Origin of the sequence: Paramesorhizobium salinisoli, from assembly GCF_003335045.1 — a bacterium.
In the GTDB taxonomy this organism is placed as follows: domain Bacteria; phylum Pseudomonadota; class Alphaproteobacteria; order Rhizobiales; family Rhizobiaceae; genus Paramesorhizobium; species Paramesorhizobium salinisoli.
Map to the genome: position 1 here is coordinate 227,971 of NZ_QOZG01000007.1, position 41,774 is coordinate 269,744.

41 protein-coding genes and 3 pseudogenes (1 of these 44 running past the window's edge) are annotated in these 41,774 nt (G+C 60.9%); 23 read left to right on the forward strand and 21 right to left on the reverse strand.

What is annotated here, in order from left to right:
- The 5 genes in view from DUT91_RS17680 to DUT91_RS17700 are tightly spaced (at most 50 nt apart) and all read right to left on the reverse strand, a layout consistent with a single transcriptional unit that may run on beyond the window.
- Positions 1 to 795, reverse strand: the 5' portion of a protein-coding gene (locus DUT91_RS17680; protein WP_114441816.1) for an ABC transporter permease. Its footprint begins 198 nt before the window's first position; the window shows 795 of its 993 coding nt (coding positions 1–795); its start codon is at positions 793 to 795; its stop codon lies off the left edge, out of view.
- Entirely contained in the window at positions 792 to 1,784 is a 993-nt protein-coding gene (locus tag DUT91_RS17685) for an ABC transporter permease (RefSeq protein ID WP_114441817.1), read from the reverse strand. The genes DUT91_RS17680 and DUT91_RS17685 overlap by 4 nt, the downstream gene beginning before the upstream one ends.
- On the reverse strand, positions 1,781 to 3,292 hold the full coding sequence (locus DUT91_RS17690) for a sugar ABC transporter ATP-binding protein (RefSeq protein ID WP_200835004.1): 1,512 nt from the start codon (positions 3,290 to 3,292) through the stop codon (positions 1,781 to 1,783). Before DUT91_RS17690 ends, DUT91_RS17685 begins: the two co-directional genes overlap by 4 nt.
- The gene (locus DUT91_RS17695) at positions 3,289 to 4,140 is read right to left on the reverse strand and encodes a sugar phosphate isomerase/epimerase family protein (protein ID WP_114441818.1); all 852 of its coding nucleotides are present in this window, start codon (positions 4,138 to 4,140) and stop codon (positions 3,289 to 3,291) included. The genes DUT91_RS17690 and DUT91_RS17695 overlap by 4 nt, the downstream gene beginning before the upstream one ends.
- A gap of 50 nt (positions 4,141 to 4,190) precedes the next feature.
- The gene (locus DUT91_RS17700) at positions 4,191 to 4,412 is read right to left on the reverse strand and encodes a hypothetical protein (protein WP_114441819.1); all 222 of its coding nucleotides are present in this window, start codon (positions 4,410 to 4,412) and stop codon (positions 4,191 to 4,193) included.
- 15 nt (positions 4,413 to 4,427) lie between these two features.
- Between DUT91_RS17700 and DUT91_RS17705 the strand changes: the two genes are divergently transcribed.
- Complete coding sequence (locus DUT91_RS17705; protein WP_114441820.1) at positions 4,428 to 5,474, forward strand: helix-turn-helix transcriptional regulator; 1,047 nt, start codon at positions 4,428 to 4,430, stop codon at positions 5,472 to 5,474.
- Between the two features lie 214 nt (positions 5,475 to 5,688).
- Here the strand turns inward: DUT91_RS17705 and DUT91_RS17710 are convergent, their stop codons facing one another.
- Positions 5,689 to 6,507: an IclR family transcriptional regulator gene (locus DUT91_RS17710; RefSeq protein ID WP_114441874.1), complete on the reverse strand. Its 819-nt coding sequence runs from the start codon at positions 6,505 to 6,507 to the stop codon at positions 5,689 to 5,691.
- A gap of 164 nt (positions 6,508 to 6,671) precedes the next feature.
- Between DUT91_RS17710 and DUT91_RS17715 the strand changes: the two genes are divergently transcribed.
- The 8 genes and pseudogenes from DUT91_RS17715 to DUT91_RS17755 all read left to right on the forward strand — a co-directional run.
- Positions 6,672 to 7,739 carry an ABC transporter ATP-binding protein gene (locus DUT91_RS17715; RefSeq protein ID WP_114441821.1) on the forward strand — a complete coding sequence of 356 codons (1,068 nt, stop codon included), beginning with the start codon at positions 6,672 to 6,674 and terminating at the stop codon, positions 7,737 to 7,739.
- The gene (locus DUT91_RS17720) at positions 7,736 to 8,587 is read left to right on the forward strand and encodes an ABC transporter permease (protein ID WP_114441822.1); all 852 of its coding nucleotides are present in this window, start codon (positions 7,736 to 7,738) and stop codon (positions 8,585 to 8,587) included. The genes DUT91_RS17715 and DUT91_RS17720 overlap by 4 nt, the downstream gene beginning before the upstream one ends.
- Before the next feature lie 5 nt (positions 8,588 to 8,592).
- The gene (locus tag DUT91_RS17725) at positions 8,593 to 9,387 is read left to right on the forward strand and encodes an ABC transporter permease (protein ID WP_114441823.1); all 795 of its coding nucleotides are present in this window, start codon (positions 8,593 to 8,595) and stop codon (positions 9,385 to 9,387) included.
- An 8-nt stretch (positions 9,388 to 9,395) separates the two neighbouring features.
- On the forward strand, positions 9,396 to 9,686 hold the full coding sequence (locus DUT91_RS17730) for a (2Fe-2S)-binding protein (RefSeq protein ID WP_114441824.1): 291 nt from the start codon (positions 9,396 to 9,398) through the stop codon (positions 9,684 to 9,686).
- Positions 9,683 to 11,068, forward strand: a complete 1,386-nt coding sequence (locus tag DUT91_RS17735; protein ID WP_114441825.1) for an FAD/NAD(P)-dependent oxidoreductase — start codon at positions 9,683 to 9,685, stop codon at positions 11,066 to 11,068. The genes DUT91_RS17730 and DUT91_RS17735 overlap by 4 nt, the downstream gene beginning before the upstream one ends.
- Complete coding sequence (locus DUT91_RS17740) at positions 11,065 to 12,258, forward strand: NAD(P)/FAD-dependent oxidoreductase (RefSeq protein WP_114441826.1); 1,194 nt, start codon at positions 11,065 to 11,067, stop codon at positions 12,256 to 12,258. The genes DUT91_RS17735 and DUT91_RS17740 overlap by 4 nt, the downstream gene beginning before the upstream one ends.
- A gap of 3 nt (positions 12,259 to 12,261) precedes the next feature.
- Entirely contained in the window at positions 12,262 to 13,311 is a 1,050-nt protein-coding gene (locus tag DUT91_RS17745) for an ABC transporter substrate-binding protein (RefSeq protein WP_114441827.1), read from the forward strand.
- A gap of 405 nt (positions 13,312 to 13,716) precedes the next feature.
- A pseudogene (locus DUT91_RS17755) lies at positions 13,717 to 13,917 on the forward strand (arginase family protein); the annotation flags it as partial.
- 73 nt (positions 13,918 to 13,990) lie between these two features.
- On the opposite strand, the pseudogene DUT91_RS17760 reads toward DUT91_RS17755, so the two are convergent.
- Positions 13,991 to 14,572 (reverse strand): annotated as a pseudogene (locus DUT91_RS17760) (alpha/beta fold hydrolase); the annotation flags it as partial.
- 357 nt (positions 14,573 to 14,929) lie between these two features.
- Between DUT91_RS17760 and DUT91_RS17770 the strand changes: the two are divergent.
- The gene (locus DUT91_RS17770) at positions 14,930 to 18,052 is read left to right on the forward strand and encodes a LysM peptidoglycan-binding domain-containing protein (RefSeq protein WP_114441829.1); all 3,123 of its coding nucleotides are present in this window, start codon (positions 14,930 to 14,932) and stop codon (positions 18,050 to 18,052) included.
- Between the two features lie 21 nt (positions 18,053 to 18,073).
- On the opposite strand, the gene sctT is transcribed toward DUT91_RS17770, so the two are convergent.
- Genes sctT through DUT91_RS17830 form a run of 12 tightly spaced genes read right to left on the reverse strand, consistent with a single transcriptional unit; the run spans position 18,074 to position 26,190 of the window.
- Positions 18,074 to 18,916, reverse strand: coding sequence for a type III secretion system export apparatus subunit SctT (sctT, locus tag DUT91_RS17775; protein ID WP_114441830.1), 843 nt, complete (start codon positions 18,914 to 18,916; stop codon positions 18,074 to 18,076).
- A gap of 8 nt (positions 18,917 to 18,924) precedes the next feature.
- Entirely contained in the window at positions 18,925 to 19,194 is a 270-nt protein-coding gene (locus DUT91_RS17780; protein WP_114441831.1) for an EscS/YscS/HrcS family type III secretion system export apparatus protein, read from the reverse strand.
- A gap of 5 nt (positions 19,195 to 19,199) precedes the next feature.
- Positions 19,200 to 19,853 carry a type III secretion system export apparatus subunit SctR gene (sctR, locus tag DUT91_RS17785; protein WP_114441832.1) on the reverse strand — a complete coding sequence of 218 codons (654 nt, stop codon included), beginning with the start codon at positions 19,851 to 19,853 and terminating at the stop codon, positions 19,200 to 19,202.
- On the reverse strand, positions 19,846 to 20,886 hold the full coding sequence (gene sctQ / locus DUT91_RS17790) for a type III secretion system cytoplasmic ring protein SctQ (RefSeq protein ID WP_160113673.1): 1,041 nt from the start codon (positions 20,884 to 20,886) through the stop codon (positions 19,846 to 19,848). The genes sctR and sctQ overlap by 8 nt, the downstream gene beginning before the upstream one ends.
- 17 nt (positions 20,887 to 20,903) lie before the next feature.
- Complete coding sequence (locus tag DUT91_RS17795; RefSeq protein WP_147272206.1) at positions 20,904 to 21,362, reverse strand: hypothetical protein; 459 nt, start codon at positions 21,360 to 21,362, stop codon at positions 20,904 to 20,906.
- 41 nt (positions 21,363 to 21,403) lie between these two features.
- Positions 21,404 to 22,708, reverse strand: coding sequence for a FliI/YscN family ATPase (locus DUT91_RS17800; RefSeq protein WP_245419784.1), 1,305 nt, complete (start codon positions 22,706 to 22,708; stop codon positions 21,404 to 21,406).
- 28 nt (positions 22,709 to 22,736) lie between these two features.
- Positions 22,737 to 23,342, reverse strand: a complete 606-nt coding sequence (gene sctL / locus DUT91_RS17805; protein WP_114441835.1) for a type III secretion system stator protein SctL — start codon at positions 23,340 to 23,342, stop codon at positions 22,737 to 22,739.
- Positions 23,339 to 24,013: a hypothetical protein gene (locus tag DUT91_RS17810; protein ID WP_114441836.1), complete on the reverse strand. Its 675-nt coding sequence runs from the start codon at positions 24,011 to 24,013 to the stop codon at positions 23,339 to 23,341. The genes sctL and DUT91_RS17810 overlap by 4 nt, the downstream gene beginning before the upstream one ends.
- Complete coding sequence (gene sctJ / locus DUT91_RS17815; protein ID WP_245419781.1) at positions 24,010 to 24,792, reverse strand: type III secretion system inner membrane ring lipoprotein SctJ; 783 nt, start codon at positions 24,790 to 24,792, stop codon at positions 24,010 to 24,012. Before sctJ ends, DUT91_RS17810 begins: the two co-directional genes overlap by 4 nt.
- A gap of 23 nt (positions 24,793 to 24,815) precedes the next feature.
- Positions 24,816 to 25,271 carry a hypothetical protein gene (locus DUT91_RS17820; RefSeq protein ID WP_200835005.1) on the reverse strand — a complete coding sequence of 152 codons (456 nt, stop codon included), beginning with the start codon at positions 25,269 to 25,271 and terminating at the stop codon, positions 24,816 to 24,818.
- Between the two features lie 46 nt (positions 25,272 to 25,317).
- Positions 25,318 to 25,497 (reverse strand): hypothetical protein, encoded by a 180-nt coding sequence (locus DUT91_RS17825; protein ID WP_114441838.1) that lies wholly within the window; start codon positions 25,495 to 25,497, stop codon positions 25,318 to 25,320.
- Between the two features lie 9 nt (positions 25,498 to 25,506).
- On the reverse strand, positions 25,507 to 26,190 hold the full coding sequence (locus DUT91_RS17830) for a type III secretion protein (RefSeq protein ID WP_147272207.1): 684 nt from the start codon (positions 26,188 to 26,190) through the stop codon (positions 25,507 to 25,509).
- 448 nt (positions 26,191 to 26,638) lie between these two features.
- On the opposite strand from DUT91_RS17830, the gene DUT91_RS26220 reads away from it, so the two are divergent.
- From DUT91_RS26220 to DUT91_RS17860, 7 genes are all read left to right on the forward strand, one after another.
- Positions 26,639 to 26,800, forward strand: a complete 162-nt coding sequence (locus DUT91_RS26220) for a hypothetical protein (RefSeq protein WP_200835006.1) — start codon at positions 26,639 to 26,641, stop codon at positions 26,798 to 26,800.
- A gap of 143 nt (positions 26,801 to 26,943) precedes the next feature.
- Positions 26,944 to 27,858: a SctD/MshK family protein gene (locus tag DUT91_RS17835; RefSeq protein ID WP_114441840.1), complete on the forward strand. Its 915-nt coding sequence runs from the start codon at positions 26,944 to 26,946 to the stop codon at positions 27,856 to 27,858.
- A 28-nt stretch (positions 27,859 to 27,886) separates the two neighbouring features.
- Complete coding sequence (locus DUT91_RS17840) at positions 27,887 to 28,297, forward strand: hypothetical protein (RefSeq protein WP_114441841.1); 411 nt, start codon at positions 27,887 to 27,889, stop codon at positions 28,295 to 28,297.
- The gene (locus DUT91_RS17845; RefSeq protein WP_114441842.1) at positions 28,294 to 28,623 is read left to right on the forward strand and encodes a tetratricopeptide repeat protein; all 330 of its coding nucleotides are present in this window, start codon (positions 28,294 to 28,296) and stop codon (positions 28,621 to 28,623) included. The genes DUT91_RS17840 and DUT91_RS17845 overlap by 4 nt, the downstream gene beginning before the upstream one ends.
- Complete coding sequence (gene sctV, locus DUT91_RS17850) at positions 28,620 to 30,758, forward strand: type III secretion system export apparatus subunit SctV (RefSeq protein ID WP_114441843.1); 2,139 nt, start codon at positions 28,620 to 28,622, stop codon at positions 30,756 to 30,758. Before DUT91_RS17845 ends, sctV begins: the two co-directional genes overlap by 4 nt.
- A gap of 80 nt (positions 30,759 to 30,838) precedes the next feature.
- Positions 30,839 to 32,143, forward strand: coding sequence for a type II and III secretion system protein family protein (locus tag DUT91_RS17855; RefSeq protein WP_114441877.1), 1,305 nt, complete (start codon positions 30,839 to 30,841; stop codon positions 32,141 to 32,143).
- On the forward strand, positions 32,133 to 32,582 hold the full coding sequence (locus tag DUT91_RS17860; protein ID WP_245419782.1) for a CpaD family pilus assembly protein: 450 nt from the start codon (positions 32,133 to 32,135) through the stop codon (positions 32,580 to 32,582). Before DUT91_RS17855 ends, DUT91_RS17860 begins: the two co-directional genes overlap by 11 nt.
- A 23-nt stretch (positions 32,583 to 32,605) precedes the next feature.
- Here the strand turns inward: DUT91_RS17860 and DUT91_RS17865 are convergent, their stop codons facing one another.
- On the reverse strand, positions 32,606 to 33,409 hold the full coding sequence (locus tag DUT91_RS17865; protein WP_114441845.1) for a tetratricopeptide repeat protein: 804 nt from the start codon (positions 33,407 to 33,409) through the stop codon (positions 32,606 to 32,608).
- Between the two features lie 104 nt (positions 33,410 to 33,513).
- On the opposite strand from DUT91_RS17865, the gene DUT91_RS17870 reads away from it, so the two are divergent.
- The 3 genes from DUT91_RS17870 (at position 33,514) to DUT91_RS17880 (ending at position 35,609) form a co-directional block, all read left to right on the forward strand.
- A complete protein-coding gene (locus DUT91_RS17870) occupies positions 33,514 to 34,554 on the forward strand; it encodes an EscU/YscU/HrcU family type III secretion system export apparatus switch protein (RefSeq protein ID WP_114441846.1) in 1,041 nt (346 codons plus the stop codon).
- A 29-nt stretch (positions 34,555 to 34,583) separates the two neighbouring features.
- Positions 34,584 to 35,243, forward strand: a complete 660-nt coding sequence (locus DUT91_RS17875) for a L,D-transpeptidase (RefSeq protein WP_200835007.1) — start codon at positions 34,584 to 34,586, stop codon at positions 35,241 to 35,243.
- A 99-nt stretch (positions 35,244 to 35,342) separates the two neighbouring features.
- The gene (locus DUT91_RS17880) at positions 35,343 to 35,609 is read left to right on the forward strand and encodes a hypothetical protein (protein ID WP_200835008.1); all 267 of its coding nucleotides are present in this window, start codon (positions 35,343 to 35,345) and stop codon (positions 35,607 to 35,609) included.
- 41 nt (positions 35,610 to 35,650) lie between these two features.
- Here the strand turns inward: DUT91_RS17880 and DUT91_RS17885 are convergent, their stop codons facing one another.
- A complete protein-coding gene (locus tag DUT91_RS17885) occupies positions 35,651 to 36,211 on the reverse strand; it encodes a Tn3 family transposase (protein WP_114441848.1) in 561 nt (186 codons plus the stop codon).
- A gap of 79 nt (positions 36,212 to 36,290) precedes the next feature.
- On the opposite strand from DUT91_RS17885, the pseudogene DUT91_RS17890 reads away from it, so the two are divergent.
- The 3 genes and pseudogenes from DUT91_RS17890 to DUT91_RS26700 all read left to right on the forward strand — a co-directional run.
- Positions 36,291 to 36,497, forward strand: a pseudogene (locus DUT91_RS17890) (recombinase family protein); the annotation flags it as partial.
- 223 nt (positions 36,498 to 36,720) lie between these two features.
- Entirely contained in the window at positions 36,721 to 40,236 is a 3,516-nt protein-coding gene (locus tag DUT91_RS17895; RefSeq protein WP_147272208.1) for a hypothetical protein, read from the forward strand.
- A 379-nt stretch (positions 40,237 to 40,615) separates the two neighbouring features.
- Positions 40,616 to 41,716: a patatin-like phospholipase family protein gene (locus DUT91_RS26700; RefSeq protein ID WP_114441850.1), complete on the forward strand. Its 1,101-nt coding sequence runs from the start codon at positions 40,616 to 40,618 to the stop codon at positions 41,714 to 41,716.
- Positions 41,717 to 41,774 lie beyond the last annotated feature (58 nt).

The following is a 41,774-nucleotide window of genomic DNA, read 5'->3' on the forward strand; positions in this document are numbered from 1 at the left end:
GGCCGCTGTGATCGCCTGCAGCTCGTAGCCCGTGCCGACATCGGTCGAGACACCGGCGAAACCGCCGAGCAGAATGCCTGTGACGACCGCGCTGAGCGAGGAAACGACGAAGGCGATGATGCGCACCCGGTTGACGGGCACACCCGCAAGCTGCGCCGCACGGGGGTTGTCGCCGATGGCGTGGATCATTCGACCCAGATTGGTACGGTGCATCAGCCAGTTGAGCACGAAGCCCACCGTGATGAGCACGATCAAAGCCACAGGGAGCATTCGGATCAGCGGCACGTCCATGATGTTGACGCGGCCGAAATAACGAAAGCTGTCGGGCAGGTATCCGCGCGGAGCTCCTCCCGACCACATGAAGGCAAAGCCGTTGAGCGTGATCATCATGCCGAGCGTGGCAATCAGCGACGGCACCTTGAGGTAGCAGACCACCAGCCCGTTGATCAGACCGACGGCCAAGCCGATGCCGAACATGACCGGGATCACCCACCATGTCGCGTTCGGATCATTGTTCAACAGCATCGACGACCCGACCACCACGAGCGTGATGAGGGAGCCTACGGACAGGTCGAAGCCGCCCGAAACGATTACATAGAGCTGGCCCGCGGCAAGAATGGCGAGAGGCGCGGCCCGCTTCAGGAAGTTCATGTAGCCGGCAGGCTCCGCGAAGGCCGGGTTGTTCAAGATGATCGCCACGATCAGGGCCGCCAGGATGAAATAGACAGGATTGACCTGCGGCAGGCGGCGCGTGTGTGCGGCTTTCGGCGTGGTGGAGAGGATCTGGTCGCTCATCCGACGATCCTCCTTGAGCGGGCTGCATATAAAGCGACGGCGGCAACAATGATGGCGCCGCGAAGCACCTGCTTTACGAAGGCATCCACGCCGAGCACGTTGAAGATCGAGTCGATCAGCGAGAAGATCATCACGCCCGCCACAGTGCCCCAGATGCCGCCTCGTCCACCTGCCAGGACGGTGCCGCCGATCACCACGACGGCAATCGATTCCAGATCGTAAACGCCGTTTGCGCCGATCCACGGAGCGCCGGAGCGCAGCCGGCTGGCGAGATAGAGCCCTGCCAGTGTCGCGCAGAGCGAGCAGATGACATGGGTGATGACGATCACCTTCCGCGTCGAGATGCCGGCAAAATGCGCGGCATCCTGATTGCCCCCGACGGCATAGATGTTTGACCCGAAGCGGGTGAACCGCAGGACGAGGAAGGCGGCAATTGCCAGCGCGAAAAAGAACAGGATGGCGAAGGGAATGCCTGCCAAATTGCCATAGGCGAAGAACTGGAACTCGGGCGGCACCGACCCGGCGAAATTGGAAACGAAGGCCGATAGACAGCCCTGGATCACAAGGCTCACGCCAAGCGTGGCGATCAGCGGGTTCACATCGAGACGGGTGATGATCAGCCCGTTGACAAGCCCGACCGTCACACCGAGCGCGAGCGCGGCAGCAACCGCGGGCACGATCATGGTCGGGGCGCCATTCATGATAACGGAGGCCAGAACGGCGGTCGCCGAAATCAGGCTCGCCACCGAGAGGTCGATCGAGGCGACGAGGATCACGAAGGTCTGACCGATCGCCGTGATCCCAAGTGCAATGGAACGACCGACGACCGCGAGCAGATTGCTCCAGTTGAGATATTGCGTCTGGCCGGTCATCACGCAAGCGGCGACATAGATCGCCACGGCAGCCATTAGCAGAAGCGCGGGCGCCCACCGGTCGAAGTGAAATCTGGGCCGGGTGGCCGGCACCTGTCCCACCGTGGCATCACTCATGCCGCGGCCTCCTTCTCGCCGGTGGCATCGAGCATGATGGCGGTTTCGCTGGCGCCCCGGCCGTGTTCCGCAACGATCGCACCCTCCCGCATGACGAGAATGCGATCAGCCGCGCCGATCACCTCCGGCAGGTCCGACGAGATCATGATGATGCCCGCGCCCGCCCGCGCCAGATCGCGCATCAGATGGTAGATCCGGGCCTTGGCATTTACGTCAATGCCGCGTGTGGGCTCGACGAAGATGAGCACTCTGGGTTCGAGTGAGAGCCATCGGGCAAGAATGGCCTTCTGCTGATTGCCGCCGGAAAGCAGACGGATCTCCTGCTCGTAAGAGGCGGCCTTGACCTCCATGCGGTCCAATAGTGCGTCCATCCGGCCAAGATCGGCGAACCTGTTGCGCTTGTGGCTCGCGGCCAGGGATCCAAGGGCGCGCGACGTGAGCATGCCATTGTCGCGCACAGACTGCATCAAGGCCAGCCCCTCACCCTTGCGGTCGCCCGGCAAGAGCCCGATGCCGGCCCGGATGGCCTGGCGCGGATGCATGAAACGCACGCTTTCGCCGGCCAGCGTCATGGCGCCGGTCTCAAAGGGCAGTGCGCCGAAGATCGCCATTCCAAGCGCCACCCGCCCGGCACCCTGGATCCCGGCGAAGCCCAGGATCTCGCCGGCCCTGAGTTCGAAATTGATGTCGCGCAGCGCAGCGTTGCCGCCGCCGCGGACGGCCAGAATCGTCGCGCCTAGCTCGTCCGGCTGGGCGAAGGGTGCATAGAAATCGGCGATGTCGCGACCCACCATCGCGCGCACGATCGCAGCCGGTTGCGGCACGGTCTCGAAACGCGCGGCTATTTCGCCATCCTTGAGCACGGTCACCCGGTTCGCCAGGCGCGTAACTTCCCGCATGCGGTGGGTTATGTAGATGACGGCGGTTCCATGGGCGCGCAGGGCATCGACGGTCTCGAACAATTTGCGGCATTCGGCTTCGTTGAGCGCGGCTGTCGGCTCATCCATCACCAGCACTTTGGCATTCAATGCGATGGCCTTCGCGATCTCGACCATCTGCTGCGAAGCCACGTCGAGATCGACAACCAGCGCATCCGGATCGATGCGTTTGCCCGCGCCGAACATGTCGAGGACGCGGCGTGTTTCCGCGCGCATGGCCGCCTGGCGGAGCATGCCGTTGCGGGCCAGTTCACGGCCGAGGAAGATGTTCTGCGCGACCGTGCGCTCCGGCAGGAGCGAGAATTCCTGATAGATGACCGAAATGCCGGCATGAAGCGCATCGACGGGGTGGCGAAAGCGGGCAGCGCTTCCATCCACTACAATCTCGCCGTCGTCAGGCTGGTAGACGCCGGACAGAACTTTGATCAATGTGGACTTGCCCGCACCGTTTTCGCCGACAAGCGCGTGAACCTCTCCCGCATGGCAAACAAGGCTTACGTCATTGAGCGCCGCAACGCCGGGAAAGCGTTTGCCGATACCGCGCATTTCAATGGCCGGGGTACTGATCATGCGGCAGCGTCCCACCGGGTGCGTATGAAGTCTATCGATTCCGCAAAAAGGGTGTCGTAATCGGGGAAGAGCGGGCGCCAGACGCGCGTTGCCGCCGCCAGTTCCGGGAGGCCGCCGCCGAAGGCCTCCACGGTCACCCAGCCGTCGAAGCCGGTCTTGCGGATGGCGCGAAAGATCTCGGGGAAATCGATATGCCCACGGCCCGGGATGCCGCGATCATTCTCGGAAACATGAAGCACGCCGATGTGGCCGGCGATCGTCGCGATCGCGGCGGGCTGCTTCTGCTCCTCGATATTCGCGTGAAACGTATCGTACATGATGCTGAAGGCGTCGTGGTCCACCGCCGCGACGTAGGCCTTGGCCTGCGCCATCGTGTTCAGGAAATGCGTCTCAAAGCGGTTGAGATGCTCCAGGCTGAGATAGATGCCGTTTGCCTTCGCCGTTTCGGCCATGCGGTTGTGTGCCTCGGCGCCATAGCGGATCTCGTCAACACTGGGGCCTGTTCCGGTGAAGCACCCGATCGGGGCATGGAACGGTCCGCCTACGCACTCCGATCCAAGCGCGAGGGAACACTCCATGATCCAGTCGAGATACTGACGCCCGCGCCGGCGCACGTCCGGGTCGCCGCTGAGCGGGTTTGCATCGGGAGAAGGAACGATTGAGGTCGATGTACGGCGCAGGCCGAGCGCGTCGAGCTCTTTCGCCAGCCGGGCATAATGCGCGGGATCCCCTTTGAGGACGGGCACTTCAACGCCGTCATACCCAAGCTCCTTGAGGCGCCTGATCTGCGGCAGATGCGCCTCGGTGATGAACCCCGCCAGGCACAACAGATTGATACCGACCTGCATTCTCCTCCCCCCGGGCTTTGTGCCCCTTGTTCAAAACCGGTGTTCGAATTTCACTTTGAACGTCCGGCCATGTTTTTCTCGTGCTCCTCAGCTGCGACCCCCGTGAGCTTCATCGCTTGCAAAATCATCCTGTCCTTCCCGGATGAGCAGATCGAATACATTGACTTTTCGCATCCATCCACATCAACTTCAAACCCGATGCCGATAAGGACAGCATTGCCCAACTGTGCGTGGCGCGCGTTCAAAATCGGCAAGTGGTAAAAATCGAACATCGGGAGGAGGTGTCGATGACGAATCTGGAAAAGGCGAGCGCGGTTGCGCGGCCGGCGGTGTTCCGTGAGCCGGGGGCGCTGCTTTATGCCGGCAATTGCAAGGATTTGCACAACGCCTCGCTGGAGGGAAAGGTGACCCTGAGCGCTTGGACGCGCCGCGGCTATCCGGGCCGCGATCTGGGCGACGCACTGCCGCAGGTCTGTTCGGTCGGCGGGTGGGACGCCACGCGTCCGCAGGACTGGGGGCTGAAGGAGCACTGCAACGAAGGCGTCAAGATCGCCTATCTCGCGCGTGGCACCCTCACGCTCACGCTTGACGGCCAGCGCCACGAACTGCAGGAAGGCCAGATGTTCGTCGTGCGGCCGTGGCAATTGCATGCATTCGGCAACCCGTTTGTGGCTCCGAGCCAGATCGTCTGGGTATTGTTCGACATGGGTGTGCGCCGGCCGCACGAGCGATGGTTGTGGCCCGATTGGATCGCCTGGCCCGAGCGTGACCAGACCCGTCTGACCGAACTTCTCTCCATGAACGAACAGCCCTGGTACACAGCCTCCCGCGAGGTTGCGCGCAGCTTCATGAACATCGCCGACATCGTGGCGAGCAACGATATCGACGGCGGCGAGACGCGGCTGCGGCTGCTGATTTCGATGATGCTGCTGCAGTTCAAGGACCAGCTGGAGGCGCAGCAGCCGGAACTCGACCACTCGCTGGCGGCCTCGCGTCGCACGGTCGAGATCTTCCTGCGCCGGCTGTGGCACGCGCTGGACGACGATTGGACGCTGGAGAACATGGCCACGGAGTGCAACCTCTCACGTACCCAGTTCTCCAAACATTGCCTCTCGCTCACCAACATGACGCCGTCGCGCTACCTGCAGATGATCAGGCTCGCGGCCGCGCGTCAGATGCTGGCATCCAATGGCGGGAGGTCGGTCACGGAAGTGGCGTTCGACTGCGGATTCTCGTCGAGTCAGTATTTCGCGACCTGTTTCCGCAAGCAGTTCGGAATTTCCCCAAGTGAATTGCGACTCGATAATCGCGCTCCCGAGATCGCCGCATTCTGAACTGGACCAGCAGGCCAGCCAGCCCGATCCGGCTGTCTGCTGCCTCGCCCGTTGGCGATGGGCCGCTTCAGTCTCGGCCAGCGCGATACCGAGGAAATGCTGCTTCAGCGCGGCATGCTCGTTTCCTGCCGGACCACCCGCCGACGGTGCCGAAAACACGGTCCCGATTATGTGTGCAACTGACGCCGCAAGGCAGCGGAACAATGTCTGTGCCTCACGGGCGGATGTTGCTCAGGCTGCGCAGCGGATAGCGCAAGGAGACGTCGAAGGGATTGAGGCCGGCGGCGAGATTCATCGCCTCGGTCTTGAGGATGCGCACCACGCTGGGCAGGCGTTCCGGACCGAGCCGTTCGGCCAGCGTGCCGACGCTGAGCGCGGCGACCGGGCGTCCCTGCGCGTCGATGACCGGCACGCCCACCCCAGCCATACCCGGGATGAGGCCGGTATTGAGATTGACCCAGCCCTGTTCACGCGCCGTGGCGATGGCCGCGCGCAAGCCCGCTTCGTCGAGGAAACCGCGATCGATGAGGCGCGGAATATTGAAACGGATGACTTCTTCCTGTTCCGCCTCGGGCAGATGGGCGAGGATCGCCAGACTGCCCTGGCCCAGGCCAAGCGGCACCTTGCCGCCGATATCGCCGGTAAAGGACCGGATTGGGAAAGGCCCCTCGACACGGTCGAGACATACCGCGTCATAGCCGTTGCGCACCAGAAAGAAGATCGTGTCGCTTAAGGTGGTGGCAAGGCGCAGAAGCACTGGCCGGGCGAGATCACGTATGCCGCCGGCTTGTCCGGCCCGCGCGGCGAGCACGAAGAAATCAAGCGAAGGACGATAGCGTTTCCCGCCCTCGACCTGCTCGACGAAGCCCTCCGCCATCAGATCCTGCAGCGCTCGATGCGCCGTCGACTGGCTGCAGCCGGCAGTACCGGCAATGTCCTTCAGCCGTATGCCGGCGGGATCACCGCCTGCGACGATGCGCAGGAGCGTGAGAGCCCGGCGCAGGCTGGACAGTCCTCGATCTTGATCGGTCATCGATTCATATAGGCCTGGAATGAAATCTGTGTGGTCATTGATCATCCAAAATTTCATATAACGGAATTAAGTCAAGAAAAATTCTGTTAAATGGAATTTTAATTTGACTATCCCGGGTCGCTGCGACCTCCTTTGAAGAGTTTCAAAGTGCGGTTGGTGGGTGCATGGCTTTCCTGACGCTTGAGCAGGTGAACAAGTTCTACGGCGAGTTGGCCGCTGTTCGCGACGTTGATCTCAGCGTCGCCAAGGGCGAATTCGTCTCGCTGCTCGGACCTTCCGGTTGTGGCAAGACGACGACACTGCAGATGATCGCCGGACTGGTCGAGCCGACCAGCGGCCGCATCACGCTCGACGGGCGGGACATCACGCACGAGAAGCCGAACCGGCGCGGACTCGGCATCGTCTTTCAGAGTTACGCCCTGTTTCCGCATATGACGGTCGCGCAGAATGTCGCCTTCGGGCTGGAAATGCGCAAGGTGCAGCGCGCCGAGCGGGACACCCGCGTCGCCGACATGCTCGCGCTCGTCCATCTCGCCGGGATGGCGGATCGCTATCCGCGGCAGCTCTCGGGCGGACAGCGCCAGCGTGTCGCCATTGCCCGCGCGCTCGTCATAGAGCCGCCGGTACTGCTTCTCGACGAGCCGCTTTCCAATCTGGATGCCAAGCTGCGCGAGGAAATGCAGTTCGAACTGCGCCGGATCCAGCGTAGCGTCGGCACGACGACCATCATGGTCACGCACGACCAAGCCGAGGCGCTTTCGATCAGCGATCGCGTGGTTGTGATGGAGGCTGGATGCATGACGCAGGTCGATGCGCCCTACCGCCTTTACGAGAAGCCGGCAACGCCCTTCATCTCGTCCTTCGTCGGCAGGATGAACCGGCTTGAGGGTATCTGGTGGCCCAACGGTCCCATCGGCACGGTGGAAGTGGCAGGGGCAATGCTGCCAAGCGAGGCGGCGGATCTTCCTGCCGGCGCCGCGGTGACGGCGTCGATCCGCCCGGAAAAGCTTCTTCTTCACAAGGCCGGCGAAGGGCGTCTCAACGGTAATGTGGCCAGCCGGTTCTTTCTTGGCGGGCACTGGCTCTTCAATGTAGAGACCCCGGCGGGCGTCATTGTCGTCTCCATGCCGAACCATGGCGAGGAGCCGGCGCGGGAAGGCGAACGCGTCGGGATCGACTGGGCGCCGGCAAGCCTGCGCATCGAAGCTTCAGCCGGCGGGACCGTGTCATGAGCCGGTCGCCCGCCGCACCCTGGCTGCTCGTCTCGCCCGGCGCAGTGCTGTTTCTCGGGCTTGTCCTCGTGCCGCTCGTCCTGACGGTGATCCTGTCCTTCCTCACCTATAATTATGATACCGGCATCGGCGACAGCTACACGCTCGCCCATTACGGACGTGTCCTTTCAGACAGCTATTATCTCGAGATCTTCTGGCGCACGCTGCGCCTTGCCTTCCTGACGACGCTTCTGTGCGCTCTGATCGGCGCGCCCGAGGCTTATATCCTGTCGCGGATGCGAAGCCCCTGGCGATCCATCTTTCTCCTGGTGATCATCGGGCCGCTCCTCGTGTCCGTGGTGGTTCGCGCCTTTGGCTGGAGCATGCTGCTCGGTTCCACCGGCCTCGTCAACGCAGCACTCGGTGTGCTGGCCCTCGGCCCGGTCAGGCTGCTCTATACGGAGACGGCCATCGTCATCGCGCTCGTCCACGTCATGCTGCCCTTCATGGTCATTCCGGTCTGGACCGCGCTGCAGAAGCTTGATCCCATGGTGGAGACGGCCGCCTGGAGTCTCGGGGCCTCGCGTTTTGCCGCCTTGCGGCGCGTGGTGATGCCGCAGGTCAGCATAGGCCTTCTCTCGGGCAGCCTTATCGTCTTCGGGCTTTCAGCCAGCGCCTTTGCCATCCCCGGTCTGCTTGGCGGACGGCGGCTCAAGATGGCGGCGACGCTCGTCTATGACGAATATATGCAGGAGTTGAACTGGCCGATGGGCGCCGCGATCGCCATTATCGTCCTCCTCGCCAATCTCGTCATCATGCTTGCTTATAACCGCGCCGTCGAGGCCCGGGCACGCAGAGCCCTGGGTTGAGTGCCATGCAGAAGAACGGTCCCCTTGCGCTCCTTTTCCACACGGCCGTGATTGCCTTCGTACTTGCACCGCTCGTCGTTATCTGTCTCGTCGCCTTCACCCCCGAAAACACGCTGACGATACCCACGACTCGCTTCTCGCTGCGCTGGTTTCGCGCCATTCTGGATTATCCCGATTTCATCACTGCCTTTGGCAATTCGCTGTGGCTTGCAACCATTGCGGCAACGCTGTCGGTTGCGATTGCGGTTCCATCGGCGCTTGCCATCGACCGTTATCGCTTTTTCGGCCGCGACGCGCTCAACGCGCTTTTCCTCTCGCCGCTGATTATTCCCCACCTCGTGCTCGGCGTGGCTTTCCTGAGGCTCTTTGCGCTTATCGGCGTTACCGGAAGCTTCACCTGGCTGGTCTTGACCCATGTCATCGTCATCACGCCCTATGTGCTGCGCCTGGTCATCGCGGCGCTTTCCGGACTGGACCGCAGCGCGGAGCAGGCGGCCATGACGCTCGGCGCTTCGCGATGGACCGTCTTTCGCCGTATCACTTTGCCGATGATCCTGCCCGGCGTCACCGGCGGTTGGCTTCTGGCCTTCATCAACAGCTTCGACGAACTGACCATGTCGATCTTCGTGACGTCTCCCGCGACGGTGACCCTGCCGGTGCGCATGTATATGTACGCGACCGAATCCATCGATCCGATGATGGCCGCCGTTTCGGCCCTGATGATCGCGCTCACCGCAATCGCCATGCTGGTGCTCGACCGCGTGTTCGGGCTCGACAAAATCCTTGTCGGCGAAAAGTGAGGCGCGCGATGCAGCTCTTCCACCGCATTGCCCGAAGCGAGCACAGGCCGATTTCCTTTACGCTTGACGGCACTCCCTGCGTCGGGCGGGAAGGCGACACCTTGCTCACCGCTGTCCTCACCGCGGGCACAGCCGTGCGTTCAAGCGAATTTTCCGACGCGCCGAGGGCAGGCTTCTGCCAGATGGGAGCTTGCCAGGATTGCTGGGTGACGCTCGCAAATGGCGAACGTGCCCGCGCCTGCACGACGCCCCTTGCCGCCGGCATGGAGATTTTCACCGGCACGGGAGCCGCCGCATGACGGGCCGTCCGCAACCTCTCGTCGTCGGCGCGGGACCGGCCGGCGTACGCGCCGCCGAGGCTCTTGCCAACGCTGGCCTGCGTCCGCTCGTCGTCGATGAAGCGCCGGCCTGCGGCGGCCAGATCTATCGCCAGCGGCTCGTCGACGATGGCCGCAGCACCCGCGATCTCTACGGCTCCGAAGCGCCGAAGGCGGAGCGGCTGCACCGCGATTTCGCCGCGCTCGCCAGGCGCATCGACTATTGGCCGCAGGCCCTCGTCTGGAACCTGCGCGAAGGCATGGCGGATATCGCGCTGGCGGGCGTAAGCCGGGAGGTCGCCTATGACGGGCTCATCCTTGCGACCGGTGCCAGCGATCGCGTGCTGCCCGTTCCCGGCTGGACACTCCCCGGTGTTTTCACGCTCGGCGGCGCGCAGATCGCGCTCAAGACGCAGGGCTGCGCCATCGGCAGCCGCGTCGTCTTCGCAGGCTCGGGGCCACTGCTTTATCTCGTCGCCTGGCAATATATGAAAGCGGGCATCGATGTCGCCGCCGTGCTCGATGCCACCCCGCTGATGGCCAAATACCATCTTCTGCGCGGCCTGGTGCTCGCCCCCGACATCGTGCTGCGCGGCATGCGTTTCGCCGCTGAATTGCGGTTGCGCGGTGTCGCCATTCACTATGGTATCGAGGACCTCGCCATGGAAGGCGTTACACGTGTGGAAGGCGTCCGCTGGCGGCAAGGCGAACGCGAGCGAAGTCTCGCCTGTGACGGCATCGGGTATGGTCTGTCGCTGCGCTCCGAAACCCAGCTTGCCGATCTGGCCGGTTGCGCCTTCTCCTTCAACGCGCGCGAGAACGCCTTTCTGCCGCAGCGCGACATCAGCGGCCGCAGCAGTGTCGCAGGCGTCTATCTTGCCGGCGACGGCGCAGGAATTGCCGGAGCTGATGCGGCGGAGCTTGCCGGCGAGCGCGGGGCGCTGGCCCTCCTGGAGGATCGTGGTTTGCCGCACGCGCTTGAGCGCGCGGCGGATCTGGAGCGAAGGCTCAGCCGTATCGGCCGTTTCCGCGAGGTGCTGGAGGCGGCCTTTCCATATCCCGGGCATTGGGCGAAGTGTGTCGCCGATGAAACACTCGTTTGCCGGTGCGAGGAGGTGAGCGCTGGCACCTTGCGCCAGTCCGTGCGCGATTTCGCGCTCGACGAGCTCAATCGCCTGAAAGCTGTCAGCCGCATCGGCATGGGCCGCTGCCAGGGGCGGTTTTGCGGCGCGGCGGCGGCCGAAATTCTTGCCTGCGAAATCGCAAAGAGCGTCGATGCTGTGGGTCACCTGCGCGCTCAGGCACCGGTCAAACCCTTGCCTCTGGCGTTGAAACCGGGAAGAGCGCGGACGGCTGCGGAATGAACAGGCGTCTTAATGTCGATGTCGCGATTATCGGCGGCGGCCTCGTCGGCAGCTCCGCCGCGCTGGCGTTGCGGACAGCCGGTATGGATGTCGCCCTGATCGACCGGCGCTATTGTGGCGCGCAGGCCAGCGGCGTCAATTATGGTGGCGTGCGCCGGCAGGGTCGCCCTCCCGAGCAATTGCCGCTCGCGCAGCGCGCTCATGCCATCTGGCCCCACCTCAAAGAGCTGATCGGCATTGATGGGGAATATCTGCGTTCCGGTCATTTAAAGCTCGCGGCTGATGAGGCCGACATGGCTTCCCTTGAAGCCTATGCGGCAAAAGTCGCGGATTACGGCCTTGAACTGGAACGCGTCGGCCCCAGCGAGCTGCGCCGGCGTTTCGGCTTTGTGAGCGACAGCATTGTCGGCGCTTCGTTCTGTCCAGGTGACGGACATGCCAATCCGCGTCTCGTGTCGACTGGTTTCGCCGTTGCAGCCCGCCGCGCCGGCGTGCATGTGCTGGAAAACAGCCAGGTGACCGGCATTACGCGCAACGGCGATGGATTTGCGCTGGAGTCGGGGGAGGGGACCGATATCACCGCTCGCATCGTCATCAACAGCGCCGGCGCGTGGGCCGACGATTTCGCCACGCTGTTCGGCGAGCCAGTGCCGCTCACTCGCATCTATCCCTCCATGGTGGTGACGGAGCCGTTGGCGCCCGTGCTCACTGTCAATATCGGCATGGAGGGCGGAGGCGTCTATGCCCGACAGGTCGAGCGCGGCAATTGCATCATCGGCGGTGAACGCGGGCTGCCGCTCGTGGATGCTGATTTCTCGCGCCCGAGCGGTGAAGGCCCGCTTGCCATCATGAACCGCGCCGCAGCGCTTTTCCCCGGCCTCATGCGCGCCCATGCCATCCGCTTCTGGAGCGGCACGGAAGGCGCGATGCCGGACAGAAATCCTGTGATCGGCCCTAGCCGGACGACGCCGGGCCTGATCCACGCCTTCGGCTTTTCCGGCGCCGGCTTTCAGATCGCGCCGGGTGTCGGCGAGGTGCTGGCGGAGCTCGTGCGCGACGGTCGCACCACGACGCCGATCGAAGCCTTCTCCATCACGCGCTTCACGACGGATATGGGAGCATCTATCCACCGCACCATCCACGGCTCGGGTGCGGGGCACAGCCAAGAGCCGCAACAAAGGGGAGTCTGATAAATGATCAATCATCGAACCACATTTGCCGCCGGCATCGCCCTGCTGACGCTTACCACCAGTGCCGCACAGGCGGAAACCAAGACGCTTTATGTTGGCATGAATGGAGGCAATTTCGAACGCACCTATCTGCAGGACGTCTTTCCCGATTTCGAGAAGGAGAATGACGTCAAGATCGTCGTCGTACCCGGCACGTCCGCCGATATTCTCGCCAAGGCGACCGCGGCCAAGGACAATCCGCAGATGCATCTGATGTTCCTCGATGACGGCGTGATGGTGCGCGCCATCGGTGCGGGCCTTTGCCAAAAGCTGAAGCCAAGCCCTGAGTTGAATGAGATCGCCTCCAGCGCACGGCTGAAGGATGATATGGCGGTGGGTATTGACCTGGGTATGACCGGCCTCGCCTATAACAAGAAGATGTTCGACGAAAACGGCTGGGCGGCGCCGACCTCCTGGATGGATCTGGCGGATCCGAAATTCGAGGGCAAGGTGGTTTTCCAGTCCGCAGCCACATCTTCATTCGGGCTGCACGCCTTTCTCATGTTCAACCGTATCGAAGGTGGCAGCGAAGAAAATGTCGAGCCCGGCTTCGAGAAATTCCCTGACACGATCGGCAAGAACGTCCTTGAATATATTCCGAACTCCGCCAAGATTTCGGAAATGGTGCAGACGGGTGAAGCAGCCATCTTTCCGCTGACGCCAACCGGGGTATCGACGCTTCAGGGCAAGGGCATTCCGGTGGAATACGCCCAGCCGAAGGAGGGTTCGGTCATGTTGATGGTGGCGGAATGCGTTATCGCCAATAATTCCGAGCCCGAGCTGGCACAGAAGCTCGCCGCCTATCTTCTTTCGCCGGAAGCGCAGTCCAAGGCGCTGGCCGCCGGCAACATCGTGCCCTCCAACCCGAAAGCCAAGGCGACGACGCCGGAAGCGGAAAGGAAGCTGGAGGCTTTCCACGGCTATATGAAGACTGCGGTGACGCTGGACTGGGATGCGATCAATGCCAAGCGGCCGGAGTGGAACAGCCGCTGGAATAAGACGATCGAGCGCTAGTCATTCATTCTGCGGCCCGGAAGTGACCGGGCCGCAGCACCTGTTTCGCCAGGTCGATGAAGGCGCGGAGCTTCGTCTGTGTCTGGGCGCGCGGGTAATGCCTGTCAAATATATGGCAACACCGCTCTGTCAAAAAGGTGAGTCAGTTCAGATCTTTACACTTGACTACCGCGATGAACCGTTTTGCCAGTGTCCACTCTGGGTTGATCGCAGTTAATATTGCGGCAAGTGTACGTCATATGAAAATTCTGCCCGTCAGTAGGCAGTATGGCGCTGATTGTTCGGTGATGTTTCAGTTCCGAGGCTGGTCTAGCATAGTCGACTTCGAGCTTCTTTCTCATATCGCTCGGCACCAGCCGGAACATGCCAGGAACCGCTCGGTCGTAACGATGATCGGGAGCGCGGATCATGCCGGCAGTTGATTTCCGTGTGCCAGGCGGGCTGTCGTGGCACGAGTTGGGGACGGCGCTGCGGATAGCCATAGCAAGCGGCAAGGCAGTCGGTATCGAGGTCACCATCTACAATCCGCGCCTCGACGAGAACGGCAGCGCTGGGCGCGGACTGGCTGATGTGCTGGTAGCAGTGCTCGAAATCGCGGCACGATAAGCTAAAATCATCGGGCGCTTAAAGCCCAGCGCCGGCCACTGGCCACGCATCGACCGGCGCGCCGCAAGGTTGGTTATTGCTGCATCCCCTTCGGCGTCTCGCCCTTCAGAAAGGCCTCGACGTGGGTAAGCAATAAATTGGGCCGTCCAATGACGGCGGTGTGACTGTTGGCCGGCAGGACGGCGAGGCGCGACTGCGACAAGGGTTTGCCCATGTCTCCCATGCCGCCTCCGCCGAGCAGCCGAAACATCGCCACCGAGTGCTCAAGGGTCGTGACATCAGCGTCGCCGGTGATGATCAGCACGGGTGTCTTCAGCGCCTTCACATCCGCTTCCCACCTCATGGGCTCATGCTCGAGCGCGATCAGCTTGCGGACGAGCGCGGGAAATCCATCGGGATTTGGGGCGAGCTTGCGGTATTCCTCCGCGAACGGCATGCCGAGGAACATTTCCGGAGTCATCTGGGGAATGAAGGCCCGGTAGTCGGGCTGAAAGCCGGTAGCGTCGTAAGCGGGCGAGGCCGCGGCAAGCTTCTTAATCTTTCCCGGGTGGCGGAGGGCGAGCTGGAGGCCAGTCGCCGCGCCCATGGAATAGCCGAAGACATCGGCCTTCTCGATGCCGACCGCATCCATGAAGGCAGCAACGTCACCGGCGAGACAACGCCATCGAGCTGCCTTGGAGCAACGGACAGGCGAAGGCCAGATCAACCGCCTCAAGACCCTCAAGCGCTCGATGTACGGCCGGGCAGGACCTGAACTGCTGAGGGCCCGCATGCTGCCGCCGCTTCACACAAAGTGAGGAAGAACCTCGATCCCGACCATTACAGGAAAATAGCCGCAATTATTGTTCCCGATCTCCTCGCGCAATACGGGAAAGCTGCTCCGCCCGCCCGCACAATTCATCTTCTTGTCATCAAACCATAATGCTCGCCGAGCATAGTAGATGGACATCCTGCCGCTTCAGTCAGGCCCATCCGGGAGCGTCTCTCCCGGGAAGATTACCGGAGAACGATCATGTCCTACCGCATCGATATTGATGGAAAATATCGCTACAATGCAGCGGGTAATCGCACGTCTGTCCTTTCGGACGAACAGCAGCGCCTGTTCCAGGCCGAGATCAACGAGGCGATAAACGAGCGGGCGCAGGCGGGCGGCTCTGACAAGATCGATCCTCTCAATGAAAAGGCCGTCGTCATTGAGAATGGCGACAGCCTGTGGGAAATCGCCCGCGAGAACAATGTCAGCCTCGACGATCTGCTGGCGACCAACAAGATTGAGCTCGGTGCGACCGACGGGGTGATTCAACCCAACGAGGTGCTGATCGTGCCGCTGAGCTCGCCGGAAGTCGTGGCGAACGGACCTGTTGACAGCAACGGCGTGCCGGCTGGAGAAGACGCCTTTATCAGCGATCTCTACGAGCGGGGCAATGAGCTGGAATATGCCGACGATCCCTCGCAGATCGACCATGAAGCCGAAACGCGAGCCATGCAGGAGGATGTCGGAACCTATCTCGACAACCTGCCGGAATCAGAACGGCAGGAGGCGGCACTGCGTCTGGCCGAGAGCGACTGGCGTGATGCCGGTCCGGCCGGCACCGCCATCACAGTGGCCATCGAGGAACGTGGCCTCAAGACCGAACGGGAAGACATCTTTGCTGGTGAGATCTATGACCGCGGCAATGAAATCCAGTATTCGGATGATCCCAATATCGATTATCAGACCGAAACGGCCGAAATCACCAGTGATGTGAAGACCTATATCCAGCAATTGCCGGAAGGCGAACGGGCCGGTGCGCTGCAGCGGCTCTTTGACCGGGAATGGCAGGATGCCGCGCCCGCGCAGACGGCAATCGAGAATGCGGCAAACGAGCTCGGCATCACTTTGCGCCCCTCCACCCATGCCGGTGTGGATCTTGAAGAGAGGGCCCGGCAGATTATCGACGCCGCCAATGCAACGGGGGAGCCGGACAAGGCTTTCCAGCAATTCAGTGAATCCTATGCCTCCGCGCCCGCCGATCTGCAGCAGGTGCTCCTGCGCTCCGACGATGCCGATCAACTGATCCGCAACGCTGCGGATTGGGCGACGCAGCCGCTCGCCGAGTACGATCCGGAGAGCGCGACCAGCGATCAGGGCGACGCCGCGACGGTGATGGCGAATTTGGAAAAGCTGACGGACGGCGTCGATCCGAAACTCGCTGTCGATCTCCTCTCCGCATCGATGCCGACCATCGAGGCTGCAAATACCCGGCGCCAGGAGATGATTGGTAGTGAGTTGATCGGAATGAATGGTCAGATGGACCTGATGGAGATCATCGACCGCATTGGCGGCACGCCGGGCGCTGACGCCATCGTCGAACGTTTCGCCGCACTGGGCGGCTATAACATAAACTCCATACCGCCGGCGATCGCCAATGGTTCCCGCCTGGATTACCCGCTGGCCGTGGCCGCGGAATATGGGTCCACCAGCCCGGATTTCGTCACCCAGAACATCATTCCGAATGTCGAGCAATACGCCTCTACGGTCAACGGCAGTATCGACGCCTATGCCACACATATGCAGGAACTGCAGTGGCTGATCGCCAATCACGGATCGACGATGACGCCGGAACAGCTTGAGCAGGCCGTCGAGGATTATAAGACCGAAAAAGGGCCTGACTGGCAGGCGACGGAAGAGCGCCTGGAAAACGATATCGCCGAACAGGGCGGGAAGCTCCTTACGCAACTGACGGCGCTCGGCAACCTGCCGCCGGAACTGGCGTCGCAGCAAGCCGCAGTCGATGAGCAGATCGGTCAGATCCTGTCGGACGAAAAGACGGCCATGGCGATCGATATCGCCATGAAGACGAATCCCGAACTGCTCGACAATCCGCAGGTCGTTAACTTCCTGGGCGACCAGGCCCGCCTGACCGACCGCGGCCGCAAGCTGGCGGAGGAGGCGACGACGCAGATCGTCCGGCGCACGGTTCTGCCGTCCTTCAGCGAACTCGACGTAAACAATCCCGCCAGTCTCGAACGGGCCAGAACCAGCCTCGAAAACATGAAGAGCAGCACCCTGTCGTCCTTGCTGGGTATCCCCGAAAGCGATATGAACAGGGCTATCGATGCCGTCAAACAATCGCTGCCGGAGCCTGGCGACACGGTTGAGCAGGCGAGAGCCAAGATGGCGCAGCTCGACAGCGATCTCAATGATCTGCGCAGTTCGAGCGGTATCCGGTCCTTCGCCAACACCACGGTTCCCGGCCAGTTGCTGCGCATGGTCGGCGTCGCGGCGACGGGGGCGACACTGAGCAATTCAGCAACGAATCTGCAGAACGACCCGACGCTGAAAAACGGCCTCAAGGTCGTCATTGATGCGGTAGGTCTTGGTCAACGCACAGTCGAAATCCTCGGTGGAATGGACCGGATCGACGCCGATTCCGCTGCCGTGCGGCACTTCGGCAGCTCGAGCAAGCCAGCAGTGAAATTCCTCGGAGCGCTCAGCGCAGGGTTCGATGCGTGGAATGCCGTCGATCATTTCAGGGCCGGCGACCCGCTCATGGGCAGCCTGTCCGCGGTCGCGGCCGGCGGCACGGTCATGGCGGCCCTGGGCACGGGCACGATGTTCGGACCTGCCGGACTTGTGATCGTCGGAGCCGCAGTCATCGGCCAGATGATCGTCACCGATACCCGGGCGTCCAATGTCTATATGACCGATACGTCAAAGCAATTCCTGGAGTATGCAGGCCTTGACGAGGATGTGGCAGGTGCCCTGGTCGATCAAAGCGGCGATGGTTTCAGCGCCGTGCCGCTCCTTGCCCGATATGCCGAGATGAAGGGTTTCGAGCTAGACCAACCGGCGGATCGCCAGCAGTTCATCGACTGGCTGAACAATATGCCTCACGAGAGCCTGGAGGCGCTGCGGGATAATCTGCACCACACGCTCGACGATTTCGGAGGTGATGTTTCCAAGCTGGGCGCCACGTCCGAAAACGATTTCCAATATACCGATCCCGACGAGCTGAACTACCAAATTACCGGCACAGGTGTTTACGTTCCAAGCCTCGCCGCCAGTATCCAGTCCGGCGATGCCCATCCATCATCGGTGGCGCAGATCGATGTGGTTCTGGAGCAACTAGGGATCGATATTCCGGTCGCGTGAGATCGGGACTAAGCCAAGTGCTTAGTCTTCCGCCCCGGGGTTTGGTGCAGGAACATCAGACACCGTCATGCGCAGCATGTCGAATGTGCCGGACATATCGCCGATCTGCGAAAGCATGAGAGGGACGAGGAACATCGCGTAAAGCAGGATCAACACGCAGAAGAGCAGGTTTTTGATCGCCAGCGAAAGGTCGAATACGTGCAGTTGCGGCGAGAGGCGGGAGAGATAGGCAAGCATCAGATCCGCGATCAGGATGGCCAGTACAACAGGTGCGATGAGGAGCAGGGCGATCTGCATGATACGGTCGAGAGCGCCTAAAAGGGCGGAAACAGCCTCGGATCCCATGACGGGCGTAAAGCTGGCGATCGGCCACAGATCGTAGCTTCTGTAAAAGCCGTCCAGGAGCAACAGAAACCCGCCGGACATGAAGAAGAGCGCCACGAGCGAGATGCTGAACAGCGTCGCGGAAATGCTCGCCTCGTTTATTGCAAGCGGGTCGACGAGCTGTGCTGATGTGGAACCCCGCTGCAAATCGACAAGATCGCCGGCAACTTCCGCCGCCCAGAACGGAATGCCGAAGGCGATCCCGATGATGATCCCGATCACGAATTCTTTGATCATCAGGCCCGTCATGATGATGCTTGTGAGATCACGGTGTTCAGCCATGGCGGACATAATGCCGGGAACAACGGGAACGCTGATGGCGATCGCCACACCCGAGCGGAGAAGGCCGGTGAGGCCCAGCCGCGTGAACGCCGGTGTCACCACTACCACGCCGAGCGCGCGCGACATCGCCATGGCGGTCGCAATCAGCAAGGGATAGGCGAACTCGATAATGGAGAAGGTCGCGGCCGTTGCGTCCATAATGTGGCTCAGCGTGTCACGACGGGAAAGGTATCGAGCACCTGCCCGGCGAGATTGGTCACGTGCAGGGCTAGCGCCGGTCCGAAAACGATGAGCACGAGCATCACCGCGACGAGCTTGAAGGCCTGTGGCAGCGTCTGGTCCTGGATCTGCGTCAATGCCTGGATCAGACCGACGCTAATGCCGATCAGGATGGCGATGCCGAGGGCAGGCGCCGAAACCAGGAGAACCGTCAGCAGCGCATTCTGCATTTGGGAGAGAAAGATGTCCTGTCCCATCACGCTCACCCGTAGCTGAGGATGAGGCCGTGCATCAGCCGCGACCAGCCGTCGACGGCGACGAATAGGAATATCTTGAGCGGGATGGAGATCAGCGTCGGCGAAACCATCATCATGCCCATCGCCATCAGCACGTTCGAGACAATGAGGTCGATGACGAGGAACGGGATGTAAAGCAGGAAGCCGATCTCGAACGCCCGGGTCAGCTCCGAGCTGACGAAGGAGGGGATCAGCACCACCAGATCATCCGGCTGGAGATCCGCACGCGCTTCCGGCGACCAGACATTTTCGGTCGCGTTCAGGAAGAACTGTTTCTCCTTATCGTCGGTAAATCGGGATAGATGCTCCTGCAGCGGCGGCCGCAGCCTTTCGGCGGCTTCCCTGATTCCTTCGAGCGACTGCACATCGACGGGGCGACTTTCGATCAGGCGGTACATGTTCCCGACCAGGGGCGTCGTCACATAGACCGTCAGGATGAGCGCAATTCCGTAGAGCACGAGATTGGGCGGCGATTGCTGGATGCCCAATGCATTGCGGACCAGGAAAAGCACGATCGATATCTTGAGAAAGCCCGTCATGGTCACGACCGCCAGCGGGATGAGTCCGATGGTTGAGACCAGCAGGATGATCGGCAGCAGATTCGAGGAGGCACTATCCATTTTCGGCGATACGCACCACTCGAACGCCTAGACCCTCGCCGATCTTCACGAGGTCGCCTTTGCCGATGCGCCGGCCATTGGCGAGGATATCGACCGCGCTATCGACGCCGGGTGCGGTCAAAAGCACGCTGCCTTCCGCCAATTGCCGGATTTCACCGAGGGTAAGTTCACGGCGGCCGATCTCGAAAACAAGCTCGACCGGCAGATCGTCCAGATCAATGTCCTTCGCTTGTGGCTTGCCTGAGGGTCGGCTTTTCGCTTCCATGATCGTTCCCTGATTGTGATTGGATTTATGCCAGGAACCCGCAGCCCTGAAGCCATCAGGCCCCCTGAGCGCGCGTGCGGCATATCGGTTGGCCAGCAGCGCTTCCGCCTGATCTTCCCGTGCTTCATCGATGAGGACGATATCACCCGGGCGAAGGCTCGTGAGTTCTGCATAGCTCAGCGACTGACGACCGGCCATTATCTGCAACGGCACCGGAATATCGTCACCGATGGTGTTCTGCGCTGGCGGCGCGACGCTGGGGAGGTATGCGGCCATAATCTCCAGGGCACCGATCGGCAGATGCAGCTCCGCGATTGCCGCGACATTGCTTGAGACCACCTGCCACGGTGTCTTGATCAACGGCGTCTCCGGTTTTCCGGCGCCGTCGAGATGGACCGGTTGCCCGATATCGTCCTCCAGCTTTTCAAGCACGTCCGCCAGCGCATGTTCCATGAGGAGCGCGAGCGAGACCGGGGAAAGGCCCGAAGCGGCTTTCCCACCCGTTACCGGCTCAAGCACCCGTTCCGCTATCGCCAAGGGCAGGGCGAGCTTTCCCTCCCACGAACCGATCGTCAGCGGCAGTTCGACGAAAGGCCGAGTGATCGATGCCCAGGGCCTGGCAATATGGATTTCGACAGTCAGACCTTCATGCGGCAGGCTCAGGGGCAGCCGGGGACAATAAAGCGCATTCAGACTTTCAAGGCAGCCCATGGGTAGCCTGGGCAGCCACCGATCCGCTTCCATGACCTTCGATGAATTTGAGGCCAATTGTATCCGTTCCGCCCTCATTTGCCGGCGCGCCTTCTCAAACCGGAAGTGGAGCGCAAGGCCGACTGCTCCTCCTCTTCCAATTCGCTCTGCATTGCCGCCTCGCGGTGCCTTTGCTCAAGACGCTGCTGTGCCAGCAAAAGGATCTTGTCATGCTCGCGCAACCTCCGGTGATGTTCCCGGTGCTTTTCCTGCTGCCGCTGCGTTTCGGCCGCTAGAAGGTCCTTGGCAGACTGCTCAGCCTGCTTCAGATCGTCCGCCTTCCGGGCGAGTGCATCCATAAATTCACGCTCCTGCGCGAGTGCCTGGCTGCTGACGGGCTGAAGCGCCATCTGATCGATCGCCGCCTGTTCCTGCGCGCGCCGCATATCGTCGTGCCGGGCTATGTCCTGGACGGCAGCGTGCACGCCGCTCTCCGCCTGCCGCCGCACCCCGTTCTGCAGCAAAAGCGCATTCTCACTGAGCGTCATGCGCATGCGACGCAGCTTCAGAAGCCTTTCCAGATGTCGCTCATTGGTCATGAGGCAAATTCACCCATTCGCGCGACGGTGGACGAAAACGCCGCTGGCTCGCCGGTCTGTTGCCTGAGGAAATCCTCTATGTGTTGCCGCTTGTCGATCGCCTCGTCCGATTTCGGATCATTGCCGCGCTGATATTCGCCGACGCGCAGGAGAAGCTCGATATCGTCATAACGTGCCAGAAGCTCGCGAAGATAGGCTGCGCTCGCCCGATGCGCCTTCGAGGTGACGCTATCCATAAGGCGGCTGCGGCTGCGCAATATGTCGATCGCCGGGAAGTGATTGCGCCGGGCGAGTTCGCTGCTCAGAACGATATGGCCGTCGAGGATGGATTTCGTCTCCTCGGCGACCGGATCGAGCGTGCCGTCGCCCTCCGTCAGTACCGTGTAGAGCCCGGTGATCGATCCGCCGGTGCCCGGCCCGGCCCGCTCCAGCAGTTTCGGCAGGGCTGCGAAGAGCGACGGAGGAAAGCCGCGCCGGGTCGGCGGCTCGCCCGCCGCCAGCCCGATCTCGCGCTGTGCGCGCGCAAACCGGGTAATGCTGTCCATGAGCAGCAGAACGTGATGACCTTGATCGCGGAAATATTCGGCGATGGCCGTCGCTCCATAGGCGGCCTTGACCCGCTCCATGGCCGGCCGGTCGGAGGTCGCGACCACGACGACGGACCTTTTCCTGCCTTCGGGGCCGAGCTGGCGCTCGATGAAATCGCGCACTTCGCGCCCGCGCTCGCCGATGAGCGCGATGACGATGATGTCGGCCTGCGTACCGCGCACGATGCTGGAAAGCAGGGCTGATTTGCCGACGCCGGGCTCGCCGAAAATACCCACGCGCTGGCCGCGCGCAACGGTCATGAAGCCGTCGATCGCCCGGATGCCCAGTTGCAGGGGCTGATCCACGAGATCGCGGGAAAGCGGCTGTGGCGGTGCGTTGTGGGTCGGATAATAGGCGGCGATGTGCGTGTCGGTGCCGTTTTCCCGGCTCAGGATTTCGCCCATCGGGTTGAGGACACAGCCGAGCAGGTCGGGGCCTACAGGCACCTGCAGGGCATATCCCATGGGAATGACCTCGGCCTGCGTCGACATGCCATCGAGATCGCCGATCGGCGTCAGCACAGCCTCTTCATCATCGAAACCGATCACCTCGGCGGGTACCGTGCGGCCCGAGATCGGGTCGCGCAGGTGGCAGAGTTCGCCAATGCGCACCATGGGTACCGTGGCATGGACGATGATGCCAGTTATCCGGCGCACCCGGCCATGCAAAGGGCGCGTCTCGGTCGCGAGAACGGCTCGGTGGAGTTGCTGCATCCGCTGGCTGAAATCGAGCACCATCATCTCACGCGCCATCAGGGATCTCCCCATGCGCGGCGGTGAGCGCCGCCCTGATGGCCGATAATTGCGAATCAAGCCCGGCATTCATCACCGCCACGGGACTGGCGATGACGCATTGATCGCCCGTCAGGCGGGGATCCGCCATTACGGCGAATCCGGTCTGCGCCAGCTCCGGGCGGCTTTCGCCAATTAGTTTCTCCACTTCGTCCGCTATATGCGGCGCGACGCTGACCGTTACCTGCTGTTCGCGGCGAAAGGCCGAAAGCGCTTGCTGCGCCAGCATGCTGACGAGCTCGGCGTCGCGATAGCGCCCCAGCAGCTTCTCGACAACGGCAAGGCTGAGGTCGACGACCTGCTGGTCGAGCCCGGCCAGATAGCGATTGGCCTTTGCCGTGACCTCGGCCAGAAGGGCGGCGGCTTCGTGCTCGCCTTCCTGCCGCCCGGCCTCGAGCCCCTGTCGGCGGCTTTCCTCATAGGCTTCCCGCGCCGCAACGCGTTGGCGTTCTGCCTCCTGCTGGGCGGCCTGCAACAGGGCATAGCCATCCCTCCAGTAATCGGCTTCCTCATGCCGGATGATCTTCACCGGCGGTTTGGGAGGGAGTGCGTTCATTGGCGGCCACCAGCGATTTCTGCAGTGTCGTCCGATTGCGCGAGACGTCGCGCGATCGCGAAGCATTTCTCGCGCTTTTCCGCGCTGGCGGGGGGTATAAAGGAGCGATCTTCCGGCAGCTTCAACTGCAGCCAGGCCTGAAGCGCGGGGGGCATTGACGCATGCCAGCTTGCGAGGCAGGCATCGCCATCGTCTCGAACGAGCGTCCTCAGCGTCTCTGCATCGTCGGGTCTTGGTTCGTTGCCGGCGAGATCGCGATGGGTCAAGGCAAGCGCGAAGGCCGTTTCGCCGACGATCGCCTTCAATGTAGCGACGGCGCTGGCGCGGATTTCTCCCGACAGCACATGGGCCCAATAGACGGCGCCCGCGGACCGGGCAAATTCGGCAAGCTCGTCCTGCGACATCAGCATCAGTCGCAGGTCGCTCTTATCGGCCGTCATTTCCATGGGAAATGCAGGCAGACCATAATGATCGACAACCAGCCGCTCCAGACGTTTGGCGATGCGGGGAGAGGTGGCAAGCTGTCCGGCCGCCTTCAGCGTGACAATCTCGTCGAGGCAGGCGGCAATGCGCGAGGGATGCACAAAGCGGAGTGGAGTTGCCGCAATGTCGGTCCATTGCTTCGCCGGTTCATTACCGTGTTCGGCCGCCACGAATTCTGCCGCTGTCATTTATTCGAGCTTATCGGTTCAAGTTGATAGGTCTTGCGGCCGCGATCCCGCCAGAAGGTGAAAGCGAGTGTTCCCCCGAGGGCCAGGATGATGGCGACAAGTCCTCCGAATATCCACATCGCACGGCTGACGCTGGCATCCAGCATCCATACACCGAGGAAAGGTGTGAGTTTGGCAGGTGCCGGCGCGCTCAGCCTCGACGGAGGCGCGGCAACGGGAACAACGGAAACCTTTTCATAGGTCAGTCCCGCAATGCCGTTGGCCACAAGGGTCTTGATCTGCGGTATCAAGGCATTGATGTCGAGATTTGGCTCGTGGCGGATGAAGACCGAGGCAGATGCCGGTACGGCATTGCGCTGCAATGGATCATTGCCCGGCAGGACGACGTGGACCCGAGCCGACAGAACACCATCGATCTCGGACACTGTCCTGGAAAGCTCCTCGCTCAGCGCGTAGATCATCTGCGCACGCTCCTGAACTGGAGAGGCGACCAGCCCCTCCTGCTTGAAGACGCTGCCGATTGTTGCGAACTGTTCCTTCGGCAGGCCCGCTTCGCTCAAAATGTTGACGGCCTGGGCGAACTGGCTCTTCTCGACAGTGACGGTCAGCTTGCCGTCCTTCTGCACAGTGCGGCTGGCCGAAATGCCGTTGGCCAACAGTGTCGCCACCATCATGTTGGCTTCGCGCTCACCGAGGTTGGAATAAAGCTCCGCCTTGCATGCCTGCAGCAAGATCGCAGCGGCGGCGATTATCATCCATCGTATCGCAATGTGCCGCACCCGCGCTCTCCCCGATGATTGGATCATTGACCCTTGAGAAGGGTGTTGGCCGCACCCGCAACCTGCGTGGCGCCGCGCACCACCATCTGGGTTTCAATGGAATGATCGAACATCATGCCAAGCGATGCCACCACTCGCTGGATCTGCTTGTCGCCAACGCTTTCCGCCAGCGGTGAGGCCGTGCCGTTCCCCAATGCTTTCACCTCGGCTGAAAAGCTGGCAGGGACCGGGGTATCCTCTCCGCTGACCAGGCGCTGCGCGCGGCTCGATAAGCTGCCGCTACGCTCGACGAACCCCTTGAGGTCTTCGAGCATGGTGCGCCCGAGATCCGCCGGGCTCGCCTGTTGCGGTAGGGTGCGCACGTTTTCAGCCATGAACTCAAAGAGGTTTTGAGTGTGTTGGGAAACGGGAGAGTGAAGTCCCGCACCCGTTGCCCCCGCAGCGTCTGGCAGGGCAGCAACCATCTGGATTCCGGACATGATCGGCTCCATTTTTTCAGGGCACGCCTTTTAAAAGGCGTGCGGATTATTCGTCGGACATCGCCTCATTCAGGATTTCACCGGATTGCTGCATCATCAGCTGTCCGATGAGCGTTGTGCCGGCCTGGGTCATGGCCTGCTGCAGGGCAGCATCGAAGGCTTCCTGATCGGCCAGATCAGGCGTTTGTTCCACATTCGCAGGGGCGTTGACCGGTTGAACGGACATTCGGTTCTCCTATCGTTGCTGGTTGATTTTATCTGAGAGCTGGTTCTGCGGTTCCATTTCCGCCGCTAGGGTCGGATGGCTGGTGACGATCTCATCGCGGCGCCCGCCGCGGAAGACCCGCACGCGGGGATCATCCGCCTGCGTCTGCGGCGGCGGCTGGACCGTGGATACGACCTGACGGACCATCGCGATGTAGGATGGCGGTCCCGATACGCGCAGCGCGGAGGAATGCGGTGTGAAATAGATGGAGAAGCGCGGATCGGTCAGGCGCAGGCGCTGCATTTCGTCAAGCACTCTGGCGCCGCTGGCCCGGCCCGCATCAATGATCTGTGTGGTGAATTCCTCGCTGGAATTCACGTGCAGGACTGAACCGTCGAAATACCAAACGAGGCCGTTTGCGGCAGCCAGTTCGCGCAGGAATTCGCCGGCGGTCTTGGCCTTGATTTCGCCCCGGACCTGGCCGCGCACGCTATCGGAAATATCGACCGGGATACCGAGATTGCGGCCGAATTCCCTTAGTGCGCCACGTGCATCCTGATCGATGAGTACATAGGCGTAGGGCCTGTCCAGAAGGTCCAATTCCGCACAATGGGCAGGAAACGTGGCGGCAAGCCATGCGATCCCGCCCGCTGCAAGGGCGGTGCTCCATCGTCTGCCGGCAGTCTTGTCCAACAAGAACATTGCTGTCTGCACGAAGGCCTCCGGATCGAACGGAAAGGGACTTGCGAAATCATAATGGCCGGCGCTCTCCACACCGGATCATACTGGTAGGTCAGACTATCGCCTAAGCTTTCGAAATCAAGTGACAATTGTTTGTCAGTTTTGGAATGAGTAATTAAATACAACAGGTTGATACAATATGTGATTTCACTAATTTTCGCCAAAACGGCGCCTCTGGAAACGAACTGATACAATAAACTTTTTGATTATGAAATCCTTATCCCAATTTTTGGCGCATTTATGACACGAATTGTGCAAATTTGAGCCCCAATTTGTTGGGTTGCTACTTCGTTAAAACCACTTAGATTGCGCCTGCCCGTAATGGTTCCGTTGCATCTCGCAGCGAAAGCTTCTGGACAAGGGGGTCATGCGGGCATGCAGTTCACCGTCTTCAAATGTCCACTACTGAAGGAACATTCATATGAGCGGCGTATCAGGAATCTCCTCATCGACCGGTTCGGACGCTTCGATCGCAAAGATGGAAGCGGCTTTCGACAAGGCAATCGAAAAGTCGGCGAAGGTGACTGAGATCACGACGGAAAAGAAGGCGGCTCTCGATGCTGCCAAGCAGCGTCCGCAATAATCCGAATTAGAGGTTCGCGGGCGGCACAGGCCGCCTGCGGATTTCCGCGTGAATTTAAGTTTATTTCCATTGCTATCCAAGCCCGGGCGGATGGGCCTGGCTGCATCGTAACGGTCAGGTCGTTATAGCTGGAGCGTGAGATCATGGTACTGACTGCTGGGCTACCGGTTCCCCAATCAGACGTGCAGTTTCATGTGACGGCCGGGGTGCATCGGGGCGTTTCCATTCCTCTTGAGGGGACGGCATGGCGTATCGGCTCCACGTCCGATTGTGATCTGACGCTCAGTGACGCCGGGGTGGAGGCGCATCATGCGACCCTGCGTCTTGAGCGCTCGGCGGTTCTCGTCGAGGCGACCGGCGGCCCGGTCACGGTAGTGCATGGTCCCCTGATACCGGTCGGTCATGGCGCACGAGTTCCGCTGCCCGCCGAGTTGCGACTTGGCGCCGCTCATGTGAAACTGTCGGGTTGGCAAGCGCGGCGTTCCGCCCGGATCAATATCCCTGGAGGGCGCTGGATTGCCGGGAGTGCGGTTTTGTCCCTCATGTTCATCGCGGCGGTGAATGCAGGCGCCGGCGGAATGTTCCAGTCGCGGCAGGAGGTGGCGGCGCTCGAAACTGCGCAGACAGCCCAGGCCGCCGATCCGATCAAGACGTCGACCGCGCTGGCCAAGGTTTCGCCGGAGGCGGCATTGGCCGAGGAGCTCAAGGCGAAGGGGCTGGAGCATCTCGCCATCGACAAGGACGGCGCGCGCCTGATCGTGACGGGCAGCCTGTCGCCGCAGCGTCACAATGACTGGATCAATATACAAAAGTGGTTCGACCAGACCTATGGAGGCGCCTACGTTCTGACGAGCGAGGTCGGTCCCGAGGCGCCGAAGACGAAGCCTAGATTCAATCTGCAGGCCATATGGTTCGGAGAAGCGCCGTACGCCGTCGCGGCGAACGGCACGCGGCTTTATCCGGGTGCGGTGCTGCAGGACGGATGGGTAATCAAGGACATCAGCAACGGACTCATGGTGGTCCGCAAGAACGATGAGGAATTTACCTTAACTTTCTGAACGGCCGGAAAGGCTGCGGGGAACAGGTATGACGCTTGAATTGCGCCGCAACGGCGACTGGCAGCGCAGGGAAATGGGGCTCTCTGCCACAGATAGCGTGACGGAGACTGTTGTCTCCAGACGCGTCGGCGCCTTTGAGGCGTTGCTGGGCAGCGCGCAACGACCGGCAAGCAGGAACAGGGGCTTCATCCGGGACGAAATTACCCGGCTGACGAAGCCGAAGGTCAGCGATCCCGGCATGTTCAACCCGGTCCGGTCGCAGGAAATCCTCACATACGTCATGCAGGATCTGCTGCCCGGACTAGGCATCGAGGCAGACGTTGCATCGATCACCGCCGCCGTTCTCGCCGAGGAGATCGAAAGCCGCCGCGATCTTCACGACCGCATGGGCCGGGAAGCGGGCGATCAGGAGATCGGCGGGTGGGAGATGGTGGATTGACGGTCGACACGCGCCAGAGCGCTGAATTCCTGCACGGTCTCGGCTATCTCTACTGCCGCGGCGGCAATCGCGATCGCGGGCTGGTCTTTCTGCTTTTGGCAACGCGGATCGCGCCCGAGGATACGAATATCCTGCGCACGCTCGCCACTGTGTTTCTTGAAACGGGAGCTGCTGACCGCGCGCTTTCCGCCATCGAAAAAATCAGCGCAATCGAGGGCGAGGAAGCCATCGATCTGCAGTTGTTGAAAAGCCGGGCGCTGTGGGTCAACGGTGAGAATGTAAGCGCGCATCGCGCATTTCTTGATTATCTCAGGGCCGCAGCATGAGTACAGTCGCCGCCCTGAACGGGTTCGCCAGGCGGGCCGCCAAGCGCACCGACATCGTCATTGCTGCGTTCATGATGCTGGCCGTCGTGATGATGATCCTGCCGATGCCGACGGTTCTTGTCGATCTCCTCATCGGGTTGAACATCGCCTTCAGCCTGCTCATTCTGGTGGTGGCGTTCTATATCTCGAAACCGGTGCAGTTTTCCGCACTGCCCTCTGTCATTCTCCTTGCGACACTCTTCCGCCTTTCGCTCTCCATCACCACCACGCGCCTCATCCTCCTGCAGGCCGATGCGGGGCAGATTGTCTCGGCCTTCGGCGAATTCGTCATTGCCGGCCAGGTGATCATCGGGCTCGTTGTCTTCCTTGTCATCACCATTGCCCAGTTCGTTGTCATCACCAAGGGTGCGGAACGCGTGGCGGAAGTGGCGGCGCGCTTCACGCTCGATGCCCTGCCCGGCAAGCAGATGAGTATCGACAATGAGGCGCGGAACGGTGATATCGACCAGGACGAGGCGCGCCAGCGCCGCCGGAATCTTGAGCGGGAGAGCCAGTTCTACGGCGCCATGGACGGCGCGATGAAGTTCGTCAAGGGCGACGCTATCGCCGGGTTGATCATCATCATCGTCAATCTCGTCGGCGGCCTCTTCGTTGGCATGCTGCAGCACGACATGCGTTTTTCGGAAGCCGCGGAGACGTATTCGCTCCTGTCGGTCGGCGACGGCCTGATCGCACAGATTCCAGCGCTCCTGATAGCGGTCGGTTCAGGCGTTGTGGTCACCCGCGTCGCCTCAGAGCATGATCAGGATCTCGGCTCCGAGATCGTGGGTCAGCTCATCGCCGATTCCCGTGCGCTGGCGCTTGCCGCAGTGCTGTTGTTCGCCATGGGCTTCGTCCCGGGTTTTCCGACACTGGTCTTTTTCGGGCTCGGCGCCGGAGCCGGTGGGCTTGCCTATCTCATTCATCGACGTGATGCGTCGAGGACGGCCGGTGAACAGGAACCGGAGACCCTGGGCGAGGTGCAGGAAACTAACCGTGAAGACGAAATGGCGGCGCTGAGCAGCAAGCCGTCTTCCCGCCTCATCGCGTGGGTTGGCCGCGATCTGGCGGCACAGGTGCACCCGCAGCTCTTCCGACAACTGGCCGACCGGGCGCGTCATGACCTTTTGAACGATCTCGGCGTCAGTGTGCCCGCGATCGACCTGAGGGTGGATCCACGGTCGGGCGGAGAGGAGTTCCGCATCGATCTCGAAGGCGTGCCGGTCATCAGCGGTGCCATTCCGACGGGATATCTGCTCCTGACGGGCGATCCGGTGGACCTTGATCTCATGAAGGTGCCCTATCGGCGCGGGCCGACGCCGGCGGGGGACCGCGAGGCTGTATGGGTCGAGGAAATCCATGCCGAGGCGCTCCGTGAAGCAGGGATCGGCTTCGAGGAACCATCTGCCGTGCTCACCCATGTCCTTGCCGATGTGCTGCGCAGATATGCTTCGCACTTCATTGGCCTTCAGGAAACGAGACTGCTCCTGATGCAGATCGAGGAGGACTATGGGGATCTGGTCAAGGAGGCGGTGAGCGTCGCCTCGCTGCAGAAAATATCCGAGGTTCTCCGCCGCCTGGTGGAGGAGGATGTCCCCATCGGCAATCTCCGGGTGATCCTCGAAGCGATCGTGGAGTGGGGCCCGCGCGTCCAGACGGCTTACGGGCTGGTCGAGCATGCGCGGGTGGCGCTAGCCAGACAGATCAGCCATCGCAATGCCGAGATGAACCGCGTCATCTCGGCCTATGTGCTGACGCGCCATGCCGAGGATGCCATGCGCGCCGCGCTCGAGCGCGGGGAGGGTGGGGGATTTGCCGGTATTCCCGAGCAGATTGCCAAGCCGATCGTCGAGCAGATCCGGCAATATAGCGAGAAGGCAAGCCCGGATGCCGTGCGGGCGGTGCTGATCTCGATGGATATCCGCAGGCATCTGCGCAATCTGCTCGTTCGCAACGAGATCAGGCTTCCCGTCCTCTCGTATCAGGAAATTGCGTCCGAATTCAGTGTCCAGTCCCTAGGCGCCATTTCCCTCCCGCCACCGCCTCCGCTTCGCCAGATCCGCAGCAGCGAACCCGCCGCGTCACCTCAGGCCTGAATATGATGGGTCCGAAAGCGTGCCGTCCTGTTTCGGAAACAGCGCCAATGAATGAATTTGCAATCAGGTGCCTAGCATTGATGACAAGACTGATCCCGCTGCAAATCCTCCTCCTGGTGGCGATTTGCCTTGTGTTCTCCATCCCGGGCATGGCGCAGACGGTCAAGGTCGATGCCAATGCGGGGCAGGCGGTCCAGTTGACCAAGGGACAAGGCCAGATCCTGCGGTTCGACCAGCCCGTGGAGTCGGTCTTTATCGCCGACACATCGGTCGCTGACGTCCGCGTCGTCTCTCCGGGCGTGGTCTATGTCTATGCCACGAAGATCGGCGCGACCAATCTGATTGCGCTCAGCCCCGATCAGAGCATGCGCGGCACGGTGCGTATCCACGTGGTTGGGGATGAGACGGCGCCGCAACAATCCATGCAGGCGCTGCAGCCCAACTCGACGATCGATATCAGCCTGTTCGGCGATCAGGTGGTGGGAACGGGCCGGGCGAAGAATGTCGGCGAAGCGCTTGATGCCAACAGCGTGCTGCAGAGCTATTCCCCGCCCGATACCCCGCCCCTGAACAACACGACGATGGCGGGTACCAATCAGGTCAATATCCGCGTCCGCTTCGCCGAGGTTTCGCGAAATGAACTGCTCAGATACGGGTTGAACTGGAGCGTCTTCGTCAATACCGGCTCGTTTTCCTTCGGCTATGTCTCAGGCGGGAGAGAGGGTGTCAACAGCGGGGACAGCGTCAACGTCGATGTTCTGCTCGATGCTTTGCAGGACAACGGCATCCTGACGATCCTCGCCGAACCCAACATCACCGCCGTCACCGGCCAGACGGCGAGTTTTCTCGCAGGCGGCGAAATCCCGATTCCCGTTCCGGTGGGCGACCGGCAGATCGGCATCGAATACAAGCAGTTCGGCGTCTCCCTCCTGTTCACCCCGACATTGCTGCCCAATGATCGTATCGCGCTTCGGGTCCGTCCTGAGGTCAGCAGCGTTTCCAGCGCCGGCAGCGTGTCGATCGGCGGCCTGAACGTACCCTCCCTCCAGGTGCGCCGTGCCGACACGATGGTGGAGGTCGGCAGTGGCCAGACATTTGCGATCGCCGGGCTTTTCCAGCGGCAGGAGAGCCATGAGATCGAGAAAACGCCCGTCGTCGGGGACGTTCCGATCCTCGGCGAATTGTTCAAGTCAAAGCGCTTCCAGCGCAACGAGACGGAGCTCGTCATTCTGATCACGCCCTATCTGGTTACCCCCTCTTCCGAGCGCCGCTTGAAAACACCGCTGGACAGCCCGGAGGGAGCGCTCTCCGGTCCGCGACAGACCGCCAAATCGCAGGCTGCAAAACCCACCGTCAATAAGGGATATGGATTCTATGTCGAGTGATTACCCTCGCAGCCATAGGTCCATGACGAAGGTGGCGTTCTGCCTTTGCGCCATTTCCGCACTGGCGGGTTGCGCCAGCAAGGCGCAGCCTTATTCGCCGGATTACCACTATGTTGCGGTAGGTGGCGGAAGCGTGGGCAAGGGCCCGGTCCGCAAGGGTTATGATATGCCGCAGGCGAATGCGGTACTGGTACCCGACGCCTGCACAACGCCTGACACGGCGGCACAGCCGCTGTATCTGCCGTCGGGCTGTGCCAACAACCTCAACCTCCAGTTCATGGTCGCGCGCGAGCAGGATCTGCTGCGGGGCCGCGACATGGGGCCGGCGATGGCGGCGCCCGTCGCCCGTGCCGCGCAAACCTACATTTCGGGCACGCCGACCGATGAGCAGAGGCGGCGGCAGCAAAATCTGGGAAGTGAGGAACAGCTTTCGAATTGACGCCGGGATTGGAATTGGACGGCTCAGACCGACGCCAGAAGGCCGATCGCGCGGGCGCGTGCGACCGGGTCGCTGATCGAGCGCAGCTTCACGGCTTGCTTCAAAATCCGTTCCTTGCTGGCTTTCGGCATATCGGGGACGTTAACGGCACGGGCTTCGTCTGCTTTGCCCGCAAGGCTCAACACGATAATATAATTGACGAAATGGCGGCGCCGGGCGAGCGGCGACTGGATAACGGTGCGCATCGTCGCAACTCCGGCGTCCGCTTCACTCGACAGCGCCTCCGCCAATGCCAGATTGGTCTGAGCGTCGAGATTGCCGGGCTCGAGCGCGACGGCTTTCCTGAACGCGGCTTTCGCTTCGTCACTGCGGCCGGCCAGAACCAGGGCAGTGCCGAGCTTGTTATAAGCGGCGACTGTGCCGGCCGCCTGGGCGGCAGGGGTGAGGGTACGCACCGCGGCTTCGGCTTCGCCGTTGTGCAACTGCGCCGTGCCGAGCCCAAGCAGGGCCTGGGGTTGGTTCGGGCTCTTTTGCAACGCTGCGCGGAAAGCTTCCTCGGCGCCCTTGAGATCATTTGCCTTCAGCCGCGCCTCGCCAAGCCTGATATTGACCGACGGGTCACCGGACATTTCGGCCGCGCGTTCATAGAGCGCCAGGGCCGTGGTGCTGTCGCCGCGGGTCTCGACATCCCTGGCGATCTTCATGAGGCGGGAAGGATCGTTAGCCGGCTTTTCAGTGGTTCCGGTCGTTGTGCCTGTGGTCGTACACGCCGAAAGACCGGCGGCCGCCACGGTGGCGACAAGGTGGCCGAATCGATGAATTTTCATCCCGCTTCCTCTCTTTGCGCGGATACTAATCAATCGGCATGTTTACGCAATTGCGAAGCGGTGCATCGCCGCGACTTTGCGATAAATCATGGGGGCCTGCGACCGTGAACGAGACCAGTGAAGAAAAAACGCTTCCCGCGTCCGAAAAGAAGATCAGGGACGCGCGCAAGAAGGGGCAGGTGCTGCATAGTCCGGATCTGATCTCCGGCATTAGCATTCTTTGCTGCACGATCTTTCTGATATTTCTCGTTCCAAGAATCGAGATCAGCGCCAGGTCGATGCTTGACGAAGCCTCTCATATCTATGAAAGGCCGTTTACCGAGGTCTGGCACCGCCTGAGCACGATTGCCGCGGAAGAGCTGCTGACCACCGTCATCCCCATTCTGGCGATCACGGTTGCCGCCAGCATTCTCACCAATATTGCCATAACGAAGGGCTTTGTCTTCTCCTTCAAACCGGTCGAGCCGGATTTCGAACGGATCAATCCGGCTTCCGGCCTCAAACGGCTCTTTTCGTTGAAGAGTGTCGTGGAATTCGGCAAGTCCTCATTTAAGATCCTGACGCTTGCCACCGCCTTCGTGATCGTCTTCCGCACCGGTATCCAGGCGCTCTTTGAATCTCCCGCCTGCGGCGGGGCATGCACGCGGCCGACATTCCTGGCGATGCTGCGCCCCCTCATCGTCACTGCCATGATCGTCTTCCTTGTTGTCGGGCTTTGCGACGTATTCCTGCAGCGGTGGCTGTTCCGGCGCGACATGCGGATGACGAAAACCGAGAGCAAGCGCGAGCAGAAGGATATGGAGGGCGATCCGCTTCTGCGTCGCGAGCGGATGCGCCGGCGCCGCGAACTGGCTGGCGCCAGGACCGGGTTGCAGAACGCTTCCCTTCTCATCGGCGATCCGGACGGAATGGTTGTCGGCATTCGCTATCACCGTGGCGAGACGCCGGTGCCGATCGTGGTTTGCCGGGCGAGGGGCGATGCCGCCCGGACGATGCTCCGTCAGGCCGGCGAACAGGGCACACCATTTTCTCGGGATGGAGAACTGGCGCGGCAGATCGCGGCCGGCGCTTCCGTCGGCGAGCCGATACCCGAAAGCTGCTTCCAGCGCGCTGCGAACAGTCTCGTCGCCGCCAATCTGATCTGATGCCGACCACCAGGGAGTTTTTCGTGACGATGACCAGATACAAAGGGATAACGCTGCTTTGCCTCTGCGGCTTCGCCGGATTGTACGGTTCGGTGGCTGTCGCGCAGCCATTGAACGATGCGCCACCGGTGTTGGACAAGAAGACCGGCTTGGTGAAGATGGGCGATGGATATCTCGATTTCCTGCTGCAGCCCGCAGACCGTTTTTCGCAGCCGGCGGAGCGCGGAAGCGATCATACGGCTTCTCCCACCGCCCCCGGCCCGACGGTGGTGCACTATGCAACCAGCGAAGCGCCGGGAACGATCGTGATCGAAACAGGCCGGCGCGCGCTCTTCCTCGTGCAGGGCGATGACAGGGCCATCCGTTATGCGGTGGGGGTCGGACGCGAAGGGTTCGGCTGGACGGGCGCGGAATATATTTCCGCAAAGCGGGAATGGCCGGATTGGCGCCCGCCGGCGGATATGCTGGCCCGGCGGCCGGACCTGCCTGCCCATATGCCCGGCGGGCCCGACAATCCGCTGGGCGCGCGCGCCCTCTATCTCGGTGACACGCTTTACCGCATCCATGGTTCCAACGAGCCGGAAACCGTGGGCCGGCAGGCGTCGTCTGGCTGTTTCCGGATGCGCAATGACGATGTCGTTGACCTTTATCGACGCGTAAAGATCGGAGCCAAGGTTGTCGTATTGTGATCGAGCTCCCGTACGCTCGGATTGACATCACTGGCACGCGCAGACAGGGCCCGGCCATTTGCATGAATTCTCCTATTTATGCCATGTAGGAGACAAACCATGATCACCCTGGTGCCCATCGATGCCAAACCGCGAGACTTTTCCTCTGCGCCCCTGACAGATGATGAGGCGGGAGCGGTGTTTCGGGCCGCCCTCAATCTTTCCGTCTGTGGGATATCACGGACGGTCAGGCGGCTACGCTGCTTGATTTTACCGGTGCGGACCTATCGGCGCTGGAAGGCCGGCGAACTCGGCGCATGGATCGCGACACCAACGGCTCTCGAACCTGATGGCTATCCACAAAACACTTGGGTTGATCTTCCGTGAACCACAGCGTGGATATGCCTAGATTCAGGCGCCAAATGGCGTCACGACACGAAAGTGGTCGATCTGTCCGACATTTGAGAACGTAGGTGATCACGTGGCGAGGATCGAAGTTTCCCGCCGCATGGCCTTAGATCAACGCCGTCCGTCGGGGTCCAGATATAATCGCCGGTGAGGCTGATGTGCTGCCAGCCGAGCGGGGTAATGTGCTTGATGACGTCGGGCGGCGTGGAGATATCCTCCCGGTTGAGTTCGGTGAAAGCAGGTTCGAGATAAAGCGTGTTCCGGTAGACGATGGCGTTGATCAACAGGTTCAATCCGGATGCTCTATAGAACTGGCTCTCGAAGATCCTGTCGCGCAATTCTCCGAGACGGTTAAGAACAGCGCGCGGGAAGAGTGTTCTGTGCTTCGCTCTTGTTGAGGTCTGCAGTCGTGTTTCTGCGCATTTCGGATTTTGCCACCACTGGGGTAGGAAGATGGACCGATTGATGCGGCCGAGATCGCAGAGCGCCAGCGCCGGTCCGTTCTGACGCGGGAACGCGGATAGCTTGGCCAGCAGGGTCGTCTCTCGCATCAATGATCGCGTGGCATACTTTCGAAACATCCTTCAGTGGCTTCTGCACCTCCCGAACCGACCGGCTCACGCGAGCGGCCGCCTGATTGTCGGCTCGCCGGGTCAGGATGGCGATCTCCAAGACATCGTGCGGACGCTGAAAGCGAAAAGCGTGGCGTTGCGCGCGACCGAACAGCCGATCGACACGGCGACAGCGAGCGGCAAAGCGTTTCTGGATATGCTCGGCGTGTTCGCCGAGTCCGAAACAAACCTGCGGCGGGAGCGGCAAATGGAAGGGATCGCGGCAGCGAAGGCCAGAGGCGTCTACAAAGGGCGGCCTGATTTCGGAGGCCCAGCCAGCAGAAGGGCGCGCCAGCCAAGTATATTTCAGATGGAATAAAGCAGAAAATCATTACAAATGGAATTTTTTTGTTGTGCACAACCGCTGGAAGTACATAATTCTGTCACTGGGGCTCGATGGACGACCGCTCGCGGAGGGGGTTGGTCATTCCAGCGAGGAAAGCGTGATGTTGGTCGGGGAAGTATAGCAAGGAGGGACAATGGCTACGATTGACAGAATTTTTAACAGATTGACGCCGTTTTTTAACAAAGCAAATCAAAATTCATCCGTCATCTGGAATAGGATCGTTGAGCAAAACGGCTCCAGGAATACCCCGGAAACATTGACGAACAACTTCGTCGATTCTGCAGAGAATCCCGTTGGAGATAGCCAGCCCCGAAACAATACTGTTACTCACACGAACGGGTTTGACCATTATCAGAACGCTCCCCTCGCCTTCGGGTACCATACGCAGCAGACAGGCGGGAACGAGCCGTTGGTGCCGGTCAACAATGTCACTCCGGCGCAAGAACCGAGAACCGAGCTCGACGGCAGCAATCCCGCGAATAACAGCCCCACGGGCCAGATCACCTATAGGGCGCAGGAAGGCGATTCGCTCATCGAGATCGCGCGGCAGCTCGGTTACGACCAGGATCTCGACCCAGAAGTGGCGGAAAAGCTTGGCTTCGACCCCGACAAGGATTATGCCGAGCAATATGCGGAGCTTTTGACGCGGATCAATCCCGAAATGCGCCCGGATCCCGGCGGCCTGCCGGAGACGCATGTGCTCACGGTCCTCAGCGACGAGCGCATACAGGATATCCAGGGAATGTTCGAGATTCTCGATGGATCGGACTCCATCGACGATCTGTCGAACGCCCAGAAAGGGGAGTTGCAAGGGCTTGTGGACGCCGAGCTCATCTCCGCCGCCGGCATAATGGACGGTGAAGAGTTCGAAACTGAGCTAAATGAGATCAGGGACCATTTGCAAGCCGTTCTGCCGCAAGCCGAGGGCTTGTCGGACCTGATCGACTCCCGGGCCGAGTCCTTTAGTATGAACATGAACGGGCTGTTTTCCAGCCTGCGGGAAAGCGGGGCGGCAGCGGTTGAGAGCGGAGACTGGAGCGCCTTCCAGGCAGAACTAGAGGATGTCTTGCGCAGCAAGATCAATCCGGCCTACCCAACCTCACCCGATTTCGATAGCGATCAGGTCGTAAACGACTTCATAGCGGAACTGGCTTTTTATGGCCCAATCGATGCTGAAACGCTGAAGGTGGATCAGGGCTACCTCGACGCGCTGGAGGCTGCAAATCATCAGGTGATGGTCACCGATGTTGCCGAGAGGATCACCGATGGCGATTCGCTGGAACTTCAATTGTTTGGTGTTCCCGCCGATCGGGCCGACCAGATCCTCGTCGAGCTTTCGGAGATGCCGCCGACCGGAACTTATGGAGACGAGGACAATCCGCCGACTTCGCGGCTGGCCGAGATTGTCTATCCGCTGCAGGAGACTTCTGCGGACGGAGATGGGACGATCTCCGACGAAGAAGCAGAACTGCTCAGCGATTTGAACGTAGTCGCCACCCAGGCCGGCGCATCTGCGGAACTCGATGAAAACGGGCGGATGCAGATTCCCGAAGGCGTCTCTCGCTTGGCGAAACTGTTGGTGGACGCAGATAGCGGCCACCTAAACCCTGAAGCGGGAACGGCTGGTGACCGGATGCTGCGATTGGGGATTGCAGAAAGCATCGGTAACGGAGACGGGGCGACCCTGGCGATTGCCATGGCCGACCAATACGCGAAAAAAGGCGGCTGGGATGGAGCTGCCGACAACATGCTGCATATGATCTCCGTCGGCGTCAACAAACTGACGCAAGACGCGGATCAGACCACGCAGGATTATATTCGCCTCTTCGGTGATCCACAGTATGCTGGGGCTAATCTGGAGGGACTTGTTCCCGAGGAGGATCGCCAGCAAGCGATCGGCGCTACCGAACAAGGGAACCTTGAGGAGAACCCTGAAACCGTCAGAGATTTCGAGCGTCTTTTTGCCGGGGCGGTCGCGACGAACGCGGCCCTGGAAGCCTTGCCCGAGTCATTGCGCAACCTCGAGGGAACTGGCCTCGATGGCTATGAGCGTTTGACCGGCGAGCACGGAGACCTGAAAACAACGCTTCTCGGCAACGAGAACGACAAAAACGCAATCTCAATGATTGGGGCATCCGGCTTGGGCATGCCACAGGAGCCGCTCCCCACCTTGACGCTGGAGCAGGTCGGGACGAGGCTCGAGGATTCCGAACTGTTTCAGGAATATGCTTCCCTCTACGAGAATGTCTCCGAGGAAGAGTTCAACACGGTATTCAACGATGTTCTGGACACCTATGGCAAAATAGAAGACCAGCTCGCAAATCCGGATTCCAACATTATCGATCTTCCGCCCGGAATGGCGGAACTACCAGGACCGGTGAAAGAGGTTCTGAACGGTCTGGAGGGCATGAGCCGCGAGGAAGCACTTGCGGCACTGCGCGACCAGCCCGTCCACGGCGCATCGCTGCTGATGACATTGGAAGCGCTTGAGAATGGGCAGCCCAATGGCCCAAGCGGCGGTTTCCTCTCGCGCGAAATCAAGAATTCGAGCCTGCAGGTTTCAACGGCTTTGGTAAATCCGTCGCCCATTGCGGAAAACATCGCCAATCGCTGGGGCCCGAATTTCGAGCCACAGGAAGGTTTGCGTAGCCAGCGGGCCGCGGCGATTCCCTTCAGCTCCGTCAGCGGCGCCCTGAATATCTGGGGCTTCGATGAGTTCATAGCCTCCGACCGTCTCGACGATAAGGCCTGGGCGATGGTCTTCGGCACCCTGGCTGGGCTGGATATGACACGTGTGGCGGCCGCCGGTGTCCAGAACTTCTTCATTCCACAGGGCAGGCACGTCAGGCCGTCAACGGGAATGGGTAGCATCTTCAATCAGGGCGGGCGCCTTGACCGGTTTACCCGTACAGGATTCGTGAACGGCCCTGGCGCTGTCAGAGTCCTCGGAAACACGGTTTCGGCGGTGACGGGGCCGATCGCCTTCTGGACCGCGGGCACGGAATTTTCCAACGGCAATACGCTGGGCGGTGTCGTTTGGACCTCCATGGGTGCCGCCAGCACGGCTCACGCCGTCGCGATACTTGCCGGCTCCTCCTGGGCGGGACCGTTGGGTTGGATTTCAGCGGCGGTTTGGCTGGGCGGCGCAGCAATCTTGCACTGGAAATCGAATGAGAACCAGCGCACCTATTTCGAAGCAGACATGAAGTCCATTCTAGCCAATCTGGAACCGCCCGTGAACGAAGAGCGCGCGGCGATCCTGGCAGAAGGCAGAGACGATTTCGGCGCCTCCGATGAGGCGGTCGGCCGTCCGCTGTTCCCGCTCCTGGAACAATTGGCCGAGTATCGCGGCTATGACACGCCTGAAGAGAAACAGGAGTTTTTCAAGTATATTCTTTACAATGAGGATGCATTGCCCAACGACATGCTGAGGGAGTTGTCCAACGCCTCGAAGGGAATCATCGTCGATCACCAATCTGACGACGACGGATACCTGATGGAGTCACGGGCCGCGGACGAGCGGGGCTATTATCCTCAGCCGCTAACGATCGAGCAGTTGAACAATTGGATAGAGGGCACGATTCCCGAAGGACAAACGATGGGCATGCTCAATAATCCTGGAATCGAGCTGCCGCCGATGAGGAACTAGTACCGCTCCCCAAAGATTCTGACGGGTTGGTGAATTATCGTGAGATGGGCAGCGCCTCGGGCTCGATGAGCAATTGAATGCTCCTAGCCAATGTTCGTTTCTGTATAACTTCTTTGGTAGAGCGCCCGGATTCGATTTAGCATCCTTCAAAAATGGACCCCGCCTCTTCTACAACGGTGGGGAAAGCTGCTCATACGAGGCAGGAGGGCTGGATACGGACGAGAAAAGCGGCAGCTTGCTATTTTCGAAGTCCCTGCTGGCGAAATCAATGATGGACCGAAAGGGCGTAGCGGTGATCTTCGTAGTTCCGTTCTCCACCTCCGTTTGATAAGACCGGGCAACATCCTAAACGCGCAGTGGAAAGCCTTTGACCCATCGAATGTTTGTGGCGTTTGCCGGGGGCGGTGCGAAGGCACTGATTCATCTCGGCGCTCTAAGAGCGCTGGAATCAAAGGGTGTCGATTTCAGAGGGCTCTCTGGCACATCCGCGGGAGCATTGGTTGCGACGCTAAAGGCCTCGGGGTTCTCAGCAGATGAGCTTTTGAACCCACTCGACAAATCTTCCGTCATATCGCGGCTTGGCGAGATTAGGCCCTCCATCAAACAGGCAAAGCATCTGTTCGGGAGATGGGGATGGTGGAAAGTCTGGCTTTTTCGCACCGCGATGCCGATGTTGCCGACTATTTTATGCGTCTCGCTGGTGGGTGTAGCACTCGCTCTTATTTCGGTCGGTGCGTTCTTGGCATGGGGTAGAATTTTTCTAGCCGCAGCTATTTTCACTGCACTGATTATTTTTCTTGGCTGCGTCGCGACGTCGCTTTTATCAGGACTCGCTAGATCGCGGGAGTTTTCTGAAGCCCTCGGCATCCTCCTCCAGCAGCGGATGTTCCCATCAGAATCGGGACGCGTCGTTCGAATGAGCGACTTTGGCCGCGACGGTCGGCCGATCCTCAAGATCGTAAGCGCCAATCTGACGACCGGGAAGATGGAGCTTTTTTCTCCTGAGCGAACGCCGAATGTCCCTGTGGCGGATGCGGTCGCTGCCTCCATCTCCCTTCCGATCATATTCGAACCGCTGATCATTGACGAAAACTTGCATATGGACGGAGGGATTGTCTCAAACCTCCCTGCCTGGCCGTTTGATGAAGAGCGTGAACTTGATCCGGATGCCATCACCCTCGCCGTCGAGATCCAGACAGCCAAGGAACGGCGCATCCTCAATCGGCTAAATTGGCTAGGTGCCTTCATTCAAACTGGACTGTTCGGCTCTTCCGAACTTAATCTTCGTGCTGCCGGCCAGGCTGAACGGCTCGAACTTTCAACAAGCTTGCATCTTCTCGAGTTCGATCTGTCCGTCGATAGGGCCGTTAAGAAGGTCCTCGATGCGGAAACGGCGGCAACGGCCAAATTGGAGCTTCGACCTTGCGGATCTGCATGCGGCTGTGAAGCAGGCCCTCCAGCTCGGAGCGATCGGTTTTGACGCCGTCAAGCATCTGATCCTGTGCCGGGTAGAGCGCCGCCCGCCGCGATTGGACCTG

Coding starts and splice junctions, on each gene's coding strand:
- DUT91_RS17685 (WP_114441817.1), bottom strand. CDS start 1,784: ATGAGTGATGCCACGGTGGGACAGGTGCCGGCCACCCGGCCCAGATTT.
- DUT91_RS17690 (WP_200835004.1), bottom strand. CDS start 3,292: ATGATCAGTACCCCGGCCATTGAAATGCGCGGTATCGGCAAACGCTTT.
- DUT91_RS17695 (WP_114441818.1), bottom strand. CDS start 4,140: ATGCAGGTCGGTATCAATCTGTTGTGCCTGGCGGGGTTCATCACCGAG.
- DUT91_RS17700 (WP_114441819.1), bottom strand. CDS start 4,412: ATGTTCGATTTTTACCACTTGCCGATTTTGAACGCGCGCCACGCACAG.
- DUT91_RS17705 (WP_114441820.1), top strand. CDS start 4,428: ATGACGAATCTGGAAAAGGCGAGCGCGGTTGCGCGGCCGGCGGTGTTC.
- DUT91_RS17710 (WP_114441874.1), bottom strand. CDS start 6,507: ATGACCGATCAAGATCGAGGACTGTCCAGCCTGCGCCGGGCTCTCACG.
- DUT91_RS17715 (WP_114441821.1), top strand. CDS start 6,672: ATGGCTTTCCTGACGCTTGAGCAGGTGAACAAGTTCTACGGCGAGTTG.
- DUT91_RS17720 (WP_114441822.1), top strand. CDS start 7,736: ATGAGCCGGTCGCCCGCCGCACCCTGGCTGCTCGTCTCGCCCGGCGCA.
- DUT91_RS17725 (WP_114441823.1), top strand. CDS start 8,593: ATGCAGAAGAACGGTCCCCTTGCGCTCCTTTTCCACACGGCCGTGATT.
- DUT91_RS17730 (WP_114441824.1), top strand. CDS start 9,396: ATGCAGCTCTTCCACCGCATTGCCCGAAGCGAGCACAGGCCGATTTCC.
- DUT91_RS17735 (WP_114441825.1), top strand. CDS start 9,683: ATGACGGGCCGTCCGCAACCTCTCGTCGTCGGCGCGGGACCGGCCGGC.
- DUT91_RS17740 (WP_114441826.1), top strand. CDS start 11,065: ATGAACAGGCGTCTTAATGTCGATGTCGCGATTATCGGCGGCGGCCTC.
- DUT91_RS17745 (WP_114441827.1), top strand. CDS start 12,262: ATGATCAATCATCGAACCACATTTGCCGCCGGCATCGCCCTGCTGACG.
- DUT91_RS17770 (WP_114441829.1), top strand. CDS start 14,930: ATGTCCTACCGCATCGATATTGATGGAAAATATCGCTACAATGCAGCG.
- sctT (WP_114441830.1), bottom strand. CDS start 18,916: ATGGACGCAACGGCCGCGACCTTCTCCATTATCGAGTTCGCCTATCCC.
- DUT91_RS17780 (WP_114441831.1), bottom strand. CDS start 19,194: ATGGGACAGGACATCTTTCTCTCCCAAATGCAGAATGCGCTGCTGACG.
- sctR (WP_114441832.1), bottom strand. CDS start 19,853: ATGGATAGTGCCTCCTCGAATCTGCTGCCGATCATCCTGCTGGTCTCA.
- DUT91_RS17795 (WP_147272206.1), bottom strand. CDS start 21,362: ATGCGCATGACGCTCAGTGAGAATGCGCTTTTGCTGCAGAACGGGGTG.
- DUT91_RS17800 (WP_245419784.1), bottom strand. CDS start 22,708: ATGCAGCAACTCCACCGAGCCGTTCTCGCGACCGAGACGCGCCCTTTG.
- sctL (WP_114441835.1), bottom strand. CDS start 23,342: ATGAACGCACTCCCTCCCAAACCGCCGGTGAAGATCATCCGGCATGAG.
- DUT91_RS17810 (WP_114441836.1), bottom strand. CDS start 24,013: ATGACAGCGGCAGAATTCGTGGCGGCCGAACACGGTAATGAACCGGCG.
- DUT91_RS17820 (WP_200835005.1), bottom strand. CDS start 25,271: ATGTCCGGAATCCAGATGGTTGCTGCCCTGCCAGACGCTGCGGGGGCA.
- DUT91_RS17825 (WP_114441838.1), bottom strand. CDS start 25,497: ATGTCCGTTCAACCGGTCAACGCCCCTGCGAATGTGGAACAAACGCCT.
- DUT91_RS26220 (WP_200835006.1), top strand. CDS start 26,639: ATGAGCGGCGTATCAGGAATCTCCTCATCGACCGGTTCGGACGCTTCG.
- DUT91_RS17835 (WP_114441840.1), top strand. CDS start 26,944: ATGGTACTGACTGCTGGGCTACCGGTTCCCCAATCAGACGTGCAGTTT.
- DUT91_RS17840 (WP_114441841.1), top strand. CDS start 27,887: ATGACGCTTGAATTGCGCCGCAACGGCGACTGGCAGCGCAGGGAAATG.
- sctV (WP_114441843.1), top strand. CDS start 28,620: ATGAGTACAGTCGCCGCCCTGAACGGGTTCGCCAGGCGGGCCGCCAAG.
- DUT91_RS17855 (WP_114441877.1), top strand. CDS start 30,839: ATGACAAGACTGATCCCGCTGCAAATCCTCCTCCTGGTGGCGATTTGC.
- DUT91_RS17860 (WP_245419782.1), top strand. CDS start 32,133: ATGTCGAGTGATTACCCTCGCAGCCATAGGTCCATGACGAAGGTGGCG.
- DUT91_RS17865 (WP_114441845.1), bottom strand. CDS start 33,409: ATGAAAATTCATCGATTCGGCCACCTTGTCGCCACCGTGGCGGCCGCC.
- DUT91_RS17875 (WP_200835007.1), top strand. CDS start 34,584: ATGACCAGATACAAAGGGATAACGCTGCTTTGCCTCTGCGGCTTCGCC.
- DUT91_RS17880 (WP_200835008.1), top strand. CDS start 35,343: ATGATCACCCTGGTGCCCATCGATGCCAAACCGCGAGACTTTTCCTCT.
- DUT91_RS17885 (WP_114441848.1), bottom strand. CDS start 36,211: ATGTTTCGAAAGTATGCCACGCGATCATTGATGCGAGAGACGACCCTG.
- DUT91_RS17895 (WP_147272208.1), top strand. CDS start 36,721: ATGGCTACGATTGACAGAATTTTTAACAGATTGACGCCGTTTTTTAAC.
- DUT91_RS26700 (WP_114441850.1), top strand. CDS start 40,616: ATGTTTGTGGCGTTTGCCGGGGGCGGTGCGAAGGCACTGATTCATCTC.